57 protein-coding genes, 1 pseudogene and 1 riboswitch (1 of these 59 cut by a window edge) are annotated in these 55458 nt (G+C 71.1%); of the genes and pseudogenes, 43 read left to right on the top strand and 15 right to left on the bottom strand.

Annotated features, from left to right (window positions below):
• Positions 1-83: the beginning of a bifunctional DNA primase/polymerase gene (locus ACIGDI_RS30910; RefSeq protein WP_399903448.1), read on the bottom strand. The gene continues 577 nt to the left of window position 1, outside the view; only the first 83 of its 660 coding nucleotides appear in the window; the start codon lies at positions 81-83; its stop codon lies off the left edge, out of view.
• Between the two features lie 447 nt (positions 84-530).
• Here ACIGDI_RS30910 and ACIGDI_RS30905 point away from each other — a divergent pair, with 447 nt between their 5' ends.
• The 5 genes from ACIGDI_RS30905 (at position 531) to ffh (ending at position 8132) form a co-directional block, all read left to right on the top strand.
• On the top strand, positions 531-2015 hold the full coding sequence (locus tag ACIGDI_RS30905; protein WP_399903445.1) for a hypothetical protein: 1485 nt from the start codon (positions 531-533) through the stop codon (positions 2013-2015).
• A 322-nt stretch (positions 2016-2337) separates the two neighbouring features.
• Positions 2338-3678 (top strand): ammonium transporter, encoded by a 1341-nt coding sequence (locus tag ACIGDI_RS30900; protein ID WP_399903442.1) that lies wholly within the window; start codon positions 2338-2340, stop codon positions 3676-3678.
• Positions 3675-4013, top strand: a complete 339-nt coding sequence (locus ACIGDI_RS30895; protein ID WP_054235369.1) for a P-II family nitrogen regulator — start codon at positions 3675-3677, stop codon at positions 4011-4013. The genes ACIGDI_RS30900 and ACIGDI_RS30895 overlap by 4 nt, the downstream gene beginning before the upstream one ends.
• A 24-nt stretch (positions 4014-4037) precedes the next feature.
• Positions 4038-6485: a [protein-PII] uridylyltransferase gene (locus ACIGDI_RS30890; protein WP_399903438.1), complete on the top strand. Its 2448-nt coding sequence runs from the start codon at positions 4038-4040 to the stop codon at positions 6483-6485.
• Positions 6486-6578: 93 nt separating this feature from the next.
• Positions 6579-8132, top strand: a complete 1554-nt coding sequence (gene ffh / locus ACIGDI_RS30885; RefSeq protein WP_272177354.1) for a signal recognition particle protein — start codon at positions 6579-6581, stop codon at positions 8130-8132.
• Between the two features lie 85 nt (positions 8133-8217).
• Here the strand turns inward: ffh and ACIGDI_RS30880 are convergent, their stop codons facing one another.
• Entirely contained in the window at positions 8218-9081 is an 864-nt protein-coding gene (locus ACIGDI_RS30880) for a class I SAM-dependent methyltransferase (protein ID WP_399903434.1), read from the bottom strand.
• 533 nt (positions 9082-9614) lie between these two features.
• On the opposite strand from ACIGDI_RS30880, the gene ACIGDI_RS30875 reads away from it, so the two are divergent.
• From ACIGDI_RS30875 to ACIGDI_RS30795, 17 genes are all read left to right on the top strand, one after another.
• Positions 9615-10211 carry a hypothetical protein gene (locus ACIGDI_RS30875; protein ID WP_058922931.1) on the top strand — a complete coding sequence of 199 codons (597 nt, stop codon included), beginning with the start codon at positions 9615-9617 and terminating at the stop codon, positions 10209-10211.
• A 374-nt stretch (positions 10212-10585) separates the two neighbouring features.
• Entirely contained in the window at positions 10586-11005 is a 420-nt protein-coding gene (rpsP, locus tag ACIGDI_RS30870; RefSeq protein ID WP_133046791.1) for a 30S ribosomal protein S16, read from the top strand.
• Between the two features lie 2 nt (positions 11006-11007).
• Positions 11008-11247, top strand: coding sequence for an RNA-binding protein (locus ACIGDI_RS30865; RefSeq protein ID WP_003973401.1), 240 nt, complete (start codon positions 11008-11010; stop codon positions 11245-11247).
• Between the two features lie 83 nt (positions 11248-11330).
• Complete coding sequence (rimM, locus tag ACIGDI_RS30860; protein WP_200698378.1) at positions 11331-11873, top strand: ribosome maturation factor RimM; 543 nt, start codon at positions 11331-11333, stop codon at positions 11871-11873.
• 3 nt (positions 11874-11876) lie between these two features.
• Positions 11877-12710: a tRNA (guanosine(37)-N1)-methyltransferase TrmD gene (gene trmD / locus ACIGDI_RS30855; protein ID WP_399903426.1), complete on the top strand. Its 834-nt coding sequence runs from the start codon at positions 11877-11879 to the stop codon at positions 12708-12710.
• A gap of 134 nt (positions 12711-12844) precedes the next feature.
• Positions 12845-13195 (top strand): 50S ribosomal protein L19, encoded by a 351-nt coding sequence (gene rplS / locus ACIGDI_RS30850; protein ID WP_059198033.1) that lies wholly within the window; start codon positions 12845-12847, stop codon positions 13193-13195.
• 45 nt (positions 13196-13240) lie between these two features.
• A complete protein-coding gene (lepB, locus tag ACIGDI_RS30845) occupies positions 13241-13948 on the top strand; it encodes a signal peptidase I (protein ID WP_399903423.1) in 708 nt (235 codons plus the stop codon).
• Entirely contained in the window at positions 13941-15068 is a 1128-nt protein-coding gene (gene lepB, locus ACIGDI_RS30840) for a signal peptidase I (RefSeq protein WP_399903420.1), read from the top strand. Before lepB (ACIGDI_RS30845) ends, lepB (ACIGDI_RS30840) begins: the two co-directional genes overlap by 8 nt.
• Positions 14959-15939: a signal peptidase I gene (gene lepB, locus ACIGDI_RS30835; RefSeq protein WP_399903417.1), complete on the top strand. Its 981-nt coding sequence runs from the start codon at positions 14959-14961 to the stop codon at positions 15937-15939. The genes lepB (ACIGDI_RS30840) and lepB (ACIGDI_RS30835) overlap by 110 nt, the downstream gene beginning before the upstream one ends.
• Positions 15940-16052: 113 nt before the next feature.
• Positions 16053-16829, top strand: coding sequence for a signal peptidase I (gene lepB / locus ACIGDI_RS30830; protein ID WP_399903414.1), 777 nt, complete (start codon positions 16053-16055; stop codon positions 16827-16829).
• The gene (locus ACIGDI_RS30825; RefSeq protein ID WP_399903412.1) at positions 16819-17346 is read left to right on the top strand and encodes an NUDIX hydrolase; all 528 of its coding nucleotides are present in this window, start codon (positions 16819-16821) and stop codon (positions 17344-17346) included. The genes lepB (ACIGDI_RS30830) and ACIGDI_RS30825 overlap by 11 nt, the downstream gene beginning before the upstream one ends.
• A gap of 72 nt (positions 17347-17418) precedes the next feature.
• Positions 17419-17727 carry a DUF2469 domain-containing protein gene (locus ACIGDI_RS30820; RefSeq protein WP_055510545.1) on the top strand — a complete coding sequence of 103 codons (309 nt, stop codon included), beginning with the start codon at positions 17419-17421 and terminating at the stop codon, positions 17725-17727.
• Between the two features lie 141 nt (positions 17728-17868).
• Positions 17869-18231 carry a YraN family protein gene (locus ACIGDI_RS30815; RefSeq protein ID WP_399903409.1) on the top strand — a complete coding sequence of 121 codons (363 nt, stop codon included), beginning with the start codon at positions 17869-17871 and terminating at the stop codon, positions 18229-18231.
• A gap of 1 nt (position 18232) precedes the next feature.
• Positions 18233-19858 carry a YifB family Mg chelatase-like AAA ATPase gene (locus ACIGDI_RS30810; protein WP_399903406.1) on the top strand — a complete coding sequence of 542 codons (1626 nt, stop codon included), beginning with the start codon at positions 18233-18235 and terminating at the stop codon, positions 19856-19858.
• Positions 19855-21069, top strand: a complete 1215-nt coding sequence (gene dprA, locus ACIGDI_RS30805; RefSeq protein ID WP_399903403.1) for a DNA-processing protein DprA — start codon at positions 19855-19857, stop codon at positions 21067-21069. Before ACIGDI_RS30810 ends, dprA begins: the two co-directional genes overlap by 4 nt.
• A 189-nt stretch (positions 21070-21258) precedes the next feature.
• Positions 21259-22101, top strand: coding sequence for an RNA polymerase sigma factor WhiG (gene whiG / locus ACIGDI_RS30800; protein ID WP_272177363.1), 843 nt, complete (start codon positions 21259-21261; stop codon positions 22099-22101).
• An 85-nt stretch (positions 22102-22186) separates the two neighbouring features.
• Positions 22187-22741, top strand: a complete 555-nt coding sequence (locus tag ACIGDI_RS30795) for a TetR/AcrR family transcriptional regulator (protein ID WP_399903847.1) — start codon at positions 22187-22189, stop codon at positions 22739-22741.
• A 16-nt stretch (positions 22742-22757) separates the two neighbouring features.
• Here ACIGDI_RS30795 and ACIGDI_RS30790 read toward each other — a convergent pair whose 3' ends face one another.
• On the bottom strand, positions 22758-23354 hold the full coding sequence (locus ACIGDI_RS30790; RefSeq protein ID WP_399903401.1) for a peptidoglycan DD-metalloendopeptidase family protein: 597 nt from the start codon (positions 23352-23354) through the stop codon (positions 22758-22760).
• 271 nt (positions 23355-23625) lie between these two features.
• Between ACIGDI_RS30790 and rpsB the strand changes: the two genes are divergently transcribed.
• From rpsB to ACIGDI_RS30760, 6 genes are all read left to right on the top strand, one after another.
• Positions 23626-24546: a 30S ribosomal protein S2 gene (gene rpsB / locus ACIGDI_RS30785; protein WP_399903398.1), complete on the top strand. Its 921-nt coding sequence runs from the start codon at positions 23626-23628 to the stop codon at positions 24544-24546.
• 158 nt (positions 24547-24704) lie between these two features.
• The gene (gene tsf, locus ACIGDI_RS30780) at positions 24705-25541 is read left to right on the top strand and encodes a translation elongation factor Ts (protein ID WP_200698365.1); all 837 of its coding nucleotides are present in this window, start codon (positions 24705-24707) and stop codon (positions 25539-25541) included.
• A gap of 171 nt (positions 25542-25712) precedes the next feature.
• Positions 25713-26471, top strand: coding sequence for a UMP kinase (pyrH, locus tag ACIGDI_RS30775; protein WP_200698364.1), 759 nt, complete (start codon positions 25713-25715; stop codon positions 26469-26471).
• A gap of 145 nt (positions 26472-26616) precedes the next feature.
• The gene (gene frr, locus ACIGDI_RS30770; protein ID WP_030943211.1) at positions 26617-27174 is read left to right on the top strand and encodes a ribosome recycling factor; all 558 of its coding nucleotides are present in this window, start codon (positions 26617-26619) and stop codon (positions 27172-27174) included.
• Positions 27174-28340 (top strand): phosphatidate cytidylyltransferase, encoded by a 1167-nt coding sequence (locus tag ACIGDI_RS30765; protein ID WP_399903393.1) that lies wholly within the window; start codon positions 27174-27176, stop codon positions 28338-28340. The genes frr and ACIGDI_RS30765 overlap by 1 nt, the downstream gene beginning before the upstream one ends.
• A 111-nt stretch (positions 28341-28451) precedes the next feature.
• Complete coding sequence (locus ACIGDI_RS30760; RefSeq protein WP_399903390.1) at positions 28452-28901, top strand: SRPBCC family protein; 450 nt, start codon at positions 28452-28454, stop codon at positions 28899-28901.
• Between the two features lie 100 nt (positions 28902-29001).
• On the opposite strand, the gene ACIGDI_RS30755 is transcribed toward ACIGDI_RS30760, so the two are convergent.
• Positions 29002-29223 carry a hypothetical protein gene (locus tag ACIGDI_RS30755; protein WP_399903844.1) on the bottom strand — a complete coding sequence of 74 codons (222 nt, stop codon included), beginning with the start codon at positions 29221-29223 and terminating at the stop codon, positions 29002-29004.
• Positions 29224-29378: 155 nt separating this feature from the next.
• Here ACIGDI_RS30755 and rlmN point away from each other — a divergent pair, with 155 nt between their 5' ends.
• From rlmN to ACIGDI_RS30730, 5 genes are all read left to right on the top strand, one after another.
• Positions 29379-30485, top strand: coding sequence for a 23S rRNA (adenine(2503)-C(2))-methyltransferase RlmN (gene rlmN, locus ACIGDI_RS30750; protein WP_351568258.1), 1107 nt, complete (start codon positions 29379-29381; stop codon positions 30483-30485).
• A 23-nt stretch (positions 30486-30508) separates the two neighbouring features.
• Positions 30509-30616, top strand: a riboswitch (TPP riboswitch).
• A gap of 69 nt (positions 30617-30685) precedes the next feature.
• Entirely contained in the window at positions 30686-31765 is a 1080-nt protein-coding gene (locus ACIGDI_RS30745; protein WP_399903387.1) for a thiamine ABC transporter substrate binding subunit, read from the top strand.
• A gap of 44 nt (positions 31766-31809) precedes the next feature.
• Positions 31810-33408, top strand: a complete 1599-nt coding sequence (locus tag ACIGDI_RS30740; RefSeq protein ID WP_399903384.1) for an ABC transporter permease — start codon at positions 31810-31812, stop codon at positions 33406-33408.
• On the top strand, positions 33409-34428 hold the full coding sequence (locus tag ACIGDI_RS30735) for an ABC transporter ATP-binding protein (protein WP_399903381.1): 1020 nt from the start codon (positions 33409-33411) through the stop codon (positions 34426-34428).
• Positions 34429-34452: 24 nt separating this feature from the next.
• Positions 34453-35241 (top strand): maleylpyruvate isomerase family mycothiol-dependent enzyme, encoded by a 789-nt coding sequence (locus ACIGDI_RS30730; RefSeq protein ID WP_399903378.1) that lies wholly within the window; start codon positions 34453-34455, stop codon positions 35239-35241.
• A gap of 64 nt (positions 35242-35305) precedes the next feature.
• Here ACIGDI_RS30730 and ACIGDI_RS30725 read toward each other — a convergent pair whose 3' ends face one another.
• Together ACIGDI_RS30725 and ACIGDI_RS30720 are read right to left on the bottom strand one after the other, a co-directional pair.
• Positions 35306-36004, bottom strand: a complete 699-nt coding sequence (locus tag ACIGDI_RS30725; protein ID WP_399903375.1) for an LAETG motif-containing sortase-dependent surface protein — start codon at positions 36002-36004, stop codon at positions 35306-35308.
• Between the two features lie 160 nt (positions 36005-36164).
• The gene (locus ACIGDI_RS30720) at positions 36165-37286 is read right to left on the bottom strand and encodes an LOG family protein (protein ID WP_399903372.1); all 1122 of its coding nucleotides are present in this window, start codon (positions 37284-37286) and stop codon (positions 36165-36167) included.
• A 63-nt stretch (positions 37287-37349) separates the two neighbouring features.
• On the opposite strand from ACIGDI_RS30720, the gene ACIGDI_RS30715 reads away from it, so the two are divergent.
• Complete coding sequence (locus tag ACIGDI_RS30715) at positions 37350-37601, top strand: hypothetical protein (RefSeq protein WP_399903369.1); 252 nt, start codon at positions 37350-37352, stop codon at positions 37599-37601.
• Between the two features lie 15 nt (positions 37602-37616).
• Here ACIGDI_RS30715 and ACIGDI_RS30710 read toward each other — a convergent pair whose 3' ends face one another.
• The 5 genes from ACIGDI_RS30710 to ACIGDI_RS30690 all read right to left on the bottom strand — a co-directional run bounded on the left by ACIGDI_RS30710 (position 37617) and on the right by ACIGDI_RS30690 (position 42505).
• Positions 37617-38024, bottom strand: coding sequence for a VOC family protein (locus tag ACIGDI_RS30710; RefSeq protein WP_399903841.1), 408 nt, complete (start codon positions 38022-38024; stop codon positions 37617-37619).
• A gap of 97 nt (positions 38025-38121) precedes the next feature.
• Positions 38122-39504: a hypothetical protein gene (locus ACIGDI_RS30705; RefSeq protein ID WP_399903366.1), complete on the bottom strand. Its 1383-nt coding sequence runs from the start codon at positions 39502-39504 to the stop codon at positions 38122-38124.
• On the bottom strand, positions 39486-40430 hold the full coding sequence (locus ACIGDI_RS30700; RefSeq protein ID WP_399903364.1) for an ABC transporter ATP-binding protein: 945 nt from the start codon (positions 40428-40430) through the stop codon (positions 39486-39488). The genes ACIGDI_RS30705 and ACIGDI_RS30700 overlap by 19 nt, the downstream gene beginning before the upstream one ends.
• A gap of 189 nt (positions 40431-40619) precedes the next feature.
• Positions 40620-41984 carry an aspartate aminotransferase family protein gene (locus ACIGDI_RS30695; RefSeq protein ID WP_200705849.1) on the bottom strand — a complete coding sequence of 455 codons (1365 nt, stop codon included), beginning with the start codon at positions 41982-41984 and terminating at the stop codon, positions 40620-40622.
• 2 nt (positions 41985-41986) lie between these two features.
• Positions 41987-42505 carry an Lrp/AsnC family transcriptional regulator gene (locus ACIGDI_RS30690; RefSeq protein WP_142142785.1) on the bottom strand — a complete coding sequence of 173 codons (519 nt, stop codon included), beginning with the start codon at positions 42503-42505 and terminating at the stop codon, positions 41987-41989.
• Positions 42506-42681: 176 nt separating this feature from the next.
• On the opposite strand from ACIGDI_RS30690, the gene ACIGDI_RS30685 reads away from it, so the two are divergent.
• Both ACIGDI_RS30685 and ACIGDI_RS30680 read left to right on the top strand, forming a co-directional pair.
• On the top strand, positions 42682-44121 hold the full coding sequence (locus tag ACIGDI_RS30685) for a gamma-aminobutyraldehyde dehydrogenase (protein WP_399903361.1): 1440 nt from the start codon (positions 42682-42684) through the stop codon (positions 44119-44121).
• A 112-nt stretch (positions 44122-44233) separates the two neighbouring features.
• The gene (locus tag ACIGDI_RS30680) at positions 44234-45409 is read left to right on the top strand and encodes a spermidine/putrescine ABC transporter substrate-binding protein (protein WP_399903358.1); all 1176 of its coding nucleotides are present in this window, start codon (positions 44234-44236) and stop codon (positions 45407-45409) included.
• Between the two features lie 21 nt (positions 45410-45430).
• Here the strand turns inward: ACIGDI_RS30680 and ACIGDI_RS30675 are convergent, their stop codons facing one another.
• Positions 45431-46111 carry a YceI family protein gene (locus tag ACIGDI_RS30675; RefSeq protein ID WP_272177373.1) on the bottom strand — a complete coding sequence of 227 codons (681 nt, stop codon included), beginning with the start codon at positions 46109-46111 and terminating at the stop codon, positions 45431-45433.
• 282 nt (positions 46112-46393) lie between these two features.
• On the opposite strand from ACIGDI_RS30675, the gene ACIGDI_RS30670 reads away from it, so the two are divergent.
• The 5 genes and pseudogenes from ACIGDI_RS30670 to ACIGDI_RS30650 form a co-directional block, all read left to right on the top strand.
• A complete protein-coding gene (locus ACIGDI_RS30670; RefSeq protein ID WP_399903354.1) occupies positions 46394-46771 on the top strand; it encodes a sortase-dependent protein in 378 nt (125 codons plus the stop codon).
• The gene (locus ACIGDI_RS30665; RefSeq protein ID WP_399903351.1) at positions 46768-47376 is read left to right on the top strand and encodes a class F sortase; all 609 of its coding nucleotides are present in this window, start codon (positions 46768-46770) and stop codon (positions 47374-47376) included. The genes ACIGDI_RS30670 and ACIGDI_RS30665 overlap by 4 nt, the downstream gene beginning before the upstream one ends.
• Before the next feature lie 94 nt (positions 47377-47470).
• Complete coding sequence (locus ACIGDI_RS30660; RefSeq protein ID WP_399903349.1) at positions 47471-47962, top strand: RNA polymerase sigma factor; 492 nt, start codon at positions 47471-47473, stop codon at positions 47960-47962.
• Positions 47946-48446, top strand: coding sequence for a hypothetical protein (locus tag ACIGDI_RS30655; RefSeq protein ID WP_399903346.1), 501 nt, complete (start codon positions 47946-47948; stop codon positions 48444-48446). The genes ACIGDI_RS30660 and ACIGDI_RS30655 overlap by 17 nt, the downstream gene beginning before the upstream one ends.
• Before the next feature lie 116 nt (positions 48447-48562).
• Positions 48563-49078: pseudogene (locus ACIGDI_RS30650) on the top strand (hypothetical protein); the annotation flags it as partial.
• Here ACIGDI_RS30650 and ACIGDI_RS30645 read toward each other — a convergent pair.
• Positions 49073-50218 (bottom strand): serine hydrolase domain-containing protein, encoded by a 1146-nt coding sequence (locus ACIGDI_RS30645; protein WP_399903343.1) that lies wholly within the window; start codon positions 50216-50218, stop codon positions 49073-49075. The pseudogene ACIGDI_RS30650 and the gene ACIGDI_RS30645 overlap by 6 nt on opposite strands.
• Positions 50219-50509: 291 nt before the next feature.
• Between ACIGDI_RS30645 and ACIGDI_RS30640 the strand changes: the two genes are divergently transcribed.
• Positions 50510-52186, top strand: a complete 1677-nt coding sequence (locus ACIGDI_RS30640) for an RNA polymerase sigma factor (protein ID WP_399903340.1) — start codon at positions 50510-50512, stop codon at positions 52184-52186.
• On the opposite strand, the gene ACIGDI_RS30635 is transcribed toward ACIGDI_RS30640, so the two are convergent.
• Both ACIGDI_RS30635 and ACIGDI_RS30630 read right to left on the bottom strand, forming a co-directional pair.
• Positions 52168-52869 (bottom strand): glycerophosphodiester phosphodiesterase, encoded by a 702-nt coding sequence (locus ACIGDI_RS30635; protein WP_399903337.1) that lies wholly within the window; start codon positions 52867-52869, stop codon positions 52168-52170. The genes ACIGDI_RS30640 and ACIGDI_RS30635 overlap by 19 nt on opposite strands.
• A 35-nt stretch (positions 52870-52904) precedes the next feature.
• The gene (locus tag ACIGDI_RS30630) at positions 52905-53999 is read right to left on the bottom strand and encodes an adenosine deaminase (RefSeq protein ID WP_399903839.1); all 1095 of its coding nucleotides are present in this window, start codon (positions 53997-53999) and stop codon (positions 52905-52907) included.
• A 178-nt stretch (positions 54000-54177) separates the two neighbouring features.
• Here ACIGDI_RS30630 and ACIGDI_RS30625 point away from each other — a divergent pair, with 178 nt between their 5' ends.
• Positions 54178-55005, top strand: coding sequence for a DUF4190 domain-containing protein (locus ACIGDI_RS30625; protein WP_399903334.1), 828 nt, complete (start codon positions 54178-54180; stop codon positions 55003-55005).
• Positions 55006-55458 lie beyond the last annotated feature (453 nt).

The raw sequence follows: 55458 nt of genomic DNA, 5'->3' as shown, positions 1-55458 counted from the left end.
ACCGCGGTGGTGCACTCCGAGGAACGACCGCGCCTGCGTGTGCCGGAGCGGATTTCCCGGATGCCGCCGATCGTGAAGCCCATACCCCCTCCAACGTGTCCGACGCGTCGGTGGTTACGACACGGATGCGGAACGTGACCCTGCGTGTTCCCGGGTCACCGGATCCGCTGGGTCCAGGCGGCGCTCCGAAGTGCCCCGGGTGGTGAACTCGGCGGCGCGCGCCCCTGAGTGCATCGCTCCGCCTACTCCCGGCCGTCCTATGTCAAGTGAATCGCGTGAAGGCCACCGACAGTTCATTCGATGGGGTGGCGAATGGTGGCGTTTCCGGGATCGCCATGGCTGGACGCGTGATCGTAGGATTACTTTGAGTGTGCGAGGCCTGGGGGCACATGCACTCGTGGGTATGCCGGAGGCAAGTCGGCTTTCCGTTCGAAGGGTGACAACCGGCGGACGGGAGGCCCTATTTACCGGCATTCTGATAGGGCTTGGCGCACTCAGCGACAAGTGGTCTCAGGGATGGGGGCGTTCCAGTGAGCGGCAACGGCGGAAGCGGGACAACCGCGACCAGCACGGACAAGCGCCCGAACGAGCTGCTCACGTCCTGGTTCGTGCGCAGCGGCTGGTCGAAGGGTGAACTCGCCCGCCAAGTCAACCGCAGGGCACGCCAGTTGGGCGCCAACCACATCTCCACCGACACCTCCCGGGTGCGCCGCTGGCTGGACGGCGAGAACCCCCGCGAGCCCATCCCCAGGATCCTGTCCGACCTGTTCTCCGAGCGGTTCGGCTGCGTGGTCTCCGTCGAGGACCTCGGTCTGCGCGCCGCACGCCAGTCGCCCTCGGCGACCGGCGTCGACCTGCCCTGGACGGGCCCTCAGACGGTGGCGCTGCTCAGCGAGTTCTCGCGCAGCGACCTGATGCTGGCGCGGCGCGGCTTCCTCGGGACCTCGCTGGTGCTGTCCGCGGGCCCGTCCCTCATCGAGCCGATGCAGCGCTGGCTGGTGCCCGGCCCCCAGGCCCCGCAGCCGGAGGCCGAGCAGTTCGCCGCGAGCCGCCGCCCCGGCCGGCTGTCCAAGCCCGAGCTGGACCTCCTGGAGTCCACCACGGTCATGTTCCGCCAGTGGGACGCCCAGTGCGGCGGCGGCCTGCGCCGCAAGGCGGTCGTCGGTCAGCTGCACGAGGTCACCGACCTCCTCCAGGAACCCCAGCCCGAGACCACCACCCGCCGGCTGTTCAAGGTCGCCGCCGAACTGGCGGAGCTCGCGGGCTGGATGTCGTACGACGTCGGTCTGCAGCCCACCGCGCAGAAGTACTTCGTCCTCGCCCTGCACGCCGCCAAGGAGGCCGGCGACCGGCCGCTCGGCTCGTACATCCTCTCCAGCATGAGCCGCCAGATGATCCACCTCGGCCGGCCCGACGACGCCCTGGAGCTGATCCACCTCGCGCAGTACGGCAGCCGCGACTGCGCGAGTCCGCGCACCCAGTCGATGCTGTATGCGATGGAGGCCCGCGCCTACGCCAACATGGGGCAGCCCGGCAAGTGCAAGCGGGCCGTGCGGATGGCCGAGGACACCTTCGGCGAGGTCGACGAGTGGGACGAGCCGGACCCCGACTGGATCCGCTTCTTCTCCGAGGCCGAGCTGTACGGCGAGAACAGCCACTCCTACCGCGACCTCGCCTACGTCGCCGGCCGCAGCCCCACGTACGCGTCCCTGTCCGAGCCCCTCATGCAGCGGGCCGTCGAGCTGTTCGCCGAGGACTCCGAGCACCAGCGGTCGTACGCGCTCAACCTGATCGGCATGGCCACCGTGCACCTGCTGCGGCGCGAGCCCGAGCAGAGCGCGGTGCTGGCCAAGCAGGCCATGCACATCGCCAAGAAGGTCCGCTCCGAGCGAGTCAACACTCGTATCCGAAAGACCGTCGACACGGCTGTACGCGACTTCGGCGATCTCGCCGAGGTCGTCGATCTCACGGAGAAGCTCGCGATCGAGCTCCCGGAGACCGCCGAAGCGGTCTGATCTCCCTGGACCCCGGCCGCGGCCGGCCCTCCCGAACTGCCCGACTCGGCTCCCCCATGCCAGGTCATCGGAAGGCCCGCCGCGGCCGGTTTTCGCCTTCCTCGAAGGTTGCGCCACGATAACGATCGCCCGGACGGGCATCTGGCAATTCATCGATCCGTAACACGCAGGGCGTCTTCGTCACTCCGGTGAAACAACGAGGGGCTTCCACCGAAACCGCGCTGCGCCAATCTCATGGCGCATAACCGGCCCACCCCTCACGACCGGACCGCTCACACGCTCCGACCCGCACGGGGCCGTACCAACCGACGAGGAGACGCCGATGGCATCAGCCGCCATCACGCTTGCCGCGGAGGCACCCAAGCTGTCATCCGCGAACACGGGTTTCATGCTGATCGCATCCGCACTTGTGCTGATCATGACCCCCGGTCTTGCCTTCTTCTACGGAGGCATGGTCCGCGTCAAGAGCACCCTGAACATGCTGATGATGAGTTTCATCAGCATGGGTGTCGTGACCATCCTGTGGGTGCTCTACGGCTTCTCCATGAGCTTCGGCACCGACCACGGCTCACTGATCGGCTGGACCGGCGACTTCGTCGGCTGGGCCGGTGTCGACAAGATGGACCTCTGGCCGGGCTACACCATTCCGGTGTTCGTCTTCGCCGTCTTCCAGATGATGTTCGCGATCATCACGCCCGCCCTGATAAGCGGCGCGCTCGCGGACCGGGTGAAGTTCAGCGCCTGGACCCTCTTCCTCGTCCTGTGGGCCACGGTCGTCTACTTCCCGGTCGCGCACTGGGTCTGGGGAACCGGCGGCTGGGCCTTCGAGCTCGGTGTGATCGACTTCGCCGGTGGTACCGCGGTCCACATCAACGCCGGTGCCGCGGCGCTCGGCGTCATCCTGGTCATCGGCAAGCGCGTCGGCTTCAAGAAGGACCCGATGCGCCCGCACAGCCTCCCGCTGGTCATGCTCGGCGCCGGTCTGCTGTGGTTCGGCTGGTTCGGCTTCAACGCCGGCTCCTGGCTCGGCAACGACGACGGCGTCGGCCCGCTGATGTTCGTCAACACGCAGATCGCCACCGGCGCCGCCATGCTCGCCTGGCTCGCCTACGAGAAGATCCGCCACGGCGCGTTCACCACGCTGGGCGCCGCCTCCGGTGCGGTCGCGGGCCTCGTCGCCATCACCCCGTCGGGTGGTGCCGTCTCCCCGCTCGGCGCTATCGCCGTCGGCGCCATCGCCGGTGTCCTGTGCGCCGCGGCCGTGGGCCTGAAGTTCAAGTTCGGTTACGACGACTCGCTCGACGTCGTCGGCGTCCACATGGTCGGCGGTATCGCGGGCTCCCTGCTGATCGGTCTGTTCGCCAGCGGCAAGGGCCAGTCCGACGTCAAGGGCCTGTTCTACGGCGGCGGCATGCACCAGTTCTGGATCCAGTGCGCCGGTGTCTTCGGTGTCCTCGCCTACTCGCTGATCGCCTCCGCGATCCTCGCCTTCATCCTCGACAAGACCATCGGCATGCGGGTCAGCGAGGACGAGGAGGTGTCCGGCATCGACCAGGCCGAGCACGCCGAGACCGCATACGACTTCAGCGGCGCCGGTGGCGGCGCGGTCAAGAGCACGGTCCCGGCCGGTGTCGGTGCCGCGAGCAAGAAGGTGGACGCATGAAGCTCATCACCGCCGTCGTCAAGCCCCACCGGCTCGACGAGATCAAGGAAGCCCTCCAGGCCTTCGGAGTCCACGGCCTGACGGTCACCGAGGCGAGCGGCTACGGTCGTCAGCGGGGCCACACCGAGGTCTACCGCGGTGCCGAGTACACCGTCGACCTGGTGCCGAAGATCCGCATCGAGGTGCTGGCCGAGGACGACGACGCCGAGCAGCTGATCGATGTCGTCGTCAAGGCGGCCCGAACCGGCAAGATCGGTGACGGCAAGGTCTGGTCGATCCCGGTCGAGACGGCCGTCCGGGTCCGGACCGGCGAGCGCGGCCCCGACGCGCTCTGACAGAAGAAGAACAGGAGCTGCCGGGTGTCGAGTACGAACGTGCACAACGAAGCAGAGGACTCGGGACCCAGCGGCTACGCGGCGGCCCGGCTGCGTCTCCTCACTGAGGGGGCGCGGTCCGGGCCGCCGCGCCGTGCGGCCCTCTCGGAGCTGACGGACCAATGGCTGACCGGCCTGTTCGCCGCCGGCGCCGAGGGACTGCGCGGCGCCTCGCTGATCGCCGTCGGCGGCTACGGCCGCGGCGAGCTGTCCCCGCGCAGCGACCTCGACCTGGTCCTGCTCCACGACGGCAGCGACCCCAAGGCGGTCGCCACCCTCGCCGACCGCATCTGGTACCCCGTCTGGGACCTCGGCCTCTCCCTGGACCACTCCGTACGCACCCCGGGGGAGGCGCGCAAGACGGCCGGGGAGGATCTGAAAGTCCAACTCGGTCTCCTGGACGCCCGTCACATCGCCGGCGACCTGGGTCTGACGGCCGGCCTGCGCACGGCCGTCCTCGCCGACTGGCGCAACCAGGCGCCCAAACGCCTGCCAGAACTCCAGGAGCTCTGCTCCGAGCGCGCCGAACGCCAGGGCGAGCTGCAGTACCTCCTCGAACCCGACCTGAAGGAGGCCCGCGGCGGCCTCCGCGACGCCACCGCCCTGCGCGCCGTCGCCGCCTCCTGGCTGGCCGACGCCCCCCGCGAGGGCCTCGACGACGCCCGGCGCCGGCTCCTCGACGTCCGCGACGCGCTCCACCTCGCCACCGGGCGCGCCACCGACCGGCTGGCGCTCCAGGAACAGGACCAGGTCGCCGCCGAACTGGGCCTCCTGGACGCCGACACCCTCCTGCGCCAGGTCTACGAGGCCGCGCGGGTCATCAGTTACGCCAGTGACGTCACCTGGCGCGAGGTGGGGCGCGTGCTGCGATCGCGCGCCGTGCGGCCAAGGCTGCGCGCCATGCTGGGCGGCGGAAAGCCGGTCGCCGAGCGCTCGCCCCTGGCGGAGGGCGTGGTGGAGCAGGACGGCGAGGTGGTGCTCGCCCGCGCCGCGCGCCCCGAGCGCGACCCCGTCCTGCCGTTGCGCGCCGCCGCGGCCGCCGCGCAGGCCGGCCTCCCGCTCTCCCTGCACGCCGTACGGCGCATGGCGTCCCTCGTGCGCCCCCTGCCCACGCCCTGGCCCGCCGAGGCGCGCGAACAGCTCGTGACCCTGCTCGGCTCGGGCAGTCCGACCATCGAGGTGTGGGAGGCGCTGGAGGCGGAGGGCCTGATCACCCAGTTGCTGCCCGACTGGGAGCGGGTGCGCTGCCGGCCGCAGCGCAACGCCGTGCACATCTGGACCGTCGACCGGCACCTGATCGAAACGGCCGTGCGCGCCTCCGAGTTCACCCGCCGCGTCCACCGCCCCGACCTCCTCCTGGTCGCCGCGCTCCTGCACGACATCGGCAAGGGCTGGCCCGGCGACCACTCGGTGGCCGGCGAGATCATCGCCCGCGACGTCGCCACCCGCATCGGCTTCGACCGCGAGGACGTCGCCGTACTCGCGACCCTGGTACGCCACCACCTGCTGCTCGTCGACACGGCCACCCGGCGGGACCTGGAGGACCCGGCCACCGTGCGGTCGGTCGCCGACGCGGTCGGCTCGCAGGGGACGCTGGAGCTGCTGCACGCGCTCACCGAGGCGGACGCGCTGGCCACCGGCCCGGCCGCCTGGTCGTCCTGGCGCGGTTCGCTCGTCGCCGACCTCGTCAAGCGTGTCTCCGCGGTGCTCGCCGGGGACGCGCCGGAGGAGCCCGAGGCCGCCGCGCCCACGGCCGAGCAGGAACGGCTCGCCATCGAGGCGGTCGCGACCGGCAGCCCCGTGCTGTCCCTGCGCGCGCAGACCGAGCCGCCGGCCGACGACCAGCCGTCCGGCGACCCCGAACCGCTGGGCGTGGAGCTGCTGATCGCCGTACCGGACCAGCCGGGTGTGCTGCCCGCGGTCGCCGGTGTCCTCGCCGTGCACCGGCTGACCGTCCGCACGGCCGAGCTGCGCGCCCTGGACCTGCCCGACGGCGTCGAGGGCTCGGTCCTGCTGCTGGACTGGCGGGTCGCCGCCGAGTACGGCTCGCTGCCCCAGGCCGCCCGTCTGCGGGCGGATCTCGTACGGGCCCTGGACGGCTCCCTGGACATCGCCGGACGCCTCGCCGAGCGGGAGGCCGCGTACCCGCGCCGCCGGGGCGTGATCGCGCCGCCTGCGCGGGTGACGGTCGCTTCGGCGGCCTCCCGGCACGCCACGGTCATCGAGGTGCGGGCGCAGGACGCGCCCGGCCTGCTGCACCGCATCGGGCGGGCGCTGGACGACGCGAAGGTGCGGGTGCGCAGCATGCACGTGTCCACGCTCGGCGCCAACGCCGTGGACGCCTTCTACGTCACCGGGTCCGAAGGGGCGCCGCTGCCCGGCGAGGAGGCGTCCTCCGTGGCGCGGAAGCTGGAGGAGACCTTGCGGGGGTGACCTGGAAGGTGCCGGGCGGGGACGATTGTCTTGCGCGTCCGGATACCCTGGAAGACGCTCACACTGCCCCCGACTCCGAGGACCGACGCCGCCGTGTTCGACACTCTCTCCGATCGCCTCTCAGCGACCTTCAAGAATCTGCGCGGCAAGGGGCGTCTGAGCGAGGCGGACATCGACGCCACCGCGCGCGAGATCCGCATCGCGCTGCTCGAGGCGGACGTGGCCCTGCCCGTCGTGCGCACGTTCATCAAGAACGTCAAGGAGCGCGCCCTCGGCGCCGAGGTCTCCCGCGCGCTGAACCCCGCCCAGCAGGTCCTGAAGATCGTCAACGACGAGCTCGTCACGATCCTCGGCGGCGAGACCAGGCGACTGCGCTTCGCCAAGCAGCCGCCCACCGTGATCATGCTGGCGGGTCTGCAGGGTGCCGGTAAGACCACCCTCGCGGGCAAGCTGGGCCACTGGCTGAAGGAGCAGGGCCACTCGCCGCTGCTGGTCGCCGCCGACCTCCAGCGCCCGAACGCCGTGAACCAGCTGAGCGTCGTCGCCGAGCGCGCGGGCGTCGCCGTGTACGCGCCGGAGCCGGGCAACGGCGTCGGCGACCCGGTGAAGGTCGCCAAGGACTCCATCGACTTCGCGAAGTCCAAGGTCCACGACATCGTGATCGTGGACACCGCCGGCCGCCTCGGCATCGACCAGGACATGATGCGGCAGGCCGCGGACATCCGGGACGCGGTCTCGCCCGACGAGATCCTCTTCGTCGTCGACGCGATGATCGGTCAGGACGCCGTCACCACCGCCGAGGCCTTCCGCGACGGCGTCGGCTTCGACGGTGTGGTGCTGTCCAAGCTCGACGGCGACGCCCGCGGCGGTGCCGCCCTGTCGATCCGCCAGGTCACCGGCAAGCCGATCATGTTCGCGTCGAACGGCGAGAAGCTCGAGGACTTCGACGCCTTCCACCCGGACCGGATGGCCTCCCGCATTCTCGACATGGGTGACCTGCTCACCCTGATCGAGCAGGCGGAGAAGACGTTCAGTCAGGAAGAGGCCCAGAAGATGGCCTCCAAGCTGGCGTCGAAGAAGGGCCAGGACTTCACCCTGGACGACTTCCTGGCCCAGATGGAGCAGGTCAGGAAGATGGGCTCCATCTCGAAGCTGCTCGGGATGCTGCCCGGCATGGGCCAGATCAAGGACCAGATCAACAACCTCGACGAGCGGGACGTCGACCGCACGGCCGCCATCATCAAGTCGATGACGCCGGGCGAGCGCCAGGACCCGACGATCATCAACGGCTCCCGCCGTGCCCGTATCGCCAAGGGCTCCGGCGTCGAGGTCAGCGCGGTGAAGAACCTCGTCGAGCGGTTCTTCGAGGCCCGCAAGATGATGTCCCGCATGGCCCAGGGCGGCGGCATGCCGGGTATGCCGGGCATCCCCGGGATGGGCGGCGGCCCCGGCCGCGCGAAGAAGCAGCCGAAGAAGGCCAAGGGCAAGCAGCGCTCCGGCAACCCGATGAAGCGCAAGCAGCAGGAGCAGGAGGAGGCCGCCCGGCGGGCCGCAGCGGCTCAGGGCGGCAACGCGTTCGGCGTGCCCGGCCAGCAGGCCCCGCAGGACTTCGAGCTGCCGGACGAGTTCAAGAAGTTCATGGGCTGACCGTGCGTCGTACCGGGGTCGGCCGGCGTCGCGACGTTTCGTCGCGACGCCGGCCGACCCCGCTGCTTTCGGCCAATCGCGTGACCTAGGGGACGCGCGCGATCAGGTAGCGGAAGACGTTGGGCATCCACACCGTGCCGTCGCCGCGCACATACGGGTGCAGCGCTTCCGTCAACTCCTTGTTGACCTGCGTCCGGTCGGTCGCCGTGATCGCCGCGTCGAACAGACCGGTCGACAGCAACCCCTTGAGCGCGCTGTCCGTGTCGGCGTACCCGAAGGGGCAGGCGACCCGCCCCGAGCCGTCCAGCCGCAGACCTGACCGCTGGGCCACCTCCTCCAGGCCGTCGCGCAGGGTGGGGCGCCGGCTGCCCGCGCCGCGCAGCGGATCCGCCAGCTTGCCGGCCACCCGCAGCACTGACGCCGTGGCGCAGCGCTCCGGCGGACCCCAGCCGGCCAGCACCACGGGCGCCCCGCGCTCCGCGAGCGGTATCGCCGCCCGCAGCAGCCCCCCGAACTCCTCCGAGTCGCCCGCCCACCCGATGGGCTCGAAGGCGGTCACCAGGGTGTACGCGGGCGTCTCCGCGCCGCCCGCGGCTCCCAGGTCCCCCGGTGGACCGTCGACGATCCGGACGTCCGCACGCGCGCGTGCGCCCCACGCGTCCGGCAGCAGCCGCTCCCGCGCCAGGGCGAGCCGTTCGGGGGAGGAGTGCTCGACACCGGTGACGGCCGCGCCTCTGGAAGCGGCCATCAGAAGGGAGAGCCCGCTGCCACAGCCGAGGGCAAGAAGGCGCGTGCCGGTTCCGACCTCGAGTCGCTCGTAGACGGCCTCGTAGAGCGGCACCAGCATCCGCTCCTGTATCTCGGACCAGTCACGCGCGCGTGCACACAGGTCCACACGGGGTTTCGCGCCCGCGTGAGTCCGGTGCTGCCGCACGAGCGTAGGTGTCATGTAAAGCGCCCCAATCCGCCGAGAGTTGCAGCTGTGCCCGATTCCTTGGCCCCCGTGACGTGCGCTCGCACTCCCCCCGTATGCCAGGTAACTCCGCACTCGACCGCTCGTCCAGTGCTCGTGGGCTCCTGCTTGAGGGTTCGGTGTCCGAGTGGCGAGATTTCACATTCCGGCAACCTGGGCCCGTAGGGTGTCTGCTCTGCGCCGACGGGCCGGTGACGGGGGGTGCTCACGCGCCCGGTAACGTCGCTGCCCTCGCGGGCGCTTACTGAGGCAGGGCCGTTCCGGCGCGAGAGCGACCGAAACGCCTCTTGCGTACCTGCGGAGCACAGCCGCACCTCCGCGTGGACACGATCTACGTGCCGGGGCGTACGTCAGGCTACGTACCGGCTTGGTACGAGCTGTGAGGCTTCTCCGCAGATCAGCGCACCCGCCCTCGTCTCCACGCATCAGCGGCAACTGACGGGTACGTGCAAATTATTTGGGATGCCCCGGAATAGGAACACACGGGCACCCCCGCTCGTTGTCATTACGTGAGCACGACACAGACACCACCTGTTCTCGCCGCGGAGCTGGCACAGGCGTGGGCCGACATTCAGCGGTACCACCCCGAGCTGCCCGATCTCGCCGCGCCAGAGTCCCTGATCGGAGAGTCGTCGTCCGCGTGCGGACACGAACTCTCCTTCGAGCGACTGCTCCATGAGGCAGTCCACGGCATCGCCGCCGCGCGCGGCGTGCGCGACACCTCCCGCGCCGGCCGGTACCACAACCGCCGATTCCTCGCCATCGCCGAGGAGCTGGGGCTGGACCACCCCGAGGAGCCGCATCCCAGCAGCGGCTTCTCGCTGGTCACGCTCAACCCCGAGGCGAAGCGTCGTTACCGCCCGACCATCGACCGCCTCCAGCGCGCGCTGAAGGCACACACGGTGGCCACGGCGGCCGACACCCCGAAGAGCTTCCGCGGCCCCGCCGCCCGCCACGGCTCCTCCGGGGGCGGGGTGCGGGTGAAGGCCGTCTGCGACTGCGGCCGCAACGTCCGGGTCGTCCCCTCGGTCCTGGCCCAGGCCCCGATCGTCTGCGGCGGCTGCGGCAAGCCGTTCCGGATCCCGGAGGTCGTCGGGGCGGCCTGACCGCGCGCCCTGGAGCGCCGGCAACTCGTGGCTGCCGGAATCCGGGCACCGTGGGCAGGGGAGCCGACCGCCGCCCGCGGGAAGCCGTGCCGCCCCCGGCGGTACGGGCCGACCGCGGGCGGCACCCGGCAGCGCCGGGCCGTGCGGGCGCCGTGACGGCGTGCGACGCCGGGCGCCGCTTCCGCATGCCCGGCGCCGGGAACCGCCGGTCCGAAGCGGCCCACAGGGTGTGGCACAATGGCTAGCTGTACTCGACAGCCGCACAGGACCCCTCTCTCCTCCGGCTGACGCGTCCATCGGGCACTCGGGTACCGCAACCCCACGCGGCTCTCTCGCCGTGCCCAACCACGTCAAATCCAGGAGAACCCACTCCAGTGGCAGTCAAGATCAAGCTGAAGCGTCTGGGCAAGATCCGTTCGCCTCACTACCGCATCGTCGTCGCCGACTCCCGCACCCGTCGTGACGGCCGTGCGATCGAGGAGATCGGCAAGTACCACCCGACCTACAACCCGTCGGTCATCGAGGTGGACGCCGAGCGCGTGGCGTACTGGCTGGGTGTCGGCGCGCAGCCGACCGAGCCGGTTCTCGCCATCCTGAAGAAGACCGGCGACTGGCAGAAGTTCAAGGGCGAGCCCGCCCCGGCTCCGCTGCTCGTGGCCGAGCCCAAGAAGGCGCGCCCGTCGTTCGAGGCCCTGGGTGGGGACGACGAGGGCAAGGGTGAGGCGATCACCCAGAAGAAGAAGGCGGAGAAGAAGGACGAGGCCGCCGCCGAGTCCGAGTCGGCCGAGGCCTGAGCATGCTCGAGGAGGCTCTCGAGCACCTCGTGAAGGGCATCGTCGACAACCCTGACGATGTGCAGGTCGCTTCCCGCAACCTGCGCCGCGGACGCGTCCTCGAGGTCCGGGTCCACCCCGACGACCTCGGCAAGGTGATCGGCCGCAACGGCCGCACCGCGCGCGCTCTGCGCACCGTCGTGGGCGCCATCGGCGGCCGCGGTGTCCGCGTCGACCTCGTCGACGTCGACCACGTCCGCTGACGTCAAACGCAGCACCGGCTCGGGCCGGGGAGGGCCACTGGGCCGTCCCCGGCCCGTAGTCGTATGACAGGAGATCCTGAGAAGTGCAGCTCGTAGTCGCGCGGATCGGCCGCGCCCACGGCATCAAGGGCGAGGTCACCGTCGAGGTCCGTACCGACGAGCCCGAACTGCGGCTCGCCCCCGGCGCCGTCCTGGCCACCGACCCGGCCTCCACCGGTCCCCTCACCATCGAGACCGGCCGCGTCCACAGCGGCCGGCTCCTGCTGCGGTTCGAGGGAGTGAACGACCGCAACGGCGCCGAGGCCCTGCGCAACACCCTCCTCATCGCCGAGATCGACCCGGACGAACTGCCCGAGGAGGAGGACGAGTACTACGACCACCAGCTCATCGACCTCGACGTGGTCACGGCCGACGGGGTCGAGGTCGGCCGGATCACCGAGATCTCGCACCTGCCGTCCCAGGACCTCTTCATCGTGGAGCGCCCGGACGGCAGCGAGGTCATGATCCCCTTCGTCGAGGAGATCGTCACCGAGATCGACCTCGCCGAGCAGAAGGCCGTCATCACGCCGCCGCCCGGCCTGATCGACGACAACGCCGAGGTCGTCTCCTCGCGGGAAGAGTCGTAAGAGATGCGCCTCGACGTCGTCACGATCTTCCCCGAGTACCTCGAACCCCTGAACGTCTCCCTCGTCGGCAAGGCACGCGCGCGTGGACAGCTCGACGTCCATGTGCACGACCTGCGTGAGTGGACGTACGACCGCCACAACACCGTCGACGACACCCCCTACGGCGGCGGCCCCGGCATGGTCATGAAGACCGACCCCTGGGGCGACGCCCTGGACGCCGTCCTCGCCGACGGCTACGAGACCGGCTCCCGTACGCCCGCACTGATCGTCCCCACCCCCAGCGGCCGCCCGTTCACCCAGGAACTCGCCGTCGAACTGTCCGAGCGGCCCTGGCTGGTCTTCACGCCGGCCCGCTACGAGGGCATCGACCGGCGGGTCATCGACGAGTACGCGACCCGGATGCCCGTCTACGAGGTGTCCATCGGCGACTACGTCCTCGCCGGCGGCGAGGCGGCCGTCCTGGTGGTCACGGAGGCCGTGGCCCGGCTGCTGCCCGGCGTCCTCGGCAACGCCGAGTCGCACCGCGACGACTCATTCGCGCCCGGCGCCATGGCGAACCTGCTGGAGGGCCCCGTCTACACCAAGCCGCCCGAGTGGCGCGGCCGCGGCATCCCGGAGGTGCTGCTCAGCGGCCACCACGGAAAGATCGCCCGCTGGCGCCGCGACGAGGCCCTCAGGCGTACGACGGCCAACCGGCCCGACCTGATCGAGCGCTGCGACCCCAAGGCCTTCGACAAGAAGGACCGCGAGATGCTCTCCATCCTGGGCTGGGCGCCCGACCCGGAGGGGGAGCCGTACGGGCGATTTTGGCGCAGGACCGAGGGCGTGGAAGAATAGGCCGCTGTTGTGCGTCGTCCGGCGCGCGCCCCTGCCACAGGGGGACACGACGCCCGCCCCGACACGGACAGCAACCTCCTGAAGCACCTAGCTCCCGTTGATGACCTGTGGCATCAGCGAAGAAAGCAGACGAAATGTCTCACCTGCTCGACTCCGTCGACTCCGCGTCGCTGCGCAGCGACATCCCGGCCTTCCGCCCGGGTGACACCGTCAACGTCCACGTCCGCGTCATCGAGGGCAACCGCTCCCGTGTGCAGCAGTTCAAGGGCGTTGTGATCCGCCGCCAGGGCGCCGGTGTCCGCGAGACCTTCACGGTCCGCAAGGTCTCCTTCTCCGTCGGCGTCGAGCGCACCTTCCCGGTGCACACCCCGATCGTGGAGAAGATCGAGCTCGTCACGCGCGGTGACGTGCGTCGCGCCAAGCTGTACTACCTGCGCGAGCTGCGCGGCAAGGCGGCGAAGATCAAGGAGAAGCGCGACAGCTGAGCTCGCGCGGGTGTTCACATCGGGGCCGGATAACATTCCGCCCCGATGGACACCGAAGCACAGCACACGGAGCGCGACCGCTCCTCCCGCCCTGAACCAGAGGCTGTGGAGGGACGGTCGCGTTTCGCGTTGGTGGCGCGGATCACCGAGTGGCTGCCCGGCGGGCGGATCTCCCTGACGCTGCTGGTCTGCCTGGTCTTTTTGCTGATCCTCAACGCTTTCGTGGTCCAACCCTTCCAGATTCCCAGCGGATCCATGGAAGACGGATTGAGGATCGGGGACCGCGTTCTCGTAAATAAGTTGGCGTACCGTTTCGGTGCCGAGCCGCGGCGCGGCGATGTTGTGGTGTTCGACGGAAGTGGGTATTTCGGGAACGCTGACTACATCAAGCGCGTCGTGGGAGTAGGGGGAGACCGGGTGGTCTGCTGTGACAAGGAGGGGAGGATCGAGGTGAACGGCCGGTCGGTCGACGAGTCGGCGTTCCTGTACCCCGGGGACAGCCCCTCGACGGTTCCCTTCCGTGTCGTCGTACCCGACGGCACCCTCTTCGTCCTCGGTGACCACCGCAGCGACTCCCGCGACTCCCGCGACCACCTGGGCTCGCCCGGCGGCGGCATGATCCCCGTCTCCGACGTCATCGGACGGGCCGACTGGATCGTGTGGCCCACCGCCCACTGGACCCGCCTGAACCGGCCCGGCGCCTACGCGCGCGTGCCCGCCGCGTCCGCGACGGCCGGCGGTGCCCATGGGTAACCGCGGCAAACCGCGCCACTCCGAGCCGAGCGGCGGCCATGGCACCTTCGGCACCGAGAACCTGCTGCCCACCGGCTCCCGCCGCACCTCCGGACCGGCCTCGGGCTCCGCGCCCAGCGGCGGTCGCACCCGCGCCGAGCGCCGCAAGCTGCAGCGCAAGGTCAAGCGGAAACGCCGGCGCAGCGCGGTCAAGGAGATACCTCTCCTCGTCGGCGTGGCCGTCCTCATAGCGCTCGTCCTCAAGACGTTCCTGGTGCAGGCGTTCGTCATCCCGTCCGGCTCCATGGAGCAGACGATCCGGATCGGCGACCGCGTCCTGGTGGACAAGTTCACGCCATGGTTCGGCTCCAAGCCCGAGCGCGGCGACGTCGTCGTCTTCAAGGACCCCGGTGGCTGGCTCGCGGGCGAGCAGACCACCACGACGAAGGACGACCCCGTCGTCGTCAAGCAGATCAAGGAAGGGCTCACCTTCATCGGCCTGCTGCCGTCCGCCGACGACAAGGACCTCATCAAGCGGGTCATCGGAGTCGGCGGTGACCACGTCAAGTGCTGTGACGCCGAGGGGCGGGTGACCGTCAACGGGGTGCCCCTGACCGAGGGCGACTACCTGTATCCCGGGAACGCACCGTCAACTCAGCAGTTCGACATCACCGTCCCCCAGGGGCGGCTGTGGGTGATGGGCGACCACCGCGGCAACTCCGCCGACTCCCGCGCCCACATGAACACCGCGTACGGCGGCACCGTCTCCGTCGACTCGGTGGTGGGGCGGGCGAAGGTCATCGCCTGGCCCCTCGGCCACTGGACCTCGCTCGACGAACCTAAAACTTTCGCTTCCGTTTCCAACTCCGTGTCGGGGACGACCGCGGCGCCCGAGCTGTCGCATAGGGTTGCCCCAGACGATCTGAAGACAGCGATCCAGCTCCCGAGCCCTGCGGAACTCCCGCTCGTTATGGGAGTGGTGGGCCTGCGCCGCGTATGGGGCAGGCGGCGGCACAGAGTAAGGAGTTGGCGTGGGGGATGTGGCGGTTGGCGCACGGTCCGGACACGACGGCGAGGAGCATCGCGGGCGCCCCGCGGAAGCCGTCCCGGCCGCGGACAGCGCCGTGACCTCCGGGAGTGACTCCGGTACCGGCGAGGACGGCACCGTGCCCGGTGAGCAGACCCGGACGGACGGCGACGGGCCGGGCGACTCGGCGCCCAGGGCGAAGAAGCAGCGCTCCTTCTGGAAGGAGCTGCCCATCCTGATCGGCATCGCGCTGGTCCTGGCACTGCTGATCAAGACCTTCCTGGTGCAGGCGTTCTCGATCCCCTCGGACTCGATGCAGAACACCCTCCAGCAGGGCGACCGGGTCCTGGTCGACAAGCTCACCCCCTGGTTCGGCTCCAAGCCCGAGCGCGGCGAGGTCGTCGTCTTCCACGACCCGGACAACTGGCTGGCCGGTGAGCCCACGCCCAACCCGAACCCGGTGCAGAAGGTCCTCAGCTGGATCGGCCTGATGCCGTCCGCCGAGGAGAAGGACCTCATCAAGCGCGTCATCGGCGTCGGCGGCGACACGGTCTCCTGCAAGGGCACCGGCCCGCTGAAGGTCAACGGCAAGGCGCTGAACGACAAGTCGTTCGTCTACGCCGGCAACACCCCGTGCAGCGTCGACGACCAGGGCGGCCAGTTCTCGGTGAAGGTCCCCAAGGGCTACATCTGGGTCATGGGCGACCACCGCCAGAACTCCCGGGACTCCCGCTACAACCAGAACGACAAGCACCACGGCATGGTCCCGGTGAAGGACGTCGTGGGCCGCGCCATCGTCATCGCCTGGCCGCTCAACCGCTGGGACACCCTGCCGATCCCGGACACCTTCGACCAGACCGGCATCAACGACCGGTCCTCGGCCTCCGCCGCCCTCACGGCCGCGCCGAACGCCGTCGCCCTCGTCGGCGTGGTGCCGGTCGCGCTGTGGCGTCGCAGGAAGGCGTCGGCGGCCGAGACCCGCTGAGTCCGTCCACGGACCGCCGCGCGGCGGCTTGGTGAAGCCCTGGTGCAGTTGTGACCAGGGTGCGGCCCGGAGGGGCTGACCGGGTCAGGTACCGCCGGGTAGGGTGCGGGTCCATGGGTGGCGAGAGCACGACACGTACGGCACCGCGCAGCGGTGGCAAGAGCACGGGCCCGGTGGGCAGCAAGACCGGACAGCGACTTTCCGGACTGGCCGTCGCACTGGGCATTGTGCTGTTCCTCGGCGGCTTCGGCTGGGGAGCGGTGGTGTACCGGCCGTACACGGTGCCGACCACCTCGATGACACCGACCATCGACGCCGGTGACCGCGTGCTGGCGGAGCGCGTCGACGGCAGCGAGATCCGCCGGGGCGACGTCGTCGTCTTCAACGACAAGACCTGGGTCACCAACGCCTCCGTGGTCAAGCGGGTGGTGGCCGTCGGCGGCGACACGGTCTCCTGCTGCACCGACGGCAAGCTGACCGTCAACGGCAAGCAGATCGACGAGGGCTACCTCAAGGGCGGCGCCGTCGAGGACAAGAAGATCCCGGCCGTGAAGGTCCCCCAGGGCCGCCTGTTCCTGCTCGGCGACGAGCGCTCGGGCTCCCTGGACTCCTCCGCCCACCTCAGCGACGCCGCCCAGGGCACCGTCGCGCGCTCCGCCGTGACCGCCCGCGTGGACGCCGTCGCCTGGCCCATGAAGGGCATGCTGGAGCGCCCGACCGGCTTCGAGACGCTGGGCGCGCTGTCCACGCCGGGACCGCTGCGGCTGATCGTCACCCTCATCGTCGTCGGAGGCGTCCTGGTCCTCGGCGGCGGGGCCTACGGGCCGATCGCCAAGCGGCTGGGCAACCGCCGCGCCCGCACGCGGACGGAGCCCGTGGGTGCCCGCTGAGGTGACCGACGCGCACGAGGACCCCTCCCCGGGCGGACTGCGCAAGGTCGCCCGGGTCGTCCTGCTGGACCCCGAGGACCGCATCCTGCTGCTGCACGGACACGAGCCGGACGATCCGGCCGACGACTGGTGGTTCACGCCGGGCGGCGGACTGGAGGGCGAGGAGAGTCGTGAAGAGGCAGCCTTGCGGGAACTCGCCGAGGAGACCGGAATCACCGAGGTCGAGCTCGGACCGGTGCTGTGGCGGCGGATGTGCTCGTTCCCGTTCGCCGGCCGCCGCTGGGACCAGGACGAGTGGTACTACCTGGCCCGTACGGACCGGACGGAGACGCGGGCCACGGCCCTGACGGAGCTGGAACGGCGCAGCGTGTCCGGTGCGCGGTGGTGGACGTGTGCGGAACTGACCCGGGCACATGAGACGGTGTATCCGACCAGACTCGCCGAGCTGCTGAGCCGGCTGCTCGACGAAGGTCCCCCGGCCAGGCCCGTGACCCTCGACCCGGAAGTCGTCCAGTGACCCGGAAATCGACTGGGGGCGCGCGGGACTGGCGCACAATGGGGGGATCGCACGGCTGAAGGGGAACATGCCATGAGCGCCGAGGACCTCGAGAAGTACGAGACCGAGATGGAGCTGAAGCTCTACCGGGAGTACCGCGATGTCGTCGGTCTGTTCAAATATGTGATCGAGACCGAGCGGCGCTTCTACCTGACCAACGACTACGAGATGCAGGTGCACTCGGTTCAGGGTGAGGTGTTCTTCGAGGTGTCGATGGCGGATGCCTGGGTGTGGGACATGTACCGGCCTGCGCGCTTCGTGAAGCAGGTCCGCGTGCTGACGTTCAAGGACGTGAACATCGAGGAGCTCAACAAGAGCGACCTCGAGCTGCCGAGCAGCTGAATCGCTCCCTTGCCGAGCAGCTGAGCCGCTCCACTGTTCACCTGTGTGAGTGACGGAGTTTTCCACAACCGGTGAGTAGTCCACCAAGATCCACTTGACCCGGGTGGATGCGTGACGGTTGGCGCCGGAGGTGGTGCCGACATGAACGCACGGAGCGCACTCGGCAAGTACGGAGAAGACCTGGCCGCCCGCCGGCTGACCGAGGCCGGGATGACGGTGCTGGAGCGCAACTGGCGCTGCGGCAGGTCCGGAGAGATCGACATCGTGGCGCGGGACGGCGAGGTGCTGGTCGTCTGCGAGGTGAAGACGCGGCGGGCGGGTTCCTTCCAGCACCCCATGGCCGCGGTCCCGCCCGAGAAGGCCCGGCGACTGCGAACTCTCGCCGAACACTGGATCCACGCCCACGGCGGTGCGCCGCCGGGAGGGGTCCGCATCGACCTGGTCGGCGTCCTCCTGCCCGGGCGCGGGGCCGCCCGCGTCGAGCACGCGCGGGGGGTGGCCTGAGATGGGGTTCGCTCGTACGTGTTCGGTGGCGCTGGTGGGCGTCGAGGGTGTCGTCGTCGAGGTCCAGGCCGACCTGGAACCGGGAGTGGCCGCGTTCACCCTGGTGGGACTGCCCGACAAGAGCCTCACCGAGAGCAGGGACCGGGTCCGGGCCGCGGTCGTCAACTCCGGCGGCGAGTGGCCGCAGAAGAAGCTCACGGTCGGGCTCAGCCCGGCTTCGGTGCCGAAGGCGGGCAGCGGGTTCGACCTCGCCGTGGCCTGCGCGGTGCTCGGTGCCTCCGAGCGGATCGATCCTCGGGTGCTGGCCGACATCGTCATGATCGGGGAGCTCGGGCTGGACGGCCGGGTGCGCCCGGTCCGGGGCATCCTGCCGGCGGTGCTCGCCGCGGCGGACGCCGGATACGAGCAGGTGGTCGTGCCCGAGTGCGCGGCCGCCGAGGCCTCGCTGGTGCCCGGCGTCTCCGTCCTCGGGGTGCGCAGCCTGCGGCAGCTGATCGCCGTCCTGGCGGACGAGCCGGTACCCGAGGAGGCACCGGACGACCTGGGCCGCCCGGATCCCCTCCTCGCCGGTCTGCGGGTGCCCGGCACGGGCGCGGCCACGGGCATGCGCAGCCTCGGTGCAGCCCAGCACGAGCAGGGCCACGACCTCGCCGACGTCGTCGGCCAGATCTCGGCGCGCACGGCGGTGGAGGTCGCCGCGGCGGGCGGACACCACCTGTTCCTGGAGGGCCCGCCGGGTGCCGGCAAGACGATGCTCGCGGAACGGCTGCCGGCCATCCTGCCTCCGCTCACCCGCGAGGAGTCGCTGGAGGTCACGGCCGTCCACTCGGTGGCGGGCCTGCTGCCGCCGGGCAAGCCGCTGATCGATGTCGCCCCGTACTGCGCCCCGCACCACTCGGCGACCATGCAGGCGCTCGTGGGCGGCGGACAGGGAGTCGCGCGCCCCGGGGCCGTGTCCCTGTCGCACCGCGGCATCCTCTTTTTGGACGAGACCCCCGAGTTCAGCAGCCGGGCCCTCGACGCGCTGCGGCAGCCGCTGGAGGCCGGCCATGTCGTGATCGCCCGCAGCGCCGGAGTCGTGCGGTTCCCTGCGAAGTTCCTGATGGTGCTCGTCGCCAACCCCTGCCCCTGCGGCCGCTTCTCGCAGACCGACGACTTCTGCGAGTGTCCGCCCTCGGCCGTCCGCCGCTACCAGGCGCGGCTGTCCGGCCCACTGCTCGACCGCGTCGACCTCCGCGTCGAGGTGGACCGGGTCACGCGCGCCGAACTGACGCGGCGCGGCGCACGCGGCGAGTCCACGGCGACGGTCGCCGACCGGGTGCGGGCGGCCAGGCAACGGGCGGCGGCCCGGCTCGCCGGCACACCCTGGCGGACCAACAGCGAGATCCCCGGCCGGGAACTGCGCAGCCGCTGGCACGCGGCGAGCGGCGCGATGGACGAGGCCGAGCGCAACCTGGAGCGGGGCGTCCTGACCGCCCGCGGACTCGACCGCGTCCTGCGGGTCGCCTGGACGGTCGCCGATCTCGTCGGTCACGACAGGCCGGACGCCACGGACGTCGCCCTCGCGCTGCAGCTGCGTACCGGAGTGCCGAGGGGCGTGCCGATGGCCATCGGAGCGCTGACGTGAGCGCGCACGAGGACCCGGACGACGAGCTGCTCGCGCGGGTGCTGCTCTGTCGGGTCTTCGAACCCGGGGACCCGGTCGGGGGGCGGTGGGTTCGGGAGTGGGGACCCGTGGAGGTGGCGCGGGTTCTGCGGGACGAGGGGCCGCGGCCGGCCGGTGTCAGCGACAGGCGGTGGGCGGGGATGCTCGGGCGGGCCCGGGAGGCGGACGCCGGAGGCGATCTGAGGGCCGCACGGGACGCCGGTGTGCGGTTCGTGGTGCCCGGCGGCCCGGAGTGGCCCGGCCAGCTCGACGACCTGGGGGACGCCCGCCCCCTGGGACTGTGGGTGCGGGGTCGGCCCAGCTTGCGGATGTGGGCGCTGAGATCCGTCGCCGTCGTCGGCGCCCGCGCCTGCACCGAGTACGGCGCCCACATGGCGGCCACGCTCGGCGCGGGTCTGGCCGAGCACGGCTGGGTGGTGGTCTCCGGCGGCGCCTACGGAGTCGACGGCGCCGCACACCGGGGCGCGCTCGGCGCCGGCGGCGCCACCGTCGCCGTACTGGCCTGCGGGGTCGACCGGCCCTACCCCCGCGGGCACACCGAGCTGATCAACCGGATCGCGGAGCAGGGACTCGTCGTCGGGGAGCTGCCGCCCGGAGAGCACCCGACGGCGGGCCGATTCGTCGTCCGCAACCGGGTCATCGCCGCGCTGACCAGGGGCACCGTCGTCGTCGAAGCCGCTCACCGCAGCGGCTCGCTGGTCACGGCCCGGGCGGCGCAGCGGCTCGGCCGGCACACGATGGGGGTGCCCGGCCCGGCCACCAGCGGCCTGTCGGCCGGGGTGCACGAGCTCCTGCGGGGCGACGCCGTGCTCGTCACCGACCCCGCGGAAGTCGTCGAAGTGGTCGGCGACATGGGCCAGCTGGCACCGGAACGGCGCGGACCCGTGCTGCCCAGGGACCTGCTGGAGGCCGCCGCCCGGCGCGTGCTCGCCGCGCTGCCCGGGCGTGGCACGGCGTCGGCCGCAGCCGTCGCGCGAGGCGCACAGACCTCGCAGGAGGACGCGGTCGCGCGCCTGTACGAACTCCGATCACTTGGTTACGTCGAACGACACGGCGACGGCTGGAAGTTGACGCGCCAGGCCGTGATCTCCGGGCGGGAGGGGGTGGTCGATGTCGACGGAGCGTGTTCGGCCGTCCGGGGGAACGCCCGGCACCTGGGCAAACACCCCTGAGGGATGGTTCCGGACGGTCACGCACGGCAATCGCCGGGAACGGGTGGGGCACCCCTCGGGACGCATCTGCGTACCCGTTCCGCGCTGTTCCTCGCACAACGCGACGCTTCAGTCACGCTACGCTCACGGGGATTCCGACGCACTTCACGTAGAACGCGTACTTCACGGCAGAACGGCACAAGGCGACGAATGCCCCAGCACACCTCCGGGTCCGACCGGGCGGCGATCCCCCCAGCCGCCCGTGACGGTGGCAGCGTGCGGCCGCCCGCTCCCTCGACGCTCGACGAGCTGTGGCGGTCGTACAAGGCGACGGGGGACGAGCGGCTGCGGGAGCAGCTCATCCTGCACTACTCGCCGCTGGTCAAATACGTGGCGGGACGGGTGAGCGTCGGTCTGCCGCCCAATGTCGAGCAGGCCGACTTCGTCTCGTCCGGCGTCTTCGGGCTGATCGACGCGATCGAGAAGTTCGACGTCGACCGGGAGATCAAGTTCGAGACGTACGCGATCACCCGGATCCGTGGCGCGATGATCGACGAGCTGCGGGCGCTGGACTGGATCCCGCGCTCGGTGCGGCAGAAGGCGCGCAACGTCGAGCGGGCGTACGCGACGCTGGAGGCGCGGCTCAGACGGACACCGTCGGAGGGGGAGGTGGCCGCCGAGATGGGCATCGCGGTGGACGATCTCCACGCCGTGTTCAGCCAGTTGTCGCTGGCCAACGTGGTGGCGCTGGAGGAGCTGCTGCACGTGGGCGGTGAGGGCGGCGACCGGCTGAGCCTGATGGACACCCTGGAGGACACCGCCGCGGACAACCCCGTGGAGGTCGCCGAGGACCGGGAGCTGCGACGCTTCCTGGCGCGGGCCATCAACACCCTGCCCGAGCGGGAGAAGACCGTCGTCACGCTGTACTACTACGAGGGACTGACGCTCGCCGAGATCGGCAACGTGCTCGGGGTGACCGAGAGCCGGGTGAGCCAGATCCACACCAAGTCGGTGCTGCAGCTGCGGGCGAAGCTGGCCGGCTTCGGGCGGTGACGGCCCGCCGGAGAGCGTGACTCGCTCCCGTCGGAGGTGGCGCGTCCGTAAAGTGGTTGACGTGCCAAGGATTCGAGCGGCCTCCGTGGCCGAACACCGGTCGATGCAGCGAGCCGCCCTGCTGGACGCGGCTCGGTCCCTGCTGTCCGACGGCGGGACGGAGGCGCTGACGTTCCCGGCGCTCGCCGAGCGTACGGGCCTGGCGCGGTCGTCCGTGTACGAGTACTTCCGGTCGCGGGCCGCGGTGGTCGAGGAACTGTGCGAGGTCGACTTCCCCGTGTGGGCGGCCGAGGTCGGAGCCGCCATGGAGCGGGAGGCCACGGCCGAGGACCGGATCGCGGCCTACGTGCGGCGGCAGCTGGAGCTGGTCGGGGACCGGCGGCACCGGGCCGTGGTCGCGATCTCGGCGAGCGAGCTGGACGCCGGGGCGCGGGAGCGGATCCGGGCGGCCCACGGCGGGCTCGTCGCGATGATCGTCGAGGCGCTGGCGGAGATGGGGCACGCGGAGCCCCGGCTCGCCGCGATGCTGGTGCAGGGCGTCGTGGACGCGGCCGTGCGGCGGATCGAACTCGGCGCCGAGGACCCCGCGGTGGTCGCGGACGCGGCGGTGGGCATGGCGCTGCGGGGCGTTCGCGGCTGAGGTGGCAGGCATGGCGCTACGGAGCGTTCGCGGCTGAGGCAGGCCCGGGCAGAGGCACTCCGAGCACGGGCAGCAGTCTCGACGGCCCGCCGCGCAGCAGCCACGGCGGGAGCAGCGACAGGGGATCCAGATAGGTCCGCCCGCTGAGCAGGCCCCAGTGCACGCACGTGACGGCGCAGTGCGCGCCCGTCGGCTCCACCGCGCCCACCACCTCGCCCGCCGTCACCTCCTCGCCTTCGCGCACGGACGCCCGCACCGGTTCGTACGTCGTGCGCAGATCCGTTCCGCTCAGCTCCACCGAGACCACGCCCCGGCCCGCCACCCGGCCCGCGAAGGAGACCCGGCCGGCCGCCACGGCGCGCACCGGTGTCCCGGCCGGCGCCGCCAGGTCCACGCCGCGGTGACCGGGGCCGTAGACCGTCGCCGGGGGCTCCCAGCCGCGTAGCACCACGGGGTGGCTGCCCACCGGCCAGGCGCGGCCGATCGCGGGCGCGCCGAGGGAGGGGGCGGCCGGGACGGGCGGGGGCTGCGCCCATGCCCACGGGGTCAGAACGGCCCACGTCAGAGCCGGTAGCCCCGCCGCCGTCAGGCGTACGTATCGCTTCGCTCGCATGGGGAAACCGTCCCGCATCCCCGCCGACCATGGCCGGGATCTGTGGACAACTCCCGGGTTGTGGACAGCGGCGTCACCCGGTGCCCCGCCGGTCCCGTACACTTCTTCTGGCGATCCGGGTCACCGGGTCGACTTCGCACGCCCCGACATCAGGTGGTCACAAGCCGGTGTCAGCGCCTCTCGGTCCCTCGTGGCAAGGCGCACGCGGGCGTCAGGCGCGGGAGCCGTCCGGTCCCCGCGGCACAACCGAGAAACTCAAGGAGATACGGCCATGGCCGTCGTCACGATGCGGGAGCTGCTGGAGAGCGGCGTCCACTTCGGTCACCAGACCCGTCGTTGGAACCCGAAGATGAAGCGCTTCATCTTCACGGAGCGCAACGGCATCTACATCATCGACCTGCTCCAGTCGCTGTCGTACATCGACCGCGCCTACGAGTTCGTCAAGGAGACCGTCGCCCACGGCGGCACGGTCATGTTCGTCGGCACGAAGAAGCAGGCGCAGGAGGCCATCGCCGAGCAGGCCACCCGCGTCGGCATGCCCTACGTCAACCAGCGCTGGCTGGGCGGCATGCTCACCAACTTCTCCACCGTCTACAAGCGTCTGCAGCGCCTCAAGGAGCTCGAGCAGATCGACTTCGAGGACGTCGCGGCCTCGGGTCTGACCAAGAAGGAGCTTCTCGTGCTCTCGCGCGAGAAGGCCAAGCTGGAGAAGACCCTCGGCGGTATCCGCGAGATGCAGAAGGTGCCCAGCGCCGTCTGGATCGTGGACACCAAGAAGGAGCACATCGCGGTCGGTGAGGCCCGGAAGCTCAACATCCCGGTCGTCGCCATCCTCGACACCAACTGCGACCCCGACGAGGTCGACTACAAGATCCCGGGCAACGACGACGCGATCCGCTCCGTCACCCTGCTCACCCGCGTGATCGCCGACGCCGTCGCCGAGGGCCTCATCGCCCGCAGCGGTGTCGCCACCGAGGGCAAGGAGAAGGCCGCGGGCGAGCCGCTCGCCGAGTGGGAGCGCGACCTGCTCGAGGGCGAGAAGAAGGCCGACGAGGCTCCGGCCGCCGAGGCCGAGAAGCCGGCCGAGGCCGCTGCCGAGGCCCCGGCTGCCGAGGCCCCCGCTGCCGAGGCCCCCGAGGCCGAGGCGCCGGCCGCCGAGGCCGCTCCGGCCGCGGACGCCGAGCAGGCCTGACCCGTCAGCGTCAGAAGTTGACGGCGGGAGCGGGCCATGAAACCCGCTCCCGCCGTTCACCCGTAGGTCGGCGGTGAGTCAGCGGCCCCCGACCACATGGGGGCCACAGACCCCGTAGATCTTCGATCTTCCAGACTTCGAGAAAGATTCACAGACTCATGGCGAACTACACCGCCGCCGACGTCAAGAAGCTTCGTGAGCTCACCGGCGCCGGCATGATGGACTGCAAGAAGGCGCTGGACGAGGCCGAGGGCAACGTCGAGAAGGCCGTCGAGGCGCTGCGCATCAAGGGCCAGAAGGGCGTCGCCAAGCGCGAGGGCCGCTCCGCCGAGAACGGCGCCGTGGTCTCCATCATCGCCGACGACAACTCCTCCGGCGTCCTGGTCGAGCTGAAGTGCGAGACGGACTTCGTCGCCAAGGGCGAGAAGTTCCAGGCCGTCGCCAACCAGATCGCCGAGCACGTCGCCAAGACGTCCCCGGCCGACCTCGAGGCCCTGCTCGCCTCCGAGATCGAGGCCGGCAAGACCGTCCAGGCGTTCGTGGACGAGGCCAACGCCAACCTCGGCGAGAAGATCGTCCTGGACCGCTTCGCGCAGTTCGCCGACGGCTACGTGACGGCGTACATGCACCGCACGATGCCCGACCTGCCCCCGCAGATCGGTGTCCTGGTCGAGCTCGACAAGCCCAACGCCGAGATCGCCAAGGGCGTCGCCCAGCACATCGCCGCCTTCGCGCCGAAGTACCTCTCCAAGGAGGACGTGCCGGCCGAGGTCGTCGAGTCCGAGCGCCGCGTCGCCGAGGAGACCACCCGCGCCGAGGGCAAGCCCGAGGCCGCCCTGCCGAAGATCGTCGAGGGTCGCCTCAACGGCTTCTTCAAGGACGCCACGCTGCTCGGCCAGCCGTACGCGCTCGACAACAAGAAGTCCGTCCAGAAGGTCCTGGACGAGGCCGGTGTCACCCTGAAGCGCTTCACGCGCATCAAGGTCGGCATCTGAGTCCGTACCGCGATCGGCGCGCGACCCCGATAGGGTCGTACGCAGTTGTCAGCGGGTGACGGACGACAGCGGATCTGACGAGGAGGCCATTGCCGAGCATGGGAGCGAAATGCCACCCCAGCGGCAATGGCCTTCTTCGTATGTGCAACACGTGAAAGAGGCGGGATCTCCATGACCACCAAGCCCCAGAAGAGCGACGACGGCAAAGTACGCGGCCGGTTTCTGCTGAAGCTGTCCGGTGAGGCCTTCTCCGGTGGTGGGGGCCTGGGGGTCGACCCCGACGTGGTGCACAAGATCGCCCGTGAGATCGCCGCCGTCGTCCGCGACGGCGCCCAGGTCGCGGTGGTCATCGGCGGCGGCAACTTCTTCCGCGGCGCCGAGCTCCAGCAGCGCGGCATGGACCGGGCCCGCTCGGACTACATGGGCATGCTCGGCACCGTGATGAACTGCCTCGCCCTCCAGGACTTCCTGGAGAAGGAGGGCATCCAGTCCCGGGTGCAGACCGCCATCACCATGGGCCAGGTCGCCGAGCCGTACATCCCGCTGCGCGCCATCCGTCACCTGGAGAAGGGCCGCGTGGTCATCTTCGGCGCCGGTATGGGCATGCCCTACTTCTCCACCGACACCACCGCCGCCCAGCGCGCCCTGGAGATCGACGCCGAGGCGCTGCTGATGGGCAAGAACGGCGTCGACGGGGTCTACGACTCCGACCCCAAGCGCAACCCGGACGCCGTCAAGTTCGACTCCCTCGGCTACGGCGAGGTCATCACCCGCGACCTCAAGGTCGCCGACGCCACCGCCATCACGCTGTGCCGCGACAACAAGCTCCCGATCCTCGTCTTCGAGCTTCTGGCCGAGGGCAATATCGCCCGCGCCGTCAAGGGTGAGAAGATCGGCACGCTGGTGGGTGACCAGGACAGCCGGGACTGACAGGCAACACCTACGGACCCTGACCGGGGGATGGACAATGTCCCGCAGGTCGGGAACCGTGCAGGAAGAAGACGCGACGCAGCCGGCCGCCGCCCCCACCTAGGAACCGCAGCCGGGCCTCACTCAAGACACGCAGGAGCAAGTGGTGATCGAAGAGACCCTCCTCGAGGCCGAGGAGAAGATGGAGAAGGCCGTCGTGGTCGCCAAGGAGGACTTCGCCGCGATCCGCACCGGTCGTGCGCACCCGGCGATGTTCAACAAGATCGTGGCCGACTACTACGGCGCGCCGACACCGATCAACCAGCTGGCTTCGTTCTCCGTGCCGGAGCCGCGCATGGCGGTCGTGACCCCGTTCGACAAGACGGCCCTGCGCAACATCGAGCAGGCCATCCGCGACTCCGATCTGGGTGTCAACCCGAGCAACGACGGCAACATCATCCGGGTGGTGTTCCCCGAGCTCACCGAGGAGCGCCGCCGCGACTACATCAAGGTCGCCAAGGGCAAGGCCGAGGACGCGCGCGTGTCCATCCGCTCCGTGCGCCGCAAGGCCAAGGACGCCATCGACAAGCTGATCAAGGACGGCGAGGTCGGTGAGGACGAGGGCCGCCGTGCTGAGAAGGAACTCGACGACTCCACCCACAAGTACGTGGCACAGGTCGACGAGCTCCTGAAGCACAAGGAAGCGGAGCTGCTCGAGGTCTGATGAACGACTCTTCCTGGGGAGCGCCGCCACACACCGGGTCGCAGGGCGGCTACTGGGGGCCCACCGACCAGGGGCCTGTCCAGGGGGCTGCCCCGGCGGGTCCCGCGTACGATGCGCCTGAGGCGCAGCACACTCGCCCCATGCCCATCGTGCCCGACGGACCCGTACCTCGATACGGCGAAGACCAGGATGACGACCGGGGGGCCGCTCGGCTGAGCGGCCCCTTGTTCCGCGACGAACCGCCGCAGGCGCAGACCTACGACATGCCGCAGGCGCCGCCCCACCCGGCGGCGCAGCAGAATCCGGAGCCCATGCCCGACGCCCCTCAGCCGGCGCCGCCGCCGCAGAAGAAGAGCGCGGGGCGCGACCTGGGCGCGGCCATAGGGGTCGGCGTCGGGCTCGGCGTGGTGATCATCGCGTCGCTGTTCGTCGTCAAGGCCGTCTTCGTCGGCGTCATCGCGGTCGCGGTGGTCGTCGGCCTGTGGGAACTGACCAGCAGGCTGCAGGAGCGCAAGGGCATCAAGGCGCCCCTCGTTCCGCTGGCGCTCGGCGGCGCCGCGATGGTCGTCGCCGGGTACGTGCGCGGCGCCGACGGCGCGTGGGTGGCGATGGCGCTGACGGCGCTCGCGGTCCTCGTCTGGCGCATGACGGAACCGCCGGAGGGTTACCTCAAGGACGTCACGGCGGGCGTCTTCGCGGCCTTCTACGTCCCGTTCCTGGCGACCTTCGTCGCCATGATGCTGACGGCCGACGACGGCCCGTGGCGGGTGCTGACCTTCCTGCTGCTGACGGTGGTCAGCGACACGGGCGCGTACGCCGTCGGCTGGCGCTTCGGCCGGCACAAGCTGGCGCCGCGCATCAGCCCGGGCAAGACCCGGGAGGGCCTGCTCGGCGCGGTGTCGTTCGCGATGGTCGCGGGCGCGCTGTGCATGCAGTTCCTGATCGACGACGGCGCCTGGTGGCAGGGCCTCGTCCTCGGCTTCGCGGTCGCGGCCAGCGCCACGCTGGGCGACCTCGGCGAGTCGATGATCAAGCGGGACCTGGGCATCAAGGACATGGGCACGCTGCTGCCGGGCCACGGCGGCATCATGGACCGCCTGGACTCGCTGCTGCCGACGGCTCCCGTGGTGTGGCTGCTGCTGGTGCTGTTCGTGGGATCCGGCTGACGGTCCGGCCGGCGGCTTCACAAGTCCCGCTCGCTCGATGGCGCGGCCGTCGGGCGAGTGGGACGATCCCGGTGTAAGCCCTCAAAGGGAATGTCCCGAAGAGGAGGCGCCATGTCCGCCATCCATGAAGAGTTCGACGTGGACCGCCGTCCCGAGGATGTCTGGGCGTACGTCACCGATCCATCCCACCTGCCGGAATGGCAACTGAGCGCGATCGCCGCCGAACAACTCGACGACCGCCCCTTCGGTCTGGGCTCCCGCGTCCGCGTCACCCGGCACATGGGTCGGCGCGAGATGCCGATGACCATGGAGTGCACCCAGTACGACCCGCAGCACTCCTGGTCCGTGCACGGAATCGACGGCCCGGTCAGGGGCAGGTTCCACGCCGAGCTCACCCCCCTCGACGACGGCCGACGCACCCACGTGACGATGGACCTCGACTTCGAGGGCCACGGCATCGGCAAGCTCCTGCTGCCCCTCATCGTCCGCCCCCAGGCCCGCAAGGAGATGCCGCGCAACGAACGCCTGCTGAAGGACAAGCTGGAACACACGGCCGCCTGAGGCGAGCTCCGCGGCAGAACACCCCGGGCCGCCCTCACCGGGCCGGGCAGCCCGGGGCGCGGTGGGATGTGAACCCACGGTGACATCGCTGGCACGTTGATCATGCGAACGGCGACAGACCCTTGCTCTCCAAGTGAGCGAGCAACGATTCAAGGCATGCGTCTGGCCTGGCCAGGTCAGCGCGGAAGAACGAGTCCTCACCGAGCGACCCGCCGCTGACGATGACCATCCATGCCGCCCGTCGCTCGACCATGCGTTCACCGTCGACCTTGAAAACGGTCGTGACGCCGCGCTCGGCCAGCCACTCCATCAGTTCGAGCATGTCCACTCGCACCCCTCCGGAGGGATCATCCCATCCCCGGAGGCCGCACCTGGGCCGTGCGAAGCCGACCAAGGCACAGGCGCCGTCCGCGGGTGACCACCCCCACCCCGCTCCGGCCTGGGCCCCCGGCGATGATCTGCCACACTGGAAGGGTTATGCCGAAGCCCGGAGAACTCACTTTCGTCGCCCCCCGCGGAGCCAAGAAGCCGCCGCGGCATCTCGCTGATCTCACGCCCGCCGAGCGCAAGGACGCGGTGGCCGAGATCGGGGAGAAGCCGTTTCGTGCCAAGCAGCTCTCGCAGCACTACTTCGCGCGGTACGCGCACGATCCGGCGGAGTGGACGGACATCCCGGCCGGCTCGCGCGGGAAGCTGCAGGAGGCGCTGCTGCCCGAGCTGATGACGGTCGTACGGCATCTGTCGACCGACCAGGGCACGACCCGCAAGACGCTGTGGCGGCTGTTCGACGGCACGCTCGTCGAGTCCGTGCTGATGCGGTACCCGGACCGGGTGACCATGTGCATCAGCTCGCAGGCCGGCTGCGGGATGAACTGTCCGTTCTGCGCCACCGGGCAGGCGGGACTCGACCGGAATCTGTCCACCGCCGAGATCGTCCACCAGATCGTGGACGGGATGCGGGCGCTGCGGGACGGAGAGGTCCCCGGCGGGCCGGCGCGACTGTCCAACATCGTCTTCATGGGGATGGGCGAGCCGCTCGCCAACTACAAGCGTGTGGTCGGGGCCGTCCGGGCCCTCACCGACCCCGCCCCGGACGGGCTCGGGCTCTCCCAGCGCGGGATCACCGTCTCGACCGTCGGGCTCGTGCCCGCCATCCACCGGTTCGCCGACGAGGGCTTCAAGTGCCGGCTGGCGATCTCCCTGCACGCCCCCGACGACGAGCTGCGCGACACCCTCGTCCCCGTGAACACGCGGTGGAAGGTGCGCGAGGTGCTCGACGCCGGGTTCGAGTACGTCGAGAAGAGCGGGCGGCGGCTGAGCATCGAGTACGCGCTCATCCGTGACATCAACGACCAGGCGTGGCGTGGCGACCGGCTCGGGCGGCTGCTGCGGGGCAAGCCCGTGCACGTCAACCTCATCCCGCTCAACCCGACGCCCGGCTCGAAGTGGACCGCGTCCCGGCCCGAGGACGAGAAGGCGTTCGTCGAGGCCATCGCGGCGCACGGGGTGCCGGTGACCGTCCGGGACACCCGCGGGCAGGAGATCGACGGCGCCTGTGGTCAGCTCGCGGCCACCGAGCGGTAACCTGAGGCCGTCCATACATATTCATATTCCGACAGGGGAGCGCCACAGCGCTGAGAGTGCGGCAACCGGGCCGCAGACCCTCTGAACCTTGCCCAGGTCATTCTGGGTAGGAAGTTCGGTCATCACTCAAGCTGTTGCGCCCTGCCCAGATCCTTCTGGGCGGGGCCGCGTCTCTTCCTGGTCACCCAGGAGGAACTTCAGTGCACACCAAGACGTTCGTCGCCGCGGCCGTCGGCCTCGGCCTGATCACCTTGTCCGCCTGCGGATCGTCGTCGGCCGGCGGCCAGTCGTCCGGCGAGTCCAAGACCGTCACGCTCGTCAGCCATGACTCGTGGGCCGTCTCCAAGAGCGTCCTCGCCGACTTCGAGAAGAAGTCCGGCTACAAGGTCAGGGTCCTCAAGAGCGGCGACGCCGGCCAGGCCGTCAACAAGGCCCTGCTCACCAAGGACAACCCGCAGGGCGACGTCTTCTTCGGCGTCGACAACACCCTGCTGTCGCGGGCCCTCGACAACGGTCTCTTCCAGTCCTACGAGGCCAAGGGCGCCGACACCGTCCGGCCGCAGTTCCGCGTCGACCCCGGCAAGCACCGGGTCACCCCCATCGACTACGGCGACATCTGCGTCAACTACGACAAGGCCTACTTCAGCAAGCACCGGCTGACCCCGCCGCAGTCCTTCGACGACCTGGTCAAGCCCGCCTACAAGAACCTCCTCGTCACCGAGAACGCCTCCACCTCCTCGCCCGGCCTCGGCTTCCTGCTCGGCAGCGCCGCGCAGTACGGCGACGACGGCTGGCAGGGCTACTGGAAGAAGCTCAAGGCCAACGGCGTGAAGGTCGTCGACGGCTGGGAGCAGGCCTACAACCAGGAGTTCTCCGGCTCGGCAGGCGGCAAGAAGGCCAAGGCCGACCGCCCGCTCGTCGTCTCCTACGCCTCCTCGCCGCCCGCCGAGGTCGTCTTCGCCGACCCGCGGCCCAAGACCGCGCCGACCGGGACGTCGTACGGCACCTGCTTCCGGCAGATCGAGTACGCCGGTCTGCTCGGCAACGCGAAGAACGCCAAGGGCGGCAAGGCGTTCATCGACTTCCTGCTCGGCAAGGAGTTCCAGCAGGACATGCCGCTGAACATGTTCGTCTACCCGGTGGTCGAGGGTGCGAAGGTGCCCAAGGAGTTCACCGAGTACGGCCCCGCCGCCAAGGACCCGGAGACCATGGCCCCGACGAAGATCGCCGCCAACCGTGACCAGTGGGTCAAGTCGTGGACGTCACTCGTACTGAAGTAGCCCCGCGCCCGGCGCGGCGGGGGAGCGCGGCTCGGCTCGGCCTGATGGCCCTGCCGGTCGCGTTCTTCGCCGTGTTCTTCGCCTGGCCCGTCGCCGCGATCGTGGCGCGCGGGCTGAAGACGGACGGGACGTGGCACCTCGGCCGGATCGCGGACGTCGTCGCGCAGTCCGACATCCGGCACGTCCTGTGGTTCACCACCTGGCAGGCGCTCGCCTCCACCGCGCTCACGCTGCTGATCGCACTCCCGGGCGCGTACGTCTTCGCCCGCTTCGACTTCCCCGGCAGACAGGTCCTGCGGGCCGTCGTCACCGTCCCCTTCGTCCTGCCGACCGTCGTCGTCGGTACGGCGTTCCTGGCGCTCGTCGGACGCGGGGGACTGCTGGACGAGCTGTGGGGCGTACGGCTGGACACCACCGTGTGGGCCATCCTGCTGGCGCACGTCTTCTTCAACTACGCCGTCGTCGTGCGGACCGTCGGCGGGCTGTGGGGGCAGCTGGACCCGCGGCAGGAGGAGGCGGCGCGCATGCTCGGCGCGTCCCGCTTCCGGGCCTGGCGCACGGTCACCCTGCCGGCGCTCGGACCCGCCGTGGCCGCCGCCGCGCTGATGGTCTTCCTCTTCACCTTCACCTCCTTCGGCGTGGTGCAGATCCTCGGCGGGCCGACCTTCTCCACCCTGGAGGTCGAGATCTACCGGCAGACCTCCGAGATCTTCGACCTGTCCACCGCCGCGGTCCTGACGATCGTGCAGTTCGTCGCGGTCGGCGCGATCCTCGCCGTGCACGCGTGGACTATACGGCGCCGGGAGAGCGCCCTGCGGCTGGTGGACGCGGGCGGCACCGCCCGGCGGCCGCGCGGGGCGGGGCAGTGGGCGCTGCTGGCCGGAGTCCTCGCCAGCATCGCCGTACTGCTGCTCCTCCCGCTCGCCGTGCTGGTCCAACGCTCGCTCGGCGGCTCGGACTTCGGCTACTACCGGGCGCTGACGAAGGACGACGACACCTTCCTCGTCCCGCCGATCGAGGCGATCGGCAACTCCCTGCAGTACGCCCTCGCCGCCACCGCCATCGCCGTGGTGATCGGCGCGCTGGCCGCCGCGGCCCTCGCCCGGAGGGATGCCGGCCGGCTGGTCCGTGGCTTCGACGCGCTGCTGATGCTGCCGCTGGGCGTCTCCGCGGTGACCGTCGGCTTCGGTTTCCTGATCGCCCTGGACCGGCCGCCGCTGGACCTCAGGTCGTCGTGGATCCTGGTGCCGCTCGCCCAGGCGCTCGTGGGCGCCCCCTTCGTCGTACGGACCATGCTGCCCGTGCTGCGGGCCGTGGACACGCGGCTGAGGGAGGCGGCGGCCGTGCTGGGGGCTTCGCCGTGGCGGGTGTGGCGCGAGGTCGATCTGCCCCTGGTGCGGCGGGCGCTGCTGGTCGCGGCCGGGTTCGCGTTCGCCGTGTCGCTCGGGGAGTTCGGGGCGACCGTGTTCATCGCGCGGCCCGACAACCCGACCTTGCCGGTCGCCGTGGCGCGGCTGCTCGGCCGGCCGGGTGATCTCAACTACGGGCAGGCTATGGCCCTTTCGACGATTCTGATGGTGGTGTGCGCGGTGGCGCTGCTGGTGCTGGAGCGGCTGCGCACCGACCGGACCGGGGAGTTCTGAATGCTGCTGAGCCTGCAAGACGCCACCGTCCGCTTCGGTGGGCGGGCCGTGCTCGACACCGTCGGCCTCGACGTCGCCGAGCACGAGGTCGTGTGCGTGCTCGGGCCGAGCGGCAGCGGCAAGTCGACGCTGCTGCGGGTGGTGGCGGGGCTGCAGGAGCTGGACGCCGGACGGGTCTCGCTCGACGGGCGGGACCAGACGGGCGTGCCCGCGCACCGGCGGGGGGTGGGGCTGATGTTCCAGGACCATCAGCTGTTCCCGCAGCGGGACGTGGGTGGCAACGTCGCCTTCGGACTGCGGATGCGCGGCGCCTCGAAGGCCGAACAGGGCGATCGTGTGGGGGAGTTGCTGGAGCTGGTCGGCTTGCCGGGGGCCGCTCGCCGGGCCGTCGCCTCGCTGTCCGGCGGTGAGCAGCAGCGGGTGGCGCTGGCGCGTGCCCTGGCGCCCCGGCCGCGGCTGCTGATGCTGGACGAGCCGCTCGGCCAGCTCGACCGCTCGCTGCGGGAGCGGCTGGTCGTCGAACTCCGGGAGCTCTTCGGCCGGTTGGGCACGACCGTGCTGGCCGTCACGCACGACCAGGGCGAGGCCTTCGCGCTGGCCGACCGGGTCGTGGTGATGCGGGACGGGCGGATCGCCCAGTCCGGTACGCCGCTTCAGGTGTGGCAGCGGCCGGCGGACGAGTTCGTGGCCCGCTTCCTCGGCTTCGACAACGTGGTGGAGGGCACGGTCGCGGGAGAGGCGGCGGACACCCCCTGGGGGAAGGTGCCGGTGCCCGAGGACGCTCCCCAGGGCACGTGCACCCTGCTCGTCCGCCCCGCCGGCGTCCGGCTCGTCCCGGCCGACGAGGGGCTGCGCTGCACGGTCGCCGCCCGCACCTTCAAGGGCACCCACGTCGCCGTACACCTGCAGCCGCGGGAGGCGCCGCGGCTGGAGGCGGCGTGCGCGCTGCGGGAGGCGCCGGAGGTCGGGGACACGGTCGGGGTGGCGTTCGACGCGGCGGAAATCGTGGTGCTGAACTGATCACCGCCTCCGTATGGTGCGGGCATGACACTCCTCCCGCATGACCGTTACTGTGCCGAGATCGCCCACCAGGTCGAACAGCTGAGGGCCGTGGTGACCTCCGGGGCCGACCTGGCCGCCACCGTCCCCACCTGCCCCGACTGGACCCTGGAGCAGCTCGTGCTGCACATGGGCGGCGTCCTGCGCTGGTCGGGCACGCTGGTGCGGACACGGGCGCAGGAGAACATCGCCGACGAACTGGTGCCGCGCGGCGACGGCCCCGAGACCCCGGGCGACGCGGCCGCCCTCGACGCCTGGCTGGCGGAGGCCGGCGAACTGGTCGTGGACGCGCTGCGCGAGGCCGGACCCGACGCGAAGGTGTGGAGCTGGGCCGGGGATCAGACCGCCGCCTTCTGGGCCCGCCGCATGGCCCACGAGATCACCGTCCACCGCGCCGACGCCACCCTCGCGGCGGGACTGCCGTACGACGTGGCCCCCGAGATCGCCGCCGACGCGATCGACGAGTGGCTGGAGATCGTGCAGTTGATGGGCCGGCGCGGGGAGGCGGAGCAGCCGCTGCGGGCCGGCGGCAGCATGCACCTGCACGCCACCGACGCCGCACCGGAGGCGAACGCCGAGTGGCTCGTCGAGGGCGCCGGCGAAGGCATCGTCTGGCGCCGTGGCCACGAGAAGACGACCGTCGCACTGCGCGGCCCGCGCACCTCTATGCTGCTCGCCCTCTACCGCCGACTGCCGCTGGACGGGCCGGGGTTGGAGGTCGTGGGGGACCGGGAAGTGCTGGAGTTCTGGCTGGACCGGGCGACCTTCGGCTGAACACGACCGCGGCCCGTCCCCCGGGGATACGGGGACGGGCCGCAGTCTGTTGCGAAGTGAGGCGTCAGCGCGAGCTGTTCGCCCCGCGACGGCGCATGCCGAAGTAGACGGCGCCGCCGCCCACGACGACCAGGCCGCCCGCGATACCGGCGATCAGACCGGTGTTGGAGTTCGCACCGGTCTCGGCGAGGTTGGAGTCACCGGCCGCCGGGGACGGCTCGTTGTCGGTGCTGCCGGCCGGAGCGGTGCTGCTCTCCGAGGCCGACGGGGTCGGGCTCGGGGACTCCGAGGCCGGGGTCGAGGCGGACTCCGACGGCGAGGGGGTGGCCGGCGGGGTGGACTCGCCCTTCGAGCAGCCCTCGGCGGGGGTGCTCAGGTTGGGCTTGATGTCCTTGTCGACGATCGGGTGGTCCTTGTCCTTCCCGGCCGTGACGTGGACCCGGTACTCGGCCTTCGGCTGCCAGTCCTCGTTGAACGTGACGGTGACACCCTCGCGGGAGCCGGTGACGTCCTGCTCACCGATCTGCTTCGCGTCGGCGCCGTTGCTCTCGAGGAACACGGTGATCGTGGCCGGGGTGCCGGAGGCGTCCTTGTCGGTGACGACGATGACGCCCTTGCTGCCGTCGCACTTGGCTTCGGCGGAGAACTCACTGATGTTGCAGGCGAGCGCGGAGCCCGCGGCGCTCACGGCGAGCGCGGTGGAGGCGGCGGCGACGCCCAGGATCTGCGCTGAACGACGCGCGGTGCGGCGAGTTATGGACACGTTTGCCCTTCACGGGAGGCATAACTGCGGGGGGTTGCAGGGAAGGTGGGACGACGGTGAGGTGAGGCTCCACCATCCCCATGAGGCTCACAGGTCTATAAGCGTTCCATAAGGAGTGTCAATCCGAAGCCGGGTAAGGCGGGTTGGCTTTACTCTCTTATTAACCACCGAGACGTTTCAATGCCTCCGGCGCCTCCTCGATCCGGTCAACGAGGGCGATACGGGACTCCATCGAGCGTTCCCGGGCGAGAGCCTGCAAGAGGGGCCAGGTCGGCAGCCGCTCCGTCCAGTGCTCCCGGTCGACCAGCACCATGGGCGTCGGCTCGCCCCGCGACTCGTAGTAGTTGGGCGTCGCGTTGTCGAATATCTCCTGTACGGTCCCGGCCGCGCCCGGCAGGAAGACCACGCCCGCGTTGCACCGGGCCAGCAGGCCGTCCTCGCGGGTGGCGTTGGCGAAGTACTTGGCGATGTACGCGGCGAAGGGGTTCGGCGGCTCGTGGCCGTAGAACCAGGTGGGAATGCCGACCGAGTGGTTGCCCTTCGGCCAGCGTTCGCGCACCTCGAAGGCCGCCTGCGCCCAGTCGGTGATCGACGGCGTGAACGAGGGTGCCCGGGCGAGGAGTCGGCAGGCCTCCTCCAGCATCTCGTCCTCGTACGGCGCCGCGTACGCGCCCAGGTTCGCCGCCTCCATCGCGCCCGGTCCGCCACCGGTCGCCACGGTCAGCCCGGAGCGGCTCAGTTCGCGGCCCAGGCGCGCGGCGCCCGCGTACGCCTCCGTGCCGCGCGCCATCGCGTGGCCGCCCATGACGCCCACCACCCGTGCGCCGCGCAGGAGTTCGTCCAGGGCGTCGGATATGGAGTCGTCGTGCACGGCCCGCAGCATCGACGCGAAGATGTCGCCGTCGGCCCTGGTGCGCTGGAACCAGGCGTAGGCCAGGGCGTCCGGTGTCCGCTCGTACCCCTTCTCCAGCGAGGCGAACAGCTGGTCGGCCGTGTAGAGGTGCCCGCGATAGGGATCGAAGGGGAGGTCGGGAACCGGCGGGAAGACCAGGGCGCCGTCGGTCCGGATCTTCTGCGCCGCGTCCTCCCGCATCGGGCAGCCTAGGAAGACCGCGCCCGCGGTGTCGGTGGTCAGCAACTCCCGTGTGCGGTCGGTCAGATCGACGGCCTGCACTCGGTAGCCGGCGAGGGTGCCGCGGGCCGAGACGGTCGCGTCGAAGTCCTCGAGCGTCTCGATCTCGCGTTCGTCGTGGTGGGCCGCGTGGGCCGGGCTGGTCTGCACTCGGCCATGCTAAGGAGGGGAACGCCGTCGGCGGGGCGGAGAACCCTGACGAAGGGAGACGGCATGGAGCTCAAGGATCTGCTGGCCGACTGGCTCGACGATGACGTCGCGGCGTACCGGCTCGGTGTTTTTCTGGGCGTCTTCCCGCGAGAGCAGAAGTTTTCGTCGGTGAAGCGGATGTTCTGGATCGACGGATATCCCCTGGGAGACATGCTGCTGGCCATTCTTGACCGCATGGCGCAGGCGGGAGTGCTGCTCAAGAACGAGGACGACGTGCAGTACAAGTGGAACCCGGAGCCCCTCGACCTGTCGTGAGGGGCCGAGGGGGGTTCAGCTCTGGACCGCCGCCGGGTCCATCCACATGACCTCCCAGGTGTGGCCGTCGAGGTCGTCGAAGGCGCGGCCGTACATGAAGCCGTGGTCCTGGCTCTCGCCGGTCGCCGTGCCGCCCGCGGCGATGGCCTTGTCGACCAGTTCGTCGACCTTCTCGCGGCTCTCGGCGCTCAGACAGATCAGCGTCTCGCTCGTCTTCGTGGAGTCCGCGATCTCCTTCTTGGTGAAGTCCGCGTACCGCTGCTTGCTCAGCAGCATGGCGACGATGGTGTCGCTGATCACGACGCAGGCGCAGTCGTCGGTGCTGAACTGCGGGTTGATCGCGTAGCCGAGCTCCGTGAAGAACTTCTTCGACGCGTCGACGTCGTTGGTCGCGAGGTTCACGAAGATCATCTGCTGGTACATGCGGGTCTCTCCCATCGGGCGTCCGTGCTGTTCGGTGGGTAGACCGCGGCGCGACGCGCGACTCATCGGCGGTCGGCGAATTTCTTCCTGCGGGTTTTCAGCGAGTGAGGGGCAGGGCCGCCAGCTCGGCCACGAGGAGGGTGAGCGGGCCGAAGAGGGCCAGCAGGGCGGCGGCGCGCAGGGCGGCCGCGCTCCGCAGCATGGTGACCGGGGCGCCCAGGCGCAGCAGGGCGGCCGTGGTGTCGGCCCTGGCCTGCCTCGCCTCCACGGCGGCGGTGAGGAGGGTGGCGATCGTGCAGCCGGTGACGAGGAGGGTACCGAGGGTGGTGAGCGGGCCGAACGCGGGCTCGTCCGGTTCCGGGGTGTAGAGGGTGGTCATGGCGTAGGCGGCGGACGCCACGGCGCAGACGATGCCGAGGGGGCGGCCGATGCGGTTGGCCTCCTCCATGAGCACACGGCCCGCGAGGAGACGCAGGGCGCCGGGCCGGGCGGACTGCAGGAGGCGGCCGGTGAGGTGGGTCAGGCCGGGGGCGGCGAGGGCGAGGCCCACGGCCGTGAGGAGGAGGCCGGCGAGGACGGCCGGGGTGGTGGACGCCAGGTTGCCGGGCAGGGCGAGGGTGCGGGTGGACGCGGCCGCGGCGGCGTACGCCTCCATCGCGAGGCCCGCGGTGAGGGTGGCGATGCCCCAGGGCAGGCCGGCGGGGGGCTTGCGGGGCGCGGGGGGACGGTCCTGGCCGGCGGGGTCGAGCTCCGGTGACGCGGTGTCGGCGGGGGCCGCCGGGGGCGGCGTCTCGTCCGTCTGGGCCGCCCGGGCGTCCTCTCCGTCGCCCGCGGACGTTCCCGCCGGCAGCGGTCGCAGGCGGGCGCCGAAGCGGCCGTACGCACCGAAGGTGTCCCGTGTCGTCGACCTGTCGTACGCGCCGAAGCGGCCGATGGAGCGGCCCGCGCCCGGTGCCTGCTTCGGGCGGGTCTCCTTCGGCCTGAGCACCAGCATCACCGCCACCGACGAGATCACCGGTACCAGCGCCAGCAGCGTCAGGGCGGCCGGCAGCGGCAGCGGCTGGTCCGCTGCCAGCAGGCGCGACGCCGCCCCGTCGAACGGCGTGCCCGTGAGATCCCCCCGCAGGTGCAGGAAGAACAGGAGGGCGGTCATCGAGCCCAGCGTGCAGGACAGGGCCGTGGTCGTGGCCGAGATGGTCATCAGGCGGCCCGGTCCGAGACCGATGGCCGAGAGGCCCGGGCGGGGCCGGGTGGCGGGGTCCGTGCGGGCCACCGCCACCGCGAAGTGGACCGTGGCGGCCAGCGGGGTCAGGCACCAGGCCAGCCGGAACAGGGACGCGGAGGGGTGGTCGGGGTGGCCCAGGGCGTAGCCGAGGGTGCACAGCAGGAGGAAGCCCGTGCCCGCCGAGGCCATGGCCACCAGGAGGCGGCGCAGGTGTACGGTCGGGTGGGCGCCGCGGGTCAGACGGAGAGCGAGCACGCGGCCCCCTGACCTTCCGTCTCGACCCCTCGCCCTGCCGGCTTCGCCGCCCGACCGTCCGGCTCGGACCCCTCGCCTTCCGGCCGGCTCCCTCCATCCTCCGGTGCCGCTTCGCGGTCGACGGGTTCCGTACCCCGGCCGTGCGCCGGGCTCGCCGGGTTCCGGCGTGCGGTGGGCTGGGGCCGTGCCCGTCCGTCCTGGTCCGTCGGCCTGGTCTCCGGGGCCGGGATCGGTGGGAGGTGGAGCGTGTTCACCCGGCGGCCGTCCATGAGGGACACGGTGCGGTCCGCGAGGGCCGCCGTCTCCGGGTCGTGGGTGGCCAGGACGACCGTGATGCCGTGCGAGCGGGCCGCGGTCGTCAGCGTCCGCAGCACGTGCGCGCGGTCCGCGCGGTGCAGCGGGGCGGTCGGTTCGTCGGCGAACAGGACCGTCGGCGCGGGCGCCAGGGCCCGGGCGATCGAGACGCGCTGGCGTTCCGCCTGGGTGAGTTCGTGCGGACGGTTGCGCGCGCGGTCGCCGATGTCCAGGCGCTCCAGCCACTCCAGGGCGGACGTCTTGGCCCGGCGGCGGCCGGTGCCGCGCAGCATGAGGGGGAGGGCGGCGTTCTCCCACACGTTCAGTTCGGGTACGAGGACCGGGGCGGGGTCGATCCAGCCGAAGCGGTCCCGGCGCAGGCGCTCACGGGTGAGCGGGCCCATCGTGTGCACCGGCACGCTGTTGAACCAGACCTCGCCGCGCTGGGCCGGCACGAGTCCGGACAGACAGCGCAGCAGGGTCGTCTTGCCGCTGCCGCGCGGGCCGCTGACGGCGAGGATCTCGCCCTCCTGGACGCCGAGCGAGACGCCGCTGAGCGCGGGCGAGCCGTCGCTGTGCTGGAAGTGCAGGGCGCGTGCCCAGAGCACGTCGTTGTCCGGCGGGGCCACCATGGGCGTACACCTCGAGTCAGATCCGTTTTTGCCGTGCCATCCCCCGTGCGGGGGAACGAAGACAGGGCCGATCGGTCACTCGCACGCTAGGCAGGCATCGCCCGGAGGCCGGACAGCACACGGCCCCGGGCGCCCGTTCTCACTCGAACGGGCGGCACCGGGGCTGTTGTTGATCACAGAGTCAGCTCATCAGAGCTTCGTCCACGCTTCCGTCAGCGTCGCGCGCAGGATCTGCTCGATCTCGTCGAAGGTCTCCTGGTTGGAGATCAGCGGCGGGGCGAGCTGGACGACCGGGTCGCCGCGGTCGTCGGCACGGCAGTACAGGCCGTTGTCGAAGAGGGCCTTCGACAGGAAGCCGTACAGGACGCGCTCGGTCTCCTCGTCGTTGAAGGACTCCTTGGTGGCCTTGTCCTTCACCAGCTCGATGCCGTAGAAGAAGCCGTTGCCGCGGACGTCGCCGACGATCGGCAGGTCGTGCAGCTTCTCCAGCGTCGCGCGGAAGGCGCCCTCGTTGTCCAGGACGTGCTGGTTGAGGTTCTCGCGCTCGAAGAGGTCGAGGTTGGCGATGCCGACCGCGGCGGAGACCGGGTGGCCGCCGAAGGTGTAGCCGTGCAGGAAGGTGTTGTCGCCCTTGTAGAACGGCTCGGCCAGGCGGTCGGAGATGATGCAGGCGCCGATCGGGGAGTAGCCCGAGGTCATGCCCTTGGCGCAGGTGATCATGTCCGGGACGTAGTCGAACTTGTCGCAGGCGAACATCGTGCCCAGGCGGCCGAAGGCGCAGATGACCTCGTCGGAGACGAGCAGCACGTCGTACTTGTCGCAGATCTCGCGGACCCGCTGGAAGTAGCCGGGCGGGGGCGGGAAGCAGCCGCCGGCGTTCTGCACGGGCTCCAGGAAGACCGCGGCGACCGTGTCCGGGCCCTCGAAGAGGATCTGCTGCTCGATCTGGTCGGCGGCCCAACGGCCGTAGGCCTCGGGGTCGTCGCCGTGGATCGGGGCGCGGTAGATGTTGGTGTTGGGGACCTTGTGGGCGCCCGGGACGAGCGGCTCGAAGGGGGCCTTCAGGGCCGGCAGGCCGGTGATGGACAGGGCGCCCTGCGGAGTGCCGTGGTAGGCGACCGCGCGGGAGATGACCTTGTACTTGGTGGGCTTGCCGGTGAGCTTGAAGTACTGCTTGGCCAGCTTCCAGGCGGTCTCCACCGCCTCGCCGCCGCCGGTGGTGAAGAACACCTTGTTCAGGTCGCCCGGCGCGTGGTCCGCCAGGCGCTCGGCCAGCTCGACGGCCTTGGGGTGGGCGTAGGACCAGACCGGGAAGAACGCCAGCTCCTGTGCCTGCTTGAAGGCGGTCTCGGCGAGCTCGGTGCGGCCGTGACCGGCCTGGACCACGAACAGACCGGCGAGACCGTCCAGGTAGCGCTTGCCCTTGTCGTCGTAGATGTAGGTGCCTTCGCCCCGCACGATCGTGGGGACGGGGGAGTTCTCGTACGAGGACATGCGGGTGAAGTGCATCCACAGGTGGTCGTACGCGGTCTTGCTGAGGTCCTTCTGGCTCACGGTTATCGGGTTCCCCACATGTAGGTCTGCTTCTTCAGCTTCAGGTAGACGAAGCTCTCGGTGGAGCGCACGCCGGGGAGCGCCCGGATGCGTTTGTTGATGACGTCCAGCAGGTGGTCGTCGTCCTCGCAGACGATCTCGGCGAGGATGTCGAACGAGCCCGCGGTCATCACCACGTACTCGACTTCCGACATGTCCGTCAGCGCGTCCGCGATGGACTCGACATCGCCCTCGACGTTGACCCCGACCATCGCCTGCCGGCGGAAGCCCACGGTGAGCGGGTCCGTGACGGCGACGATCTGCATCACGCCCTGGTCGAGCAGCTTCTGCACGCGCTGGCGCACGGCCGCCTCCGACAGGCCCACGGCCTTGCCGATCGCGGCGTACGGGCGCCTGCCGTCCTCCTGGAGCTGTTCGATGATGGCGAGGGAGACGGCATCCAGATGGGGAGTGCCGTTCCTGGACTCGCGGGTCGAGTCCCTGTGCTCTGCGCTTCGACTGGCCACGCCCTCACTGTGCACGACGTCTCGACAGTTCCGCAAGGGTGGACCGATGAAATTCGTTGTTTACGAGACTGAGACCTGCGGATTTCGCAGCCTTGGCGCGATCGGGGGTGTTGAAAACGTGGGCTTGCGGATTAGGGTGGGTGTCTCAGCCAATGGACACGTTGGATCCACTCGAACTTGGAGGGCCGGCAGTGAGCACCGAGCTGCGTCGTCTGCGCAACTACATCGACGGTGAGTTCCGGGACGCCGCCGACGGACGGACCACCGAGGTGGTCAATCCCGCTACCGGCGAGGCGTACGCGACCGCGCCGCTGTCCGGGCCGGCGGACGTGGACGCCGCCATGGCGGCCGCCGCCGCGGCCTTCCCGGGCTGGCGCGACACGACCCCGGCCGAGCGCCAGAAGGCCCTGCTGAAGATCGCGGACGCCTTCGAGGAGCGCGCCGAGGAACTGATCGCGGCGGAGGTCGAGAACACGGGCAAGCCGATCGGGCTCACGCGGTCCGAGGAGATCCCGCCGATGGTCGACCAGATCCGCTTCTTCGCGGGCGCGGCGCGGATGCTGGAGGGCCGGTCGGCAGGCGAGTACATGGAGGGACTGACCTCCATCGTCCGCCGCGAGCCGGTCGGCGTCTGCGCGCAGGTCGCGCCGTGGAACTACCCGATGATGATGGCCGTGTGGAAGTTCGCGCCGGCGATCGCGGCCGGCAACACGGTCGTGCTGAAGCCCTCGGACACCACGCCGGCGTCGACCGTGCTGATCGCCGACATCATCGGCGGCATCCTGCCGAAGGGCGTCTTCAACGTCATCACCGGTGACCGGGAGACCGGCCGGCTGATGGTCGAGCACCCGACGCCCGCGATGGCCTCCATCACCGGCTCGGTGCGGGCGGGCATGCAGGTCGCGGAGTCGGCGTCGAAGGACCTCAAGCGGGTCCACCTCGAGCTGGGCGGCAAGGCGCCGGTCGTCGTCTTCGAGGACACGGACATCGCGAAGGCCGTCGAGGACATCTCCGTGGCGGGCTTCTTCAACGCCGGGCAGGACTGTACGGCGGCCACGCGCGTGCTCGTGCAGGAGGGCATCCACGACGAGTTCGTGGCGGCGCTGGCGAAGGCCGCCACCGAGACCAAGACCGGGCAGCCGGACGACGAGGACGTGCTGTTCGGCCCGCTCAACAACCCCAACCAGCTCAAGCAGGTCTCCGGGTTCATCGAGCGGCTGCCCGCGCACGCCAAGGTCGAGGCCGGCGGTCACCAGGTCGGCGAGAAGGGCTACTTCTACGCCCCGACCGTCGTCTCCGGGCTGAAGCAGGACGACGAGATCATCCAGAAGGAGGTCTTCGGGCCCGTCATCACCGTGCAGTCCTTCTCGGACGAGGACCAGGCGGTGGAGTGGGCCAACGGCGTGGAGTACGCGCTGGCCTCGTCGGTGTGGACCAAGGACCACGGGCGGGCCATGCGGATGTCGAAGAAGCTGGACTTCGGCTGCGTGTGGATCAACACGCACATCCCGCTGGTGGCGGAGATGCCGCACGGCGGGTTCAAGAAGTCCGGTTACGGCAAGGACCTGTCGGCGTACGGCTTCGACGACTACACGCGGATCAAGCACGTGATGACGTCGCTGGACGCCTAGGCGACATCGGGCAGTCGGGGACCGGCCATCGACAAGGTGTCCGGTCCCGCCGCCTCCCTCCTCGACGCAGCGTCGATTGTCGGTGCACAGTCGGGGGCGGGATGCTGCGGCCATGCCCCTCACACCGAAGAACCTTTCGCTGCCCCGCCGTTCGCTGCTGCTCGCGCTCCTCGGCGGGGTGGCCGGCTGCGGGGTGCCCGCCGCCTATGTGCGGCCCGGTGAGCGTGCCGTCGCGGACCTGTCGGCCCGTCAGAAGAAACTGACCTGGGCGAACTGGCCGCTGTACATCGACACCGACGACGACCACCCCGACCGCCGGCCGACGCTGGAGGCGTTCGAGAAGCGCACCGGGATCTCCGTGACGTACACCGAGGAGATCAACGACAACGACGAGTTCTTCGGCAAGATCAGCCCGGCGCTGATGAACCACCAGCAGACCGGCCGCGACCTGATCGTCATGAGCGACTGGATGTGCGCGCGGTTCGTCCGGCTGGGATGGGTCCAGCAGATGGACCGGGCGAAGCAGCCGAACGTCGCCGAGCACCTCGACCCGCTGCTGCGCTCGCCCGCCTTCGACCCGGGCCGCAGGTACACGGTGCCGTGGCAGTCGGGCATCACCGGCATCGCGTACAACCACAGGAAGCTCGGCCGCGAGATACGCGGCGTCGCCGACCTGTGGGCGGGCGACCTCAAGGGGCGGGTGACGCTGCTGTCCGGTCTGGACGAGGCGTTCGCGCTGCTGATGCAGGGCAACGGGGTCGACATCACCCGCTGGACGGCCGCGGACTTCGACAGGGTCTGCGACCAGGTCGAGAAGTACGTCGCCGGCGGCCACATCCGCCGCTTCACCGGCAACGACTACACCAAGGACCTGGTCACCGGAGACGTCCTGGCCTGCCAGGCGTACTCCGGTGACGTCATCCAACTGCGGGCCGACAACCCCGACATCCGGTTCGTGGTGCCCGAGGAGGGTGCCGAGCTGTGGTCGGACTCCCTGATGATCCCGGACCGCGCGCTGCACAAGCGCAACGCCGAGCGGCTCGTCGACCACTACTACGAGCCCGAGGTCGCCGCCGAACTCGCCGCCTGGGTCAACTACGTCTGCCCCGTGCCCGCCGCCCGGGACGTCCTCGCCTCCGCCAAGGACAAGGAGACCGCCGCCCTCGCCGAGAACCCGCTGATCTTCCCGGACGCCGAGATGCGCAAGCGGCTCGTGATCGCCCGGGACATCACGTCGCGGGAGCGGGTGGGGTTCGCCAAGCGGTGGAACGCGATCGTCGGGTTGTGAGCGGCCGGCGGAGCGCCGGCGTCAGCCGCGGGACATGCGGATCGCCGCGATGTCGAACTGCAGGCGCACCTTCTCGCTCACCATGGCACCGCCCTCCGCCAGCCTCTGGTTGTACGTCAGGCCCCATTCGGAACGGTTGATGGTGGTCGTGCCGTCGAAGCCGACCCGTTCGTCCCCGAACGCGTCGGTGACATGGCCGATGTAGGTGAGCTCCAGGTCGACCGGGCGGGTGACCTTCTTGATGGTGAGGTCGCCCGTCATGCGGTAGACATCGTTTCCCACCAGGCGTACGGCCGTGCTGACGAAGCGCATCTGCGGGTAGGAGCGGGCGTCCAGGAAGTCTCGGCCGACGAGGTGGGCGTCCCGCTGTTCCACGCCGGTGTCGACGGACGCGGTGTTCAGGACGATCTCGGCCCGCGAGCGCGAGGGGTCGCGGCCGTCGAAGTACAGACGGCTGTCGAACTCCGCGAACGACCCGCGCACGGTGGTCACCAGGGCGTGCCGGACGGAGAAGCCGATACGGCTGTGCGCCGGGTCGACGACCCACTCCCCGGTCAGTGACGCGAGGGACGGGTCCAGCACCCCGTTCGGTGCCGACTGCTGCTGACCGGGCCTGCGTTGGGGGAGGGCCGGGGTCGTGGGGGCGGGGGCGGTGGGGGGAGCCGGGCGGCGCGTGGACGACGCACGGGTGAACAGGTTCATGATTCACGTACTTACGTCATGCCACCTGGGGCCGCAAGCCGTCTTGGCAACCCGCACACACGGTCGTCACGAATTGCCCCCGGACGTGGAGAAGTTCAGCGGCCGCTCGGTAAGTGACGAGCTACGCACGGTGGTTGGGCCGCGGCGCGCCGATCACAGCCTCGGCGACTTTGCCGTCTCTTTACAACCCGCTAAGTCCCCGCCTCGTCTCTCCGCTCGATCCATCACACGACCCGCCGGCCGACCACCGGCCGGGCGGACCGACGAAAGAGAGACCCACTCATGCGCCGAACCGGCCTCAGTGCCCTGGCACTCGCCTGCACCGCCGTACTGGCGGGCGCGGTGCCCGCGTTCGCCGACGGGGCGTCCCAGGCTCCCTCTCCCGTGCCGAGCGCCGCCACGCCCAGCGATCGGCCCGGCGCCGGCACCGCGCCCTCGCAGGTCCCCAGCACCGGGGACCGCCGCGCGAGCGCCGAGCCGACCCGGGCGCCGTCCCGCGGTCAGGTCTCCGTCGTGCCCAGCGGAGCGCCGAACACCGGTGTGGCCGACACCTCGTCGGGCTCCGGGGGCGCGCTGATCGGCGGGGGAGCCGCCGCGGCCGTCGTCGTGGGCGGCGGCGCCGTCCTCCTCGTGCGCCGCCGGCGGGCGAACGGGGTATGAGGCCCCTCGCCGGGCGCGCTCTGGCCGCCGCGGCGCTGGCCGTCCTGCTCGTGGGCTGCGGCGGCGGTGGGGGGAACACCGCCGGGCACCTCACGAGCACACCGTCGTCCTCCGCGCCGCCACCGGCCAAGTCGGTGTCCACGGTGGGGCGATCGGTCCCGGTCGGGCTCCGGATACCGGCCATCGGGGTCGACACCCCGGTACTGCGGCTGGGCCTGGCCCCGGACGGCACCGTGCAGGTCCCGCCGGTCCAGGCGCACGACCGGGCGGGCTGGTACCGCCACTCGCCGACACCGGGCCGGCGAGGCCCCTCCGTGATCCTCGGTCATGTCACGGTCGGCGCCTACGGGGACGGCGTCTTCCGGCACCTGAAGGACCTGCGCCGGGGCGAGCGGATCGAGGTGCGCCTGGAGAACGGCACGGATGCGGTCTTCGCCGTCACTGACGTCCGCACGGTCGCCAAGGCCGACTTCCCCACGAAGGAGGTGTACGGCGACGTGGACCGGCCCGAGCTGCGGCTGATCACGTGCGGGGGAGCCCGTACCGGAGACGGCTACCGCGACAACGTGATCGTCTTCGCGGCACTGACCTCCACGACCCCCTGAACCGCGTAACAGAACCCGGGCCGGGGCAACGATCCGCGTCGGCCCGGGCTCTTCCTCCCAGAGCCGCCCCGAACCCCCACGACCATGGAGAACGTTGAAACGCTCCCGCGAGAAGGCCGCGTCCGAGCTGTTCGCCGCCCTCTATCCGCGCCTCGCCGGCTGGGTCCGCCGGCTGGTCGACGACGACGAGACCGCGCACGAGATCGCCTCGGAGGCCTTCACCCGCCTCTGGGCCCGCTGGACCACCGTGGCGGAGCCGAACGGCTTCCTCTACGTCACCGCGGCCAACATCGTCCGGGACCACTGGCGCAAGCTGGAGCGCGAACGCCGCGCCGTACGCCGTGCGAAGACCGAGGCGGTGGTGGCCCCGCACCCCGAGCAGACGGACCCCTCGGTGCGCCTGCTCGTGCAGTCCCTCCCCGAACGCCTGCGCGTGCCGATCCTGCTCCACTACTACGCTGACATGCCGATCCGGGAGGTGGCCGCGCTCACCGGACGCCGAGAGGGGACCGTCAAGGCAGACCTCCACGCGGCCCGCGAACTGCTCCGCGCCCACCTGAGGAGAAGCGTTGATCACACACTCTGACGAGGGCCCGGACATCGATCCCGAGGACCCGCTCACGGTCCTGCTCCAGCCGCCCGCCGGGCACCTCGGCCCGCCCCCCGGCCGCTACCGGGCCATCCGCCGCGGCGCGGCCCGCCGCCGCCTGCTCAAGGCCGCCGCCGGCGCCGCCCTGACCTGCGGCGTGGCCGCCCTGGCGATCCTTCCCCTGCGTCTGTCCGCCTCGGACAGCCGTCCTTCCCCGGTGGTTCCCCTGGCACCGCCGCCGGCGAGCAGCCCCTCGACCCTGCCGCCCGGCTCGCCCACCCCCCGCCCGTCGAGCGCCCGCCCCACCCCGGACCCCCGGACCGGCAGGCCGGCCACCAGTTCCGGTCAGACGGCCCGCTCCGTCCCCACCGCCGTCTCCCCGACCCGGTCCACCCGTACGCCGACCGACGTCCCCTCGGTCGAACCGTCCGCGGTCCGGAGCGCGCCCGGAGCGTCACCCGGGCAGACCACGAGGCGATAGCCGGGCAGAGCGCGAAGCGATAGCCGGGCAGGCGACGAGGTGGTGGCCGGGCAGAGCGTCCGCCGACAAGCGGACCCTGCTTTTGAACGTGTTCAACATCGGCGTACGCTGCCCTCATGAGCGACAGAGCCGCCCTGCTGAAGGGCATCCGCGCCTGGTTGGTCCTCTTCGTCGTCTGCCTGGTGCTCAGCGGTGCCACGGCCTTCCCGCTGGTGCACGAACTGCACTGGACCGAGGGCGTGTTGCGGTCCCTGTCCGTGCCCCAACATCTCCCCGCGCTCATGGACTGGATCGAGCGCGTCCGGCGCGGCCTCGACACCGCCGACGCCGACTACCCCTTCCTCCTCTAAGGCACCGACTGGCTGGCCTTCGCCCACCTCGTCATCGCGGTCGCCTTCTACGGGCCGTACCGGGACCCGGTCCGCAACATCTGGGTGGTCGAGTTCGCGATGATCGCCTGCGCCGGGATCATCCCGCTCGCGCTGGTCTGCGGGCCGATCCGGGGGATCCCCTTCTGGTGGTCGGTGATCGACATGTCCTTCGGGGTGTTCGGAGTGCTCCCGCTCTACGTCGTCCGGAAGAAGATCAGGCGGCTGGAACGGCTGGAGCAGGCCGCCCCGCGGGCCTCAGCGGTTGAAGGCGGGGTAGGCGAAACGCTCGGCGGTGACCTGGCCGTCGCCCTTGGCGTCGGTGGAGTCGACCGAGTAGACGAGGGTGCGGGAGAGGTCGCGGGTGGCGGCGATCACCGTGGCGTAGCCGGGCCGTGAGCCGGTCTTGCCCCAGATCACCCTGCCGTTGAGCTCGAACCGCTCCAGCCCCGCCGCGTAGCGCGCGCCGGGCACGTCGGGAAGCGTGAACATCTCCTTCAGTTGCGGCTCGGGCACCACCCGGCCGCGGAACAGCCCCACCAGCAGCTTCTCCAGGTCGGCGGTCGTGGAGATGAGATCGCCGGCCGCCTTGCGGTCGGACATGTTCCAGTCGGTCACGTCCGTCAACTCGCCGTCGATCCAGTCGTATCCGCGGTTGTGCGGTCCGTGGATACGCGGGTCGGCGCCGACGGGGAACGAGCTGTCGCGCATGCCGAGCGGCCGGAAGATCCGTACCGCCGCCTGATGCGCGTACGAGTCGCCGGTCACCTTCTCGATGAGCATGCCGAGGACGGTGTAGTGGATGTTGTCGTAGTTCTGGCGCGTGCCGGGGTCGTACGCCGGGCCCTTGGCGACGGAGGCCGCCACGACCTGCCGCGGGGTCAGCGTCTCGAAGCGGTGCGGGTAGCCCTCCTCGACCGTGTCCCCGAGGGACGCGCCCGACTGCAGGCCGCTGGTGAAGTTCAGCAACTCCCGTACGGTGATGGGCTTGAAGTCCACGGTGAGCAGGCCGGGCAGATACCGCTGCACGGTGCCGTCGAGGTCGACGCGGCCCTCCGCGGCCAGTTGCAGCACGATCGCCGCTGTGACCACCTTCGTCACCGAACCGGCCCGGAAGCGCCCGTTCGCCAGCGCCGGCGCCCCGGTGCGGACGTCCCGGACGCCCGCCGTCCCCCTCCATGTCCCGTCGCCGCCGACCCGGATGAGCGCGGCGGTCGCGTCCGCGTCGGGAAGGCCGGCGATCGCGGCGCGCAGGGCGTCGGCGTCGGGCCCGGACGTGTCGTGCCCGGAGGTGTGGTGCGCGGACGGCGGTGCGGGGGCGGCGAACGCGGGGCCGGCCAGGGGGCCGGCGGCAAGGGCGAGGGTGAGGGCGGCGGCGAGGGCGGTCGGGACACGGGCACGCATGGGCTGCTCCGGAGGTTTCGGCGGTGGGTGTCGAGATCATCCTCGGCCGGTGCGGGCGGACGGGGATCGTCGGTGAGGAGGGGGTGGGTCCCTGAGGCTTCCCGGAGCAAGTCCCTTACCCCGCAGCGGAGTTGTGGGGGATCGCCCTTACTGGGAGCCCCTTCCGCCCCCAGCGGCGCCGAAAAAGTGTTATCGCCCCCGCCTCCACCCCGTCTCCTCCGGGTCCCCCACTGTGACGTCCGACATGGACAACATCACCGGTCGGACTGAGAAGGTGCGGTCGCGAAGCGTATGAGCCGGGAGAGTACGGACGTGGACGAAAGAGCCGGACGGTGGCGTGCCACCATCGCCGCCGCGCAGGCCGGTGACCGGCGGGCGCTGGACGACCTGGTCGCGGGCTGGCTGCCGCTCGTCTACAACGTCGTCGGCCGCGCCCTCAACGGCCACGCCGACGTCGACGACGTCGTCCAGGAGACGATGCTGCGGGCCGTCGACAACCTCGGCTCACTGCGCGACCCGGACAGCTTCCGGTCCTGGCTGATGGCGATCGCCATGCGCCAGATCCGGGACCGGGCCCGCCGCAGGACCTCCCGGCGACTCGACGAGAGCGCGGCCCGGGAGGCCACCGACTTCGCCGAGATCACCGTGCTGCGGCTCCAGTTGGCGGGGCAGCGGCGAGAGGTCGCGGAGGCGGTGCGCTGGCTCGACGACGAGGACCGGCAACTGCTGTCGCTGTGGTGGCTGGAGGTCGCGGGGGAGCTGAGCCGGCGCGAGCTGGCCGCGGCCGTCGGCATCAGCCGACAGCACGCCGCCGTGCGCGTCCAGCGCGTGAAGGAACGCCTGGAGACCTCGCGCGGCATCGTGCGCGCACTCGACGGCGCCTGCCCGGACCTGCGCGAGCTGACCGCCCGCTGGGACGGCCGGCCCGACTCGGTGTGGCGCAAGCGGCTGGCCCGGCACATCAGGGGCTGCGGCTACTGCGGCGACACCCGCGAGGCGGTCGTACCGGCCGAACGCCTGCTCGTCGGCCTCGCGCTCGTCCCGCTCCCGGCCGGCTTCACCCTCCCCCTGGCCCTCGGCGGCAAGACGGCGGCCGCCGCCTCGTCCGCCGGCTGGTCCGTCAAGGTCCTCGGCCTGCTCACCAAGCCCGCGGTCGCGGTGACGGCGGGCGCGACGATCGCGGCCGGCGGCGCGTACGTCGTCACACGGACCCCCGACGTCCCGCCGCCGCGCATGGAGGCCGCCCCCACGGCCGCGAGCACCCACCGCCCGCCCGCCCCCACCCGGTCCGCCTCCGCGTCGCCCAGCCCGTCCCCGTCGGTGACGAAGAAAACGGTCGCGCTCTACGGCAGCGTGGTGGACGCCGTGGACAGGGCACCGGACCCCGACACCCCGCCCGCCGCTCTGCCGCACCGTGCCGGGTCCGGCGTCACCAGCACCGGCGGCGCGCACGCCGTGCTGAACCACCGGGGCGACGCCGTGACCCTCACCGGCCAGGGATACGTCCTGGTCCGCTGGCAGATCTCCCCGCAGTACCGCTCGGGCGGTCTGGTCCCGCCCTCCTGGACCGGTCTGAAGGGCAGGCTCTTCCACGTCGCCTCGGGCGGCGGCCGCCGCATGGACGACCCCGTCGGCGGAACCGACCCCACCGCCACCGGCATGGGCAGCAAGGCCACCGGCTACGACGTACTGCCCGCCGGCACCCAGCAGATGTGGCAGAACGAGTACTTCTACCTCGACGGCCGCGTCACCCTCACCGTCAACGAACGAGGCGCCGACTACGGCCTGAGCGTCTTCCCCAGCACCTGGGACGCGGCAGAGAAGGACATCACCACCGGCCCCGCCCAGGGCGTGATCCGCTACGGCCTGGTCCGCGACACCGGCAAGGACGACACCCCGGTACCGCAGTACGTCACCCGGGCGACGCCCGCCGATCCCGCGACGGTGCCTCAGCGCTCGCGCGTGTAGGGCGCCTCCCGCAGCGCGCGCAGGACGTCGACGCGGTTCGTGGTGATCGAGTCGACGCCCAGGTCGATCAGGCGGCGCATCGAGCGGCGGGTGTCGGGGGTCCAGACCGAGAGCAGCAGGCCGTCACGGTGCACCCGGGCCGCCAGGGCGCGGTCGACCAGCGAGAAGCGGTAGTTGAGCCAGCGCGGGCGCACCGCCTCCAGCAGCGCGGGGCGCGCGGGCGCCAGCGTGGTGCGGGTCAGCGCGATCTCCGCGGACGCGTCGGCCGCCCGCACGGCGAGCATCTCCTCGGCGCCCGCGCAGTAGTACACGCGCTCCCGTGCCCCGGCCTCCCGCACAGCGTCCACCACGCGGCGGGCCTCCCGCACGTCCCGGGTGCCGGGCAGGTCGATCATCACCCGGCTGCCGTCGGTGGCGGCCAGGGCCTCGGCGAGCGTCGGGATCCGGCCGCCGGTCAGCCCGCGGACCTCGTCCGCGGACAGCGACCGAAGCGGCCGGTCGTGCTCCCACAGCCGCTTGAGCGTCGCGTCGTGCAGCAGCACGGGGACGCCGTCCCTCGTCAGGCGTACGTCGATCTCGACGGCGTCCGCGCCCAGGTCGAGCGCGGAACGCAGCGAGTCGATCGTGTTCTCGCGGACGCGGTACGGGTCGCCCCGGTGGGCCACGGCGGTCAGGTTCTGCATGGGCCCATTGTGGTGGCCGGCGAAGACGGTACGGCTCAGGGGGCCAGCCACGCCGAGGTGTACGCGTCGATCTCCTCGCGGATGCGGGCCTTGCCGGGCTCGTCAAGGAAGGAGACGTCGACCGCGTTCTTCGCGAGCGAGGCGACGCCCCGCTCGTCGAGGTCCAGGAGGCGGGCGGCGACCGCGTACTCGTTGTCGAGGTCGGTGCCGAACATCGGCGGGTCGTCGGAGTTGATCGTCACCACGATCCCGGCCTCCACGAACTCCTTGAGCGGGTGCTCGTCGAGGGTGCGGACCGCGCGGGTGGCGATGTTGGAGGTCGGGCAGACCTCCAGCGGGATGCGGTGCTCGGCGAGGTGGGCGAGAAGCTTCGGGTCCTGGAACGCGTGGGTGCCGTGCCCGACGCGCTCGGCACGCAGATGGGTGAGCGCGTCCCACACCGTCTCCGGGCCGGTGGTCTCGCCGGCGTGCGGCACGGAGTGCAGCCCGGCGGCGATGGCCCGGTCGAAGTACTTCTTGAACTGCGGCCTGGGCACGCCGATCTCGGGCCCGCCGAGCCCGAAGGAGACCAGTCCCTCGGGGCGCAGCCGGTCGTCGGTGGCGAGCCGGACCGTCTCCTCGGCCGACTCCAGGCCCGCCTCGCCGGGGATGTCGAAGCACCAGCGCAGCACCGTGCCGAACTCGGCCTCGGCCGCCTTGCGGGCGTCCTCGATCGCGTCCATGAAGGCGCGCTCGTCGATGCCCCGGCGGGTGGAGGAGAACGGCGTGATGGTCAGCTCGGCGTAGCGCACCTGCTGCCGGGCCAGGTCCCGGGCCACCTCGTACGTCAGCAGGCGTACGTCCTCGGGGGTGCGGATGAGATCCACGACCGACAGGTACACGTCGATGAAGTGCGCGAAGTCGGTGAAGGTGAAGTAGTCGACCAGCGCTTCGGGGTCGGTGGGCACCTTGGAGTCGGGGTGGCGGGCGGCCAGTTCCGAGACGATCCGGGGGGAGGCGGAGCCGACGTGGTGGACGTGGAGTTCGGCCTTCGGCAGTCCGGCGATGAAGGCGTGCAGGTCGCGGTGGTCGGTCAAGGTTCCTCCCCGGGAACGGCGTCCGGTGCCCTGCGGGGACGGGACGCGGGTGATCGGCTGATCGGTGAATCGTGGTCATCGTAGACAGACCGTCCGCGGGCCGGGCTCGGCGGTGGTCGGCGGACGCCGGATGCCGTGGACGGCGGGAGCGGCGCGGGTCGGCTACCGGCCGGTCGTACGGGCAGGTCGAGGCTTTACGATGGCCGGACGATCGAGCGAGGGGGACGGGGACGTGGCGGATCAGACACAGCCGGGTGGGGGCGCGGCGCCGGAGCATGATCCGTGGGCGCCGCCCGAGCGCAAGACGTCGCTGGACAAGGGGCCGCGGGATCAGCCGCCCGGCTCGCCGCAGCCGCCGTCCGTGCACGACCAGGCGACCGTGACGTCCGTGCCCTCCGACGGGTTCACCCCGCCCGGGGCAGGCACACCCCTCCCCGGAGCGCCCGGAGCCGGAACACCCGTCCCCGGAGCCCCCGGCTACGGCTACCCCGGTCCCGGCACGCCCGCGTACGGAGCCCCCGGCTACGGAGCCCCCGGCTACGGCGCCCCCGGCTACGCCCCGCCCGGCGCGGGAGCCCCACCCGGTGGCTGGTCCGAGTCCGCCGTGCCGCCCCCGCCCATCGCGCCCACCGGCCCGGGACCGCAGAACCCCGGGGCGCCCGGCGGCTACGGCTATCCCGCCTACCCGCAGGGCTACGGCTGGCCCGGTATGCAGCCGCCCCCGCAGAACGGCCTGGGCACCTCGGCGATGATCCTGGGCATCCTGTCGTGCTGCCTGTTCTGCATCTACGGCGTCGTCTCCCTCATCCTCGGCGTCCTCGCCGTGATCCTCGGCATCAAGGGCAAGCGGCGGGCCGACCGCGGCGAGGCCACCAACCGCGGTCAGGCGCAGGCCGGGTTCGTCACCGGCATCGTCGGCATCGTGCTCGGCGTCGCCACGATCGTCCTGATCGTCTTCGCGATCGTGACCGCCATCAACGACGAGCGGAACAACGTCGACGACGGCCCCTCGTACAACTCCGCCCCCAGCATCTCGGCCCCGCTCCTGGCCCAGGACTGACGCACCCACCGCACCGAGCCGGCTGGTCTCCCGGCTCGGAGGGCGGCGCGTGGCGTACGTGCAGCGCGGTGCGCCGGGGCTGCCGCCGCACCGCGCGCCCGGCGGACCTCGTCCGCAGGGCCGGAGGCCCGGCGTGCCCCGCCTCAGGTCCCGAGGCCGGTGTGCCCGCTCGCAACTCCGAGGCCTGGCGCGCCGGGCATCAGGCTCGGCACGCCGGGCTCGGGACGCGGAGGCGCGTGGCGTACCGCCGCACCGTGCGCTCGGGCTGCGAGCCGCACCGTGCGCCAGGCGACCCCCGCCCACAGGGCCGGAGGCCCGGCGTGCCCCGCCTCAGGTCCCGAGGCCGGTGTGCCCGCCCGCAACTCCGAGGCCTGGCGCGCCGGGCATCAGGCTCGGCACGCCGGGCTCGGGACGCGGAGGCGCGTGGCGTACCGCCGCACCGTGCGCTCGGGC

The sequence above is a fragment of the Streptomyces sp. NPDC085900 genome, from assembly GCF_044540925.1.
GTDB lineage: Bacteria > Actinomycetota > Actinomycetes > Streptomycetales > Streptomycetaceae > Streptomyces > Streptomyces gilvifuscus.
This window is presented reverse-complemented; position numbering and strand designations above follow the sequence as displayed.

What these genes read in the sequence shown, in the direction of transcription:
- ACIGDI_RS30900 (WP_399903442.1), top strand. Translation starts at nt 2,338, where the DNA reads ATGGCATCAGCCGCCATCACGCTTGCCGCGGAGGCACCCAAGCTGTCA.
- ACIGDI_RS30895 (WP_054235369.1), top strand. Translation starts at nt 3,675, where the DNA reads ATGAAGCTCATCACCGCCGTCGTCAAGCCCCACCGGCTCGACGAGATC.
- ACIGDI_RS30880 (WP_399903434.1), bottom strand. Translation starts at nt 9,081, where the DNA reads ATGACACCTACGCTCGTGCGGCAGCACCGGACTCACGCGGGCGCGAAA.
- ACIGDI_RS30865 (WP_003973401.1), top strand. Translation starts at nt 11,008, where the DNA reads ATGCTCGAGGAGGCTCTCGAGCACCTCGTGAAGGGCATCGTCGACAAC.
- trmD (WP_399903426.1), top strand. Translation starts at nt 11,877, where the DNA reads ATGCGCCTCGACGTCGTCACGATCTTCCCCGAGTACCTCGAACCCCTG.
- rplS (WP_059198033.1), top strand. Translation starts at nt 12,845, where the DNA reads ATGTCTCACCTGCTCGACTCCGTCGACTCCGCGTCGCTGCGCAGCGAC.
- lepB (WP_399903423.1), top strand. Translation starts at nt 13,241, where the DNA reads ATGGACACCGAAGCACAGCACACGGAGCGCGACCGCTCCTCCCGCCCT.
- lepB (WP_399903420.1), top strand. Translation starts at nt 13,941, where the DNA reads ATGGGTAACCGCGGCAAACCGCGCCACTCCGAGCCGAGCGGCGGCCAT.
- lepB (WP_399903414.1), top strand. Translation starts at nt 16,053, where the DNA reads ATGGGTGGCGAGAGCACGACACGTACGGCACCGCGCAGCGGTGGCAAG.
- ACIGDI_RS30820 (WP_055510545.1), top strand. Translation starts at nt 17,419, where the DNA reads ATGAGCGCCGAGGACCTCGAGAAGTACGAGACCGAGATGGAGCTGAAG.
- ACIGDI_RS30815 (WP_399903409.1), top strand. Translation starts at nt 17,869, where the DNA reads ATGAACGCACGGAGCGCACTCGGCAAGTACGGAGAAGACCTGGCCGCC.
- ACIGDI_RS30810 (WP_399903406.1), top strand. Translation starts at nt 18,233, where the DNA reads ATGGGGTTCGCTCGTACGTGTTCGGTGGCGCTGGTGGGCGTCGAGGGT.
- whiG (WP_272177363.1), top strand. Translation starts at nt 21,259, where the DNA reads ATGCCCCAGCACACCTCCGGGTCCGACCGGGCGGCGATCCCCCCAGCC.
- ACIGDI_RS30790 (WP_399903401.1), bottom strand. Translation starts at nt 23,354, where the DNA reads ATGCGAGCGAAGCGATACGTACGCCTGACGGCGGCGGGGCTACCGGCT.
- rpsB (WP_399903398.1), top strand. Translation starts at nt 23,626, where the DNA reads ATGGCCGTCGTCACGATGCGGGAGCTGCTGGAGAGCGGCGTCCACTTC.
- tsf (WP_200698365.1), top strand. Translation starts at nt 24,705, where the DNA reads ATGGCGAACTACACCGCCGCCGACGTCAAGAAGCTTCGTGAGCTCACC.
- pyrH (WP_200698364.1), top strand. Translation starts at nt 25,713, where the DNA reads ATGACCACCAAGCCCCAGAAGAGCGACGACGGCAAAGTACGCGGCCGG.
- ACIGDI_RS30765 (WP_399903393.1), top strand. Translation starts at nt 27,174, where the DNA reads ATGAACGACTCTTCCTGGGGAGCGCCGCCACACACCGGGTCGCAGGGC.
- ACIGDI_RS30760 (WP_399903390.1), top strand. Translation starts at nt 28,452, where the DNA reads ATGTCCGCCATCCATGAAGAGTTCGACGTGGACCGCCGTCCCGAGGAT.
- ACIGDI_RS30755 (WP_399903844.1), bottom strand. Translation starts at nt 29,223, where the DNA reads ATGCTCGAACTGATGGAGTGGCTGGCCGAGCGCGGCGTCACGACCGTT.
- rlmN (WP_351568258.1), top strand. Translation starts at nt 29,379, where the DNA reads ATGCCGAAGCCCGGAGAACTCACTTTCGTCGCCCCCCGCGGAGCCAAG.
- ACIGDI_RS30740 (WP_399903384.1), top strand. Translation starts at nt 31,810, where the DNA reads ATGGCCCTGCCGGTCGCGTTCTTCGCCGTGTTCTTCGCCTGGCCCGTC.
- ACIGDI_RS30735 (WP_399903381.1), top strand. Translation starts at nt 33,409, where the DNA reads ATGCTGCTGAGCCTGCAAGACGCCACCGTCCGCTTCGGTGGGCGGGCC.
- ACIGDI_RS30730 (WP_399903378.1), top strand. Translation starts at nt 34,453, where the DNA reads ATGACACTCCTCCCGCATGACCGTTACTGTGCCGAGATCGCCCACCAG.
- ACIGDI_RS30715 (WP_399903369.1), top strand. Translation starts at nt 37,350, where the DNA reads ATGGAGCTCAAGGATCTGCTGGCCGACTGGCTCGACGATGACGTCGCG.
- ACIGDI_RS30710 (WP_399903841.1), bottom strand. Translation starts at nt 38,024, where the DNA reads ATGTACCAGCAGATGATCTTCGTGAACCTCGCGACCAACGACGTCGAC.
- ACIGDI_RS30700 (WP_399903364.1), bottom strand. Translation starts at nt 40,430, where the DNA reads ATGGTGGCCCCGCCGGACAACGACGTGCTCTGGGCACGCGCCCTGCAC.
- ACIGDI_RS30680 (WP_399903358.1), top strand. Translation starts at nt 44,234, where the DNA reads ATGCCCCTCACACCGAAGAACCTTTCGCTGCCCCGCCGTTCGCTGCTG.
- ACIGDI_RS30675 (WP_272177373.1), bottom strand. Translation starts at nt 46,111, where the DNA reads ATGAACCTGTTCACCCGTGCGTCGTCCACGCGCCGCCCGGCTCCCCCC.
- ACIGDI_RS30670 (WP_399903354.1), top strand. Translation starts at nt 46,394, where the DNA reads ATGCGCCGAACCGGCCTCAGTGCCCTGGCACTCGCCTGCACCGCCGTA.
- ACIGDI_RS30665 (WP_399903351.1), top strand. Translation starts at nt 46,768, where the DNA reads ATGAGGCCCCTCGCCGGGCGCGCTCTGGCCGCCGCGGCGCTGGCCGTC.
- ACIGDI_RS30645 (WP_399903343.1), bottom strand. Translation starts at nt 50,218, where the DNA reads ATGCGTGCCCGTGTCCCGACCGCCCTCGCCGCCGCCCTCACCCTCGCC.
- ACIGDI_RS30640 (WP_399903340.1), top strand. Translation starts at nt 50,510, where the DNA reads ATGAGCCGGGAGAGTACGGACGTGGACGAAAGAGCCGGACGGTGGCGT.
- ACIGDI_RS30635 (WP_399903337.1), bottom strand. Translation starts at nt 52,869, where the DNA reads ATGCAGAACCTGACCGCCGTGGCCCACCGGGGCGACCCGTACCGCGTC.